The following is a 56973-nucleotide window of genomic DNA, read 5'->3' as shown; positions in this document are numbered from 1 at the left end:
GCCTCTTGCAGTGGGATTACGGATCTGCGTCAGTGGTGGCACACCCTTTTTTCGGAATCGGCTTTCATGAGTACGAGCGACCAGATTGGATGGTCGCTAGCATCGATATGTTCTGGCTTTTCAACGCAATTACGTATGGCGCTCCTGCCGGCATTTTGATCTTTGTGGCTTTCCTCTCACTGTCTTGGGCCATAGGACTCAAAAAGGGACTGGACGAAAGATTGAAAGAATACCGCACAGCCTATCTGCTTTCCATGCTTGGCTTTTTTTTAGCAGGGTGGGCCGTCCATTTCTGGAATTCAAGCTACGTATTATTTGTCTTTCTAATCGGTAGCGGAGCATGGTTTCTTGATGTCAAAAAGGAAACCACCAAAGAAATCCGACGAGCAAAGGGACTACGACAAGTCAGACGCCCGACTATTCACACGGCTCAGAGGCCGTTGGAGAACGCTTGAAATCTGTGCTGGTTCAAGCTCGGAATGTGGACCCGAGACGACCGTGTTGCACGGTTCGAGGTGAAGGTACCGAGCCCACCCTACGCCCTTGTTAGGAAGTGCGGACGGACTTCGGGCGTGAATGCGCCCGTGAAACCTCCAGAGTTTCGGCGCGTCGGCTCAGGGTTGAGTGATCGACATGGGGAGATCAGGATTCGGGTTCGTCTCGAGGGAGCTGGAACCTTGTTGCGGCAACCATATGCAGGCCAATCCTGCAGGTCCGATCAGCCTTCGCCGACACGCCGCCCGTGGGCGAGCACATCCGCCGCGATGGGAGGACCGGCGAGCAGAAGCAGAAGAGCCGCAAAGGGCAGGGAAAACAGGAAACCGAGCTGGCTGAACCCGATGGCTCCGATGACGCCACCGATGAAGAACGAGCTGAGCAGCAGGGACAGCAAGCGCAATTTGGCGCGATCCGCCCGGACGTCCGGACCGGCCTTGTCCCGGTTCCAGTAAACGAATTTTCCGAGTTCGATGCCGATATCGGTGACGATGCCGGTCACATGGGTCGTGCGCATCCGCGCGCCCGAAATCTTCGTCACCGTCGCGTTTTGTAAACCCATGATGAGACAGAGCAGGGGGACGGCGATCAACGAAAAGCCAACCGAGGGATAGGCGATCCAGCCCAAAAGACCGAAGCCGAACAGAAGCGCGGCTTCCAGCATCAACGGCAATGCGAACTGGCCGCCGAGGTGATGACGCCGGCCCCAGTTGATCAGAATTGCGGAGCAACCGGCGCCGACGACAAACGGCACGAACGCACTGAGACCGAGCAGCACCACGTTGAAGGTACCCAGCGCGAGATTGTCCGCCATGGTCGAGAAGACGCCTGACATATGCGAAGTGTATTGCCCGACAGCGAGAAACCCGCCGGCATTGATGGCGCCCGCGACGAAGGTCAGCGCCATTCCCAGTTGGGTGTCCGCCGCGCCGGTCCGCTCGGAGGCGACGAGGTTTTTCGCCGATCCGAGATAGCGGGCGGTAAAGCCCCGGGGCTTTTTTCGCATTTTGCGCGGATCCATCACGATCCACCTTATACCGGTTTCATCACGCTTTCGTCGATCTTCCGAAGGGCGATTTATTGCGCACGGGTGGCGGAGACCGATGCGCGCTGCTGCGAGGGCGGAATGCGGATCGTGTTTGCGATCGCGGTTTCACCGACTGCCTCGGCCTCGGCGTTGCCCCCCAGGAAAACCTGGATCGCCCCGGCCTCGGCGACATAGGTGCCATCATCGAGATGGAACCCGAGCGACTCGACCGGGACCTGAAAGCTGACGCGCTTCGATTGGCCCGGTTCCAGCGCGATTTTTTCAAAGGCCTTCAGCTCGCGCAAGGGGCGGCTTCGGCTTGCGACCGGATCGCGGGTGTAGAGCTGCACAACCTCCTGGCCCGCCCGCGCGCCCGTGTTGGTGACGGTGACGGAGACTTTCAGCGCGTCGCCGGCGTTCAGACGCGGCGTCTCGATGGCGGCGTCCTTGTAGGCGAAGGTCGTGTAACTGAGCCCCCAGCCGAAGGGATAGAGCGGGGTGATCGCCTCATCGAGATATTGCAACGTGAAGCGGTTGTTGTGCAGGGTCGGGCGGCCCGTCGGCAGCCGGTTGTAGTAGAGCGGCAATTGCCCGACCGCGCGTGGCCAGCTCAACGGCAGCTTGCCGCTCGGATTGGTGTCGCCGAACAGGACGTCCGCGACGGCCGGACCGCCCTCGGTGCCCGGATACCAGGCCATGAGGATCGACGGAATTTTCTGCGCGAGCGCGCCCAGTTCGAGCGGGCGTCCGGCGACGATCACCAGCGCCATCGGTTTGCCGGTGGCGACAAGCGCCTCCAGCACCTCGACCTGCTTGCCGCTGGGCGCAAGCCGCGTGCGGGAAGCCGCTTCGCCGGACAGATCCTGCGGCTCGCCGAACGCCGCGATTACGAGGTCGGCTTCCTGCGCCGCGGCGAGTGCTGCGGGGAGCTGATCGGTCGTCCGGCAGAACAGGTCGCAGGCCGGGACGTATTTGACCGCGATGCCGGCCGATTGCGCCCGCTGGCGGATGCCTTGCAGGATCGTGACGCTATCCTGCGCGTGCCCACGGGCCGCGTGCGGCCCGAGTTGATCGCGCGCGGCGTCGGCGAGGGGGCCGATGACGGCGATCGAGCGGACGCTGGGCGCGACGGGAAGGACGTTGTTCCGGTTCTGCAGCAGAACCAGCGTTTCGCGCGCAACCTCGCGGGCCACCTGGCGCGTCTCTGGGGACGGGAACTCGGCGTCGGAGCGTATCGGGTTCGCATCGGGGCGGTCAAACAGGCCGAGACGGAATTTCGCGCGCAAGACACGCCGAACCGCTTCGTCCACCGCGCTCTCCGGCACCCTGCCGGCGCGCACCTCGCCGGGAAGGTGTTTGACGTAAAGCTCACCCATCATGTCCATGTCGACACCTGCGAGAAGGGCCTTGCGGGCCGCTTCCGCGTCGTCCGCCGCGACGCCGTGCGCGGTGAGTTCATGAATGCCCGACCAGTCGGAGGTGACGAATCCGTCGAAACCCCATTGATTGCGCAGCACTTCCGTCAGGAGCCAGGGATTGGCTGTGGAGGGAACGCCGTTCAGGGCATTGAAGGCGGCCATGAAGCTGACGGACCCCGCCGCGACGGCAGCGCGGAAGGGCGGCAGATAGGTATCGTACATCTCGGCGGGGGGAATGTACGTGGTGTCGTAATCCCGGCCGCCTTGCGGCGCGCCGTATCCGGCGAAGTGTTTTGCGGAGGTTGCGAGGCCGCCCTTGCGGAAGCCTTCGACGCGGGCTGCGGTCAGCACGGCGCCGAGATAGGGATCTTCCCCGAAACCTTCGACGATGCGGCCCCATCGGCTGTCGCGCGACAGGTCAGCCATGGGGGCGAACGTCCAGTTGATGCCGAGATAGGAGGCTTCCCGCGCCGCCCATTCGGAGGCCACACCGGACAGGCGCGGGCTAAACGCCGCCGCTTCACCCAGCGGAATGGGGAACTGCGTGCGAAAGCCGTGCAGGATGTCGAGGCCGAAGAGCGGCGGGATTTTCAGCCGGGATTGGCGGGCGAGTGCCTGAGCGCGGGCGACGTCCGCGGCGCTGTTGAAGTTGAGAAGCGCACCGATCTTCCCTTGCGAAATCTCCTCCCACCGGAGCGGCGGGCCGTGGGAGATCAGGTTCAACTGCCCGACCTTTTCCTCCAGCGTCATGGCGGAGAGAAGGTCGTTTACCTTCCGCTCGATGTCATCCTGGGCCTTCGCACTGACCAGGGCTCCAAGAAAAAGCACGCAAGCCGCGCTGAGCCGCACCGGACCCGGAAGATGAAAAAGTCGCACAGCCATTTTCCTGTCGAACACAAAAATTTTATTGGCTGAGAATCTCGCACAGCCCCGCTTCGTGCTACATAAAACACTTGTTGGAAGTGGCGTCTTCAGGGCGCCCGGTCAATTCAATTGTTTGAAAGACGCGATGCCCTTGCTGCCTTTTACCTTGAAGTTTTCACTTGCGGTTTCAGCCTGCGCCCTGATCTTCTCAGGCCTTGCCCTCGCAGGCGCGGCCTTCAGCCGGCAGCCGGAATGGCTTGTGATGACCGGCGTCATCTTCATTCTGGCGACAATCACGAGCATCTGGGGCCTGGGGCGGCGAATCACGCGGGCGCTGCGCGCGCAAGCGGGGTCGATGAGCCGACTTGAGGCCGAATCCGAGCCGTTCCCGGCGTTCAATCTACCGGCACAGGACGCGAAGCCCGAATTTTCTGCTCCGTTCCTCGCCGACACTCCCGAACCGGCGATGGATGAGCACGAGCTTCGCCGTGTGCAGAAGCTGGAAGTACTGGAGCGGTTGCGGGAAGGGATTGTCCACGACCTCAACAACAAGCTTCTGGTCATCAGCGCCAATATCGATTCCGTCGCGCGGCATTTGAAGGATCAGCCCACGCTCCAGCGCAAGCTTCTGTCGGCGCTGGTCGCATCCGATCAGGCGGCGAGCCTCATCGCCCGGTCGAACGCCTTCGCCCGTCAAAACGACGGCCAGGTGCAGCATATCGATCTTGCTGAGCGGATCGATTCCATCGCGGGCTTGATGAATCGCTCGCTCCTCCGCGACACTGTGGAGCTGCGTCTCTCTCTGGAGAGCGGTCTTTGGCCGGTCGAGGCGGATCCCGACGAGCTCGAAATGGCGATCGTCACCTTGAGCGCCTACGCCCGTGGGGAGCTGACGCAGGGCGGCACCGTGACCTTGGAGGCGCGGAATGTCCATGTCGAGAAGGGATCCCTGTCGAACCTCGAGCTCGAAGGGGATTTCGTGCAGCTCGTCATCGGCAGCGTTGGGGCGGACGAGACGCCGCACGTTCCCGCTCACGAGGCCGAGCAAGCCTTCGCCCTGGGGGATGCGGATTTTTCGTCGTGGCTCACCCTGAACCGGAGCCTGCAATTCCTCCAGCCGCTCGGGGGCTCCGCGGAAGTGCACAATACCGGAACCGGCATGTCGATCGTGCTCTATCTCCCCCGCGCGAGCGCCTCCGTGCGGATGCTGCCCGGAGCGTTGCGCGATGAGCTGGGCGAGAACGAAACCGTGAGCACCAATACCGAGATCCTCGTCGTCGACGACGAAGTCGAAGTGGCGCTGGCAATCCAGGGTATGCTGGAAGAGGTCGGCTACGTGACGCGGGTCGCCACCAATGCGCGGCAGGTCATGAAGAACCTGAAGGGACGCAAGCCCGGAATCGTGCTCACGGATGTGGCCATGCACGGCACGATGAACGGCGTGATGTTGGCCCGCGAGATACGCGAGATGTACCCGGACCTGCCCATTCTGCTCATCACGGGCAATCCTGGAGCGGCGGAAGCCGAAAAGGAGTTTCCGCTGCTCATGAAACCGATCGTGAGCCGGGATCTGCACGCGGCGATTCAACGGCAGCTCACCGCGCCGGACAAGAACAACGTGGTGCCGCTCTTCTCCCGGCCGTCGCGTCGGATGCCTTGAGCCCGCGTGGCGGCCCTGCGTTCGGGCAGGTGTGGCTTTTTGCATGAGGTTCGGGCTAAAAGCCCACCATCATGATTTCGAGCTCTTCATCGACGGACCGGACCGCTTGGGCCGCGGAATTTCGCGCCACCCTGAGCCTTGGCTGGCCTCTCATCCTGACGAACGTGGCTCAGAATGCGTTGATGACCACCGACGTCATTCTCATGGGGTGGCTTGGCTCGGGCGCGCTGGCGGCGGGAGCGCTGGGGACGAATCTCTATTTCGCCTTCCTTATTTTCGGCATCGGCCTCGTCAGCGCCACGTCTCCGATCATCGCGGAGGAGCTTGGCCGCAAGCGTCACTCTGTCAGGGAAGTCAGACGCACCGTCCGGCAGGGATTCTGGGCCGCGATCACGGTCGCGGTGCCGATCTGGATCGTGTCCTGGAACGGCGAAAAGCTGCTTCTCTTGATGGGCCAGGAGCCATCATTGGCCCATGATGCAGGGCAATATATGCGCGCCCTGCAATGGAGCCTGTTGCCGTTCCTGCTCTATCTCGTGCTGCGCTCTTTCCTGTCGGCGCTCGAACGGCCGGGCTGGGCGCTCGTCATCGGCATCCTGGCCGTTCCGATCAATCTGGCAGCGGCCTATTGCCTGATGTTCGGCAAGTTCGGCCTGCCGCCGCTCGGCCTCGTCGGCGCGGGGCTGGGCACGGTGATTTCCAGCACCTTCATGTTCGTGAGCCTCGCGCTGGTCATCAGCCTCGACCGGCAGCTCAAGCGCTACCATCTCTTCGGGCGCTTCTGGCGGGCTGATTGGCCGCGCTATCGCAACCTTTGGCGCATCGGCGTGCCGATCGGCCTGACGCTGGCCTTCGAGGTGACGATCTTCAACGCGGCGGCCTTGCTGATGGGCCGCATCGGCGCGAGCGAGCTTGCCGCTCACGCCATCGCGCTGCAGATCGCTTCCTTCTGCTTCATGGTGCCCTTCGGCTTCAGCCAGGCCGTGACCGTGCGCGTGGGCCGGGCTTACGGAGCGCAGGATGCCGATGGTGTGACCCGCGCCGGCTGGGCGGCTTTCGTGCTCGGCGTCGGATTCATGTTCTTTACGGCGACGCTCATGATCGTCGCGCCGCATCTGCTGGTGGGGGCGTTCCTGGATCTTGGCGATCCGAAGAACGCCCAGGTGATCGGCTTTGCGCTCTCCTTCCTGGTGCTTGCGGCCGCCTTCCAACTGGTGGACGGCGCGCAGGCCGTGGGAGCCGGAATGTTGCGCGGGCTTCAGGATACCCGCGTGCCGATGCTCTATGCCGCGCTGGGTTATTGGGGCGTCGGGCTTCCCCTCGGCGTCGGCCTTGCCTTCGGCACCAGCCTCAAGGGCGTCGGCATCTGGATAGGCCTCGCCACCGGGCTCGCGGTCGTGGCCGCGCTCATGCTTTGGCGCTGGCTTCGGCGCGATCGGCTCGGGCTCCTCACGCTTCCGGCATAGAATTGTCCCGTTCGGTCGCCTCTCGGCGGACGGAAACGCTCGCCGAAAGGCATCCGCGCCGGCGGATATTGAAACCTTATCCAGGCTATTGACTGCCAGCCTTGGCATCAACTTAAGGAGTTCTTTAGTATAGATTTTTGACGCAAAAGTATGAGTCCGTAAGACAAAACTAATCGCGCCTTATTCCTGCCCCTTTGACCGTCAGTTTCCCTGCCAAGCTCGATGCAAGGGGAGCTGTTTCCGTGAAGAAGATCATTTCGCGGGTGCCAGTATTGGCCCCACTTCTATTCGTCGCGGCGTGTAACGACACCTCTGTTGATCCTATGGTTACCGGGTCCATTTCTCCATCAAAGCCTGTCATCGGCAGGGAATACCAGCGCGGGCTGGCCTCATGGTACGGACCGGGGTTCCAGGGCCGCCGAACCGCAAGCGGCGAAAGCTTCAATTCCTGGGCCATGACGGCGGCCCACCGCAGCTTGCCATTTGGGACGACCCTGCGTGTCGTGAACGTGAAGAACGGCCGTTCCGTCGTGGTGCGCGTCAACGACCGCGGGCCCTTTACCGGTCGCCGCATTATCGATCTTGCGAAGGGTGCGGCGCAGGAGCTCGGCCTGACCCTGGTGGGAACGGCCTATGTCTCGCTGCATCGGCTCGACTAGCGCAGGAAGCAGAAAAAACGGAATTCGACTTTCTGAAAAAATAACGCGGGATCAATACGTTAGAATCAGATCGTGCTTCAATCGAAACACGATCTGATTCTAGGGTTAGGCGCTTCTTAATCCCTTGTGGCGATGCTTGGTCTGATTCGGGACCAAGGGTTGCTTACATGGAATCGAGCTCTCAGCCGACGAACGTTATCCGCTTTCCCGGCCCGCGCGCCGCGGCGTCTCCACGGCGCGACCAGAAGGGTCTGATGGATGCGGTCTATGCCGCCGGCTCCCTGCCGATCGCCGCGGATGACCGCGCGACCAAGGTCATGGCGACGCGGCTGACGATTTTCGGCCTCGTCGTGATCGACGAGGTGCAGGCCGATGGCACGGCCCGCCGCTTGCGCCCCTCCGAGGCCATCCACGCCTCCACTGCCCGCCCGTGGCGCATCGCGAAACCCTCAGGCCGCTACCGGGTCGATGACCGCCTGCCCGCGTCGGATTTGGATCTCTTCGCGGCCCAGCACGCCTGACGGGCCTCGTCTTCGGCATCAGCTACCCTAAGATTCCGTTCTTGACGCATCCTGCGCGGCCTTGTCGCCGCGCCGGTTGATGCGCCAGGAGCGTGGCGATGCATCTGGTTCAGCTTCTCCTGCCGCTCACCGACAACGCCGGCCGCCCGTTCGACGGCGCAGCCTATGGACGTGTGCGTTCCGAACTCGCGGAGCATTTCGGAATCATTTCCAGCTTTACCCGCGCCGCGGCCAACGGCGCCTGGAAGGAGGGCGGCCACACCGCCCATGACAATCTGGTGGTGTTCGAGGTCATGGCCCGCGAGATCGACCAGCATTGGTGGGAGAGATACAGGGCCGAGCTTGAGCGTCGTTTCCAACAGGAGACCATCGTCGTGCGGGCGTTCAAGGCAGACCTGCTTTAGCAGCCCTTGTCAGGCGCGTGCTCGCGCGGCGGAACCGGACTCGCATCGCCTTGCTTGTCGTGTCTGAAAAGCGGAGCAGAGCGATGTCGAAACCTCTGGTCGTTTGCGTTCCTCACAATCTCGGTAAGGCGGAGGCCGTGCGGCGCCTGCACGGGGGCATGACGCGGCTCAAATCGCAATTCGGCGACAACATCGCCTCGATCGAGGAAGTCTGGACAGACGACCGCATGGCCTTTCGCGTCAGCGCCATGGGGCAGGCCGTCGCGGGGCTTGTGGATGTGTTCGAAGATCAATTGCGTGTCGAAGTACAATTGCCGTGGATCCTGGCCGTGGTTGCGGAAAAGGCGAAGACCTTCATTCAGGCGCAAGGAACGCTCATGCTCGAAAAGAAATGATTCCTCATTCTTTTCTGAATGCTTGTTCACCAAGATTAACGAAGCAGGAACCCAACTGCCCCTTTTGCGTTAGTCCAACGGTTGCGACCGTGAGCTATTGCCGGTCCGCTTCACGAATATCTTGGAATGCATCGCATCGGATCGGTTTTTCCGTCCGGCAGTAACAACATTTGATATTTTAAGGATCACGCTATGCATGAGCGCTTGACGACGCAGCCGCATGCCTATCGTCCGCTTTTCAGCACCGAGTCAGAAAAACCCCTTCTCGTCTGCTTCTCTCACCTTCGGTGGGATTTCGTCTGGCAGCGCCCGCAACATCTGTTGAGCCGCGCAGCGCGGCATTACGACGTTCTCGTGATCGAGGAGCCCGTGTTCAAGCCGGGCATCGCTGCGCACATGGATGTCAGCGAGCGGCCCCATGGCGTCGTTGTCGCCGTTCCGGTCCTGAAAGAGGGTCTCTCTCAGAAAGAAGTGATCACGACGCAGCGCGGCCTCATTGCCGCTCTCATTGGCCGCCGGGCGCGCGAGCCGCGTGTCTTCTGGTACTACACGCCGATGGCAATGGCGTTCACGAACGACCTGGAATGCGATGTCTGCATCTATGACAACATGGACGAACTGTCACTGTTCAGGGGCGCCTCGCATGAGCTTCTGACGTTCGAGAGCGAATTGTTCGCCCATTCCGATCTTGTCTTCACGGGCGGCATGAGCCTCTACGAGGCCAAGCGCGACCGGCATCACAGCGTTCACGCCTTTCCCTCCTCCATCGACTTCGACCATTTCTCGAAGGCGCGCGGCGCGAAGAACGATCCGCAGGATCAGGCAGGCATCGGTTACCCGCGCCTGGGTTTCTTCGGCGTCATCGACGAGCGCATGGATCTCGAACTTGTGGCGACGGCCGCGGACTTACGTCCGGACTGGCAATTCGTGATGATCGGCCCGGTGGTGAAGATCGACCCCGCGTCTCTGCCGCAAAGACCCAACATCCATTGGCTTGGCGGCAAGTCCTATCAGGAATTGCCCCGCTATCTTTCGGGCTGGAATGTCGGGATCATGCCGTTCGCGCTCAACGAAGCGACGCGATTCATCAGCCCGACCAAGACCCCGGAATTTCTCGCGGCGGGCGTGCCCGTCATCTCGACCCCCATCGCCGACGTTGTCAGCCCCTATGGCGAGAAAGGCCTCGTGGACATCGCGAGGAATGCGGAGGAGATTGTCGCGAAAGCGGAGGCCATTCTCACACGTCCGAAAGACGCGTGGCTCGCCAAGGTCGATCGTCATCTCGAATCGGGATCATGGGACAAAACCTGGGCCGCCATGCACAGGTTGATACGCGATGTCAGCGGCGAGCCTGCCACCGATCGCGTGACGCATTCACTCCCCACCTACGCCAGCACGCCCGCGGAGTGATGGCATGTACGATTGGCTCATCGTCGGCGCAGGATTCGCGGGGAGTGTGTTAGCGGAGCGTCTTGCGAACGAGCGCAATGAACGCATCCTTCTGATCGACCGCCGCAACCATATTGGCGGCAATGCCTATGATCGTTTTGACGAGCATGGCCTGTTGATCCACCAATACGGTCCGCACATCTTCCACACCAACGCGAAGCAGATCTTCGACTATCTGTCGCGCTTCACCCAGTGGCGTTTCTATGAGCACCGGGTGCTGGCCGAGGTGGACGGGTTGCTCGTGCCAATCCCCATCAATCTCGATACGGTCAACAAGCTCTATGGTCTTCATCTGACCTCCGAGCAGCTGCAGGATTGGTTTGCGGGCCGGGCGGAGAAGGTGGGCGAGATCAAGACCTCGGAGGACGTGGTGGTGTCCGTGGTCGGGCGCGAGCTCTACGAAAAGTTCTTTCGGGGTTATACCCGCAAGCAATGGGGACTCGATCCGTCCGAACTCGACAAGTCCGTAACCTCACGTGTGCCGACACGCACGAACCGCGACGACCGCTACTTCGGCGACGAGTTCCAGTTCATGCCGCGCCATGGTTACACGCGCATGTTCGAGAAAATGGTCAGCCATCCGAACATCCATGTGATGACGCAGACCGATTACCAGGATGTGCGATATGCCATCCCCCATCGCCGGGTCATTTTTACGGGGCCGATCGATGAGTACTTCGATTTCCGGTTTGGAAAGCTGCCCTACAGATCGCTGCGCTTCGAGCATGTCACGCTCGACAAGCCGTTGCACCAGCCCGTTGGGGTCGTGAACTATCCTCAGACGCATGACTATACACGGGTGACGGAATACAAGCATCTGACGGGCCAGGAACACGCCAAGACCGCGCTGACCTATGAGTATCCGTCCGCTGTCGGCGATCCGTATTATCCCATCCCGAAGCCCGAAAATCAGGCGCTGTTCAAGAAATATGAGCGCTTGGCACTGGCGACGCCGAATGTCTGGTTCGTCGGACGCCTCGCGACCTACCGCTACTACAACATGGACCAGATCGTCGGTCAGGCGCTGGCAACATTCCGGCGCATCAATGAGACGCTGCCCTTGCGCACGGAGAGCCCGCCGGCTCTGCCCATCTCGGCCAAGACAACCGCGCTCGCTTCTTGAACAAGGAAGGGCGGAATGGATTCATCACCGATGACATCCCTTCCACTCTTCTCGAAAGTGTCGAGCCTCATCGCGCCGCAAGCCTTCTGGTGGTCGACCGGGATCGAGGACACCTTCATCACCGAACCTTGGCCTTCGACCGGGCGGATTCTCGACGAATATGAGCTGACTGGGCATTATGCGCGGTGGTCCGATGATCTTGCTCTTGTGGCCGCGCTCGGTGTCAAGACGGTGCGCTATGGCATTCCCTGGCACCATGTCGAACCGGAGCGCGGGCAGTGGGATTGGAGCTTTCCCGACAAGGCTCTCGGGCGTCTCATCGATCTGCGCATCGATCCCATCGTCGATCTCGTCCATTACGGCCTGCCGCCGTGGTTGAAAGGGGCCTATCTCAACCCCGAATATCCTGACCGCGTCGCGGAATATGCCTCGCGTCTCGCGGCGAGATTCCAGGGGCGGATTTTCTGGTACACGCCGCTGAACGAACCGCGCATCACGGCCTGGTATTGCGGTCGCCTCGGCTGGTGGCCGCCTTTCCGGCGCGGCTGGTCCGGCTTCATCGAGATCATGATGGCGATTGCGCGAGGCATCGTGCGGACGGTGCAGGCGTTTCGCGCGACCGATCCGGATATTCTGCCGGTTCATGTGGACGCAACCGATCTCTACGAGACCCGGGATCCCGCTCTGACCGACGAGGTCGAGCGGCGGCAGGAGATCGTATTTCTCGCGCTTGATCTCGTCAGCGGGCGGGTCGGGCACGAGCACCGGCTCTGGCCATGGCTTCTCAAACATGGCGCGCGGGAAGAGGATCTCGCCTGGTTTCAGGAGAACGCCGTCGATCTGCCCTTCATCGGCTTGAACCTCTATCCCATGTTCACGAAAAAGCGGTTGCAACGAGAGGCGAGGGGGCGGTTTCGCATTCGCCAACCTTACGCGTCCGGCGATCTCGTGGCCCAGCTGGGACGGCTCTACCATGCGCGCTACAAATCGCCGCTCTTCGTCAGCGAGACGGCGTCCGTCGGCTCGGTGGCCAAGCGGCAGCGCTGGATGGACGATTCCATCGCCTCGGTACGGCAATTGCGCAGCGAGGGCGTCCCGATGGTGGGTTATACCTGGTGGCCGATGTTCGACATGGTCGCCTGGGCCTATCGCCAGGGTACAAAAAAACCCGCCGATTATTTCGCCGCGATGGGGTTGTGGGACCTCAATCCCGCGACCCTGGATCGAACTCCCACGCCTCTCGTCAGTTCCTATCAGACCTATGTGGCCGGCGGCGCATCCGCCGTCGGGCCGCTCAATTTTGTCGCGCGTTGACAATGCGGGGGCGTCTTCATGTTTCGCAGTTTCTTTCTGGCCGGTTTCGAGGGCTCGACCGGCTACAACCGCCACGGTCAGTGGTTCGACCAGGTGGTCGCCACGGGGCACGAGAAGACCTTCCGCGAAGATTATCGCGCGCTCGCGAAACTCGGCATTCACGGAATTCGCGAAGTCATGCGCTGGCCGCTGATCGACCTGGGGCATGGCCGCTACGATTTCTCCTCGGTTGCGCCGTTCATGCTGGCTGCTGCCGAAAATGGAATCGAGGTGATCTGGGATCTCTTCCACTATGGCTTCCCGCGGCATGTCGATGTGTGGAGCAGGGAGTTCCCGAGTCTTTTCGCCGATTACTGCTACGCGGCCGCGCGCTTCGCTGATCGGCATTCGGAGGGTGCGCTTTATGTCACGCCGGTCAATGAGCCTTCGTTCATGGCCTATGCGGCCGGTGAAAAGGGATTGTTCGCGCCGCACGAGACCGGGCGAGGCTGGGACTTGAAGGTCGCTCTTGTGCGGGCCGCTATTCAGGGCATCGACGCGATCCGCTCCGTCCGCCCCGATGCGCGCATCGTCAACGCTGACCCGCTCTGCCGCGCCGCGGTGCCGGAAGAACAGCCCGATTGCCGCGACGAGGTGGAGGACTTCAACAATCGGCTCGTCTTCCAGTCCTGGGATATGCTTTGCGGCCGCCTTCTGCCGGAACTGGGCGGCAGCCGAGCGCATCTCGATATCGTCGGCATCAACTATTACTGGACGAACCAGTGGGAATGGGGTCTCGAGCCCTCGCCTGACGGAACGATTCCGCCACTCTCCGATCACGATCCGCGCCGCGTCAAGCTGGGCGATCTCGTGACGAACGTGTGGGACCGCTATGGCGGCGATCTCATAATCACGGAGACGACCCATGTGGGCGAGAAGCGTGGCCCTTGGCTTCGCGAGGTTGCCGAGGAATCGGAGCTCCTGCTGCGCGACGGCGTACCGCTGCAGGGAGTTTGCATTTATCCCATCCTCGGCATGCCGGAATGGCATTCTCCCCAGGATTGGACGGCGATGGGCTTATGGGATCCGGTCTGCCATCAGGAGCCCCATGGCGCGCGTGTTCCTTGCCAGCCGATGCTGGATGTCTTTCGCGATTTGCGGGTCAAGGCATTGATCTCGGCCGCTAATTGAGCGTTGCGGATGCGCGCTTTCCGGCGCGTCGGTCGTTGCGCGGTTCGGAATCAAGAAACGCATCGCGGACCTGAAGAAGGACCAGTGGCCGCGCGCCGGGTTGATGATTGGGGCGAAGTGATCCCCGCATGAGGGCGAGCAGGAGGCTAAAGCCGGCGCGCGGCGGCTCCATGTGGCCCAATGCATCCGCTTTGCTGCCCAAGTATTATCTCATTTCAACTCCAAGAGTGCCCGAACTGCTGGCCATTCCCGGAGCGATAGCGGTTCACCCGATAGGAAGGCGAACAAGACAATGACTTCAATTCTCAATGTCGGCGAACCGGCACCGTGGTTCTCGGCGGCAACATGCGACACTTCCGGCGAAAACATCGCGTTCAACGAGCTCGCGGGACGTCATATAGTGCTTTTTTTCCTTGGTGCGGGCGAGGAACCGAGCGTACAGAGTGCACTCGCTGCATTCACGCAACGTACGGATCTCTTTGACGACGATCGCGCCCTGCTTTTAGGGATCAGTTCCGGTCCGGGCAGCGGCGGCAGCCGCGAGCGCATGCTCCAGCGTCAACCCGGTCAGCTTTTTCTTGATGACAGTAGTGGCGCCATAGCGCGCGGATACGGAGTGGTGGAGCCCGGCACCACGGGAACTCAATCCAAAGTCCACCCGACCGCTTTCATCCTGAGCCCAGCCTTACAGATCGTGGGGATTGTGCCGCTGACCGAGCCGACAGCATTCGCCGAGCAGGTTGTGTCGCTGCTTCGCGAGCATTCGGGCAAGCCAGCATTTCAGAACGCGCCCGTGCTGATTGTGCCGCAGGTGTTCGATCGTTCTCTCTGCGCGCAGCTGATTGAACTATATGAAGCAGCAGGCGGAAGGGAGATCGGCGCTATCGAGAACAAGGGCGAAGTCGTCCAGCAATTTGATCCAAAATTCAGAAAGCGCCTGGACCATTATATTTCGGATGAAGATGCGCTCCAGCGAATGCGCGTCTCTGTGGAGCGTCGATTGGCGCCGATGGTCTATCGTGCATTCCAGTTTCCTGTGACGCGCATCGAGCGGTATCTCGTTGGTTGCTACGATGCGGTGACGGGCGGCTATTTCCGGCCCCACCGTGACAATACAGCGCCACCTGTAGCGCATCGTCGGTTCGCACTAACGATCAATCTTAATGAGGGTTATGAGGGAGGCCACCTTCGCTTCCCTGAATATGGCAATCAGCCCTACAGTGCGGCGCCTGGAGATGCGATTGTATTTTCCTGCTCCCTTTTGCACGAAGTGACACCCGTAACGCAGCATCGGCGCTACGCATTTGTGACCTTTTTATATGACGAACAGTCTCACCGCGTCCGCGAAGCAAACAAAGCGAGGGCGGATCTGTCCGGACGCTAGAGCTTGATCCATGTCTTTTTGAACAATCAAGCTCTCGCTTCCTTATTGCCGCATGATCAGAACACCGGTTTCCACTTGTTCTGATCATGCTCTAAGCGGCCGCTTCCGCCGCGCGCACGGCCTCTTCCAAACGCGGCGCACGCGCTTCGACCGACAGATCGATGAGGCTGTCGAGAAGGGTCGTCGCCGTCGGATCCGCCATGGCATCGTCCTGGAAGAGCCGCAGTGTCGAGGCGACCATCCGTCCGCGCCCGTACGTGCGCTCGACCCCAAGCGCGACCGGCTTGTGAATCCAGCCGACCACCAGACCGGCGAAGACGCGGGCCTGGAAATCGAGCAGATTGCAGCCGGAAATCACATAATCGGGCAGGACCCGGTCCATGGTTTCATCCAGAAGCGGTCCGCCCGGGAACTCCGCGAAATGCCCGGCGCGGCGCAGCCATGAGAAGGACGACGCCCAATCCCCGCGCCACAAGGTGCCGTCGCGCGATTTGACCTTCACATTCTGCCAATGCGGAAAGAACGGGTAGAGGGTCATCTCGTGCTCCGGCAGCAGCAGGAGGTTCGCGCCCTGGCGGACGCGATCCGCGATCGCCTTGTCATGATGGCGCGCGACAACCACCGTCGCCTCTTCAAGGTCGCGGGCGGCGGCATATCCCATGGCGTGAAGACGGTCGCGCAGATCCTCATCCGCCGACCAGACGAGCTGGCGGGCCTGGGCCGGCGCGGCGCGTTTGGGGTGGATGGCGACGTCCACATGGTTGTGTGCGATGAGCCGCCCGTCCGATGCGCGCAAGTCGAACGCGATGCGGCGCAGGCTGGGCTCCGTCAGCTCGGGTATGGCCACCTCCACGTGGCCGAGATCGAGCACGAACGGCGCGTCGATGCGAGGCAGGGGCAGGTTCTGCCGTGCGTCGCAGAGACTGATTTCGAGCTGGCAATCCTCCAGCTCCGGTCCCGCGCCATGAGCGACGAAGAGATGGAGCCGCGCGGTCTCGCCCGCCCAATAGGAGACGCGCTCCCATTTCGGCACGATCACCGTATCCGCGTTGATGATGTGGAACAGTTCATGGAACACGCGCGGATTGCGGCGCATGTCGAGAAGACCATTCGACTCCCAATGGCAATCGTGCAGTTCCGTGATGACATAGCCGGCGAGGCTCGGCTTCCGGCGCATGGCCTCGATCTCGTATTTGAGTGCCCGGAACTGCTGCCACTGCGCGGCGATGACGAACCGGCGCAGATCGCCGAAAACGCGGTCCATGCTCCAGTCGGAAAAGCGGTTCTCGACACCGTGGGCGTACATCACGCCCTCGCCCCAATCGTGACCGGTCTCGAACCACCACGGTTCCTCGCCGTTGGCGTCGCGCAGATCCTTCGGATAGGGCAGGCCCCAATTGCCGAACTCGGAGCACATGAGCGGTTCGCGCCCCGTGATCACGGCGTCGCCATGCGGGGAATAGAGCCAGGAGGCGCGGCTTGCGAGTTCGTCGACGAACTTGTCCCATTCGTCCCGATGGTCGGGAATGGCGGCGTAGAAGTGATAATCCGCGATGTCCGATTCCACGTGGAAACTCGGTGCAAGTGGTGAATTGTCGACCACGAGGCGGGTCGGGTCATAGGCCTTGAGCCACGCGAAGGTCCGCTTGAGCCACTCGCGATGATCCGGGTCGTTGACGAGATCCACGCCCCAATTCTCGTTGATGATCGTCCAGATGATGATCGAGGGATGGTTGCCGTCGCGGTCGACGATGCCCTTCAGGAGCTTTTCCTTTCGCCCCCGCGAGCGATCCGTCGCCATGCCGCCATTGGGAAGCTCCGTCCAGATGAGCAGGCCCATCCGGTCGGCCACTTCGTAATAGCGCGGATCCGCCGCCTTGATGTGACAGCGCAGGCAGTTGATCCCAAGCTCCTTCGCCTTGCGGAACTGGTCCTCGAGAAAGGCCACCGACGGCACGGTGCAGATCGTGTCGGGATAGTAATCCTGGTCGAGTGCGGCGCGCAGATAGAGCGGCTCGCCATTGAGATAAAATTTGCCGTTGCGGGCTTCGATGGTGCGGAAGCCGAACCGATCCTCGACCTCGTCCTTCACCGTGCCGCCGCGCACGAGTGACATGCGGATGCGGTAGAGGTTCGGTTGATCCGGCGACCAGGATTCCACGTCGGTCACGGAAAACTCGAACGGCATGCTCGTGACGCCGACCTGGGTCTCGTGCATCTCGTCGAGCACCACCTTGCCGGATGGGTCGGACACCTCGATCCGGATTTGCGCCTCGTCGGTCAGCGGCCTGGCGAAGAAGACGCCCGCCATGACCCGGCCCGTTTCCCGGTTGGGAACCAGGCGGATGCGCGTCATGTGGTCGGCGATGCGGCGTTCGAGGTAAACCGGTTGCCAGATGCCTGAAAGCGGGCCGTACCAGCTCTGCTTGCCGAAAGGAATTTCCGCGAGCGGCGAATCCGGAAACTCGGCCGGATTGTCGGTTGGGGAATCGACGCGCACCTTGATCTCGTTGCTTCCCGGTTTGAGATAGGACGTTACGTCGAAGGAGAAAGGCAGAAAGCCGCCCTCGTTCGTGCCGACCAGTTCGCCGTTGATGAAGACGCGCGAGTTGTGAAAGACCGCGCCGAAGCGCAGCCATATGCTGTCATGGAGCCACTCCGCAGCGACCTCGATGGTCTTGCGGTAGAGCCCTATTCCCGCACGCATGCGCAGATCCGAGAACTGGGCCTGCCAGGGACTCGGCACTCCGATCTGACGAATCTCGGCGGGGCCGGACAGGCGGTCATCCGCGACGTGCAGAAATTCCCAGGTCCCATCCAGGCTGATGCAATTGTCGTGCATGAGAACTCCTTGAATCTGGCTCTACCCAAGGGCGTCCAAAGCGGCGAAAACATGACTGAGCCCGCTGCTGCCGGTCGGGCGCACCATCCGCGGCACCGTGTCCGACCCCGGGTGTCGCTCGAACCATTGGTCCTCATCCGCGACAATGGCGATTTGCCCCAATCTGCGACAACGACCGAGCAGAGCATTGGATCCCACGCGCCGGTCCCGGTGTCGCCTCCTCGTGGCAATCGGAGCGTCCGTGAGGCGGTTATCGGGGAGCCTCTTCTCGCCAATCGCCGGGCGTGAGGCCCGTGGCTGGGGCTATCGCGGAGGACGGTATGGGAACGATGTTGTTCATCATTCTTGGCTTTTTCTTGCACTTGGCCCGTCCGGAGGCGACTTTTCGCCTCAATGATTCGCATAACCAGCCCCCACGGGATTGCGACAAGGCGGACTGAATGACGAATATTGGAATGCGGCGGCTCCTCTGGGCCGCAATGATGACGTTGACGATCGCCGCCGGCGGCGCCGCTCAGGCGCAGGTGAAGGCTCAGGCCCAGCCGCAGACCCAATCGCAACCGCAAAGCCCGCCGCCGGTCGCGCAGGCCGCCGCTCCCGCTGCGGAGCCTGTGGTCACGATCTCGACCGACACCAAGGCCGCGCGCGCCAAGCTCGACGGCTTCAAGGCGGATCTCGATCAGAAGGAGTTGGCGCTTCGGGGCCGGACCCTGTCCAACGCGGAACTCCAGAGCCTCCGACAGCAGATGGAGCCGATCATCGGCAACATCCGGACGCTCATCGAAGAGCAGGCGCCCAAGCTCGAGGCGAGCAAGGCGCGGTTGACCCAGCTTGGGCCGAAGCCGAAGGATGGCCAGCCCGAAGAGAGCGCCGACGTCGTCAAGGACCGCAGCGAGCGTGAGATGGCCGTCGCGGAACTCGATGAGACGCAGCGCCTGGCCCGCGCACTTCTCGTCCAGGCAGAACAGGTCAACGCCCAGATCAGCGATCGGCGCAGAGCCGGGTTCACGCGGGCGCTGTTCGAGCGCAGCGATGGAATCTTAAGTCCAAGCCTGTGGCTCAGCGTCCTCCAGGCCATCCCGCGTGAAATTCGCGCCCAGCAGATCACCCTCTCCGACACCTTGGGCCAGATGGAGCGCAACGCGACTCTCGGCGTGTTGCTGTTCGTCGGGCTGGCACTTGGTATCGCCATCGCGCTCTATGGCGGACGTCGCTACATCGCCCCTCGTCTGGTCAGACGCGATCCCGAGATCACCGACCCGGCGCGCCGCAGTCGGCTGCTGGCGGCGCTTGCCGTCGTGCTCCTCGGTGCGGTTCCTGCCCTCTTCGGGAGCTGGATCGTCTGGGTCGCTCTCGACTCGGCCGACATCTTTCCACCGCGCCTCGAACAGGTCGTCGCGGCGCTTCTGTTCGGCATCGCATTCGTGGCCTTCGTGCGCGCCCTGGTGGACGCCATCCTTGCGCCCGATCATACGCCCTGGCGCCTGGTCAACGTCTCGAATGCCTCCGCGACGCGGATCATGAGTTTCGCAGTGACGATTGCGACGGTCATGATGGCCGGAAAGGTGTTGGAATCGTTCAACCAGGCGATTGCCGCGGCCCTGCCGATCACGGTCATCACCCGGGCGTTCTTCGCTCTCGCTTCGACCTTGATCTTCGCTGAGCTGTTGCGCCGCTTTGCGCGCAAGGCTTCGCAGGAGGAGGCCTGCCTCGGACCCTACATGGCGCCGGAGCCGGATATCGGCGGCCCCCTGCGGACCCTGGGTTGGATCGTGGTCGGCATCGTCGCCGTCAGCGTGTTGAGCGGCTATGTGGCGCTTGCGTCCTTCCTGGTCGATCAGGTCGTCTGGGTCTCGATCATCGTCGCCTTGCTCATTCTCTCCATCGCGTTGGCCGATGAATTCATCGGCGGAACGCTGCGCGGCGAGAGCCGGATCGCCACGGTTCTTCAAGCCAATACGGGCCTGCGCCGCCGCTCTCTGGAGCAGATCGGCGTTCTGGCGAGCGGCGCGGCGCGCCTCGGCCTCATCATCATGGCGATCCTTCTGACCCTGGCGCCTTGGGGGATCGAATCCACCGATTTGATGGGGTCCGTGCGGGCCGTATTCTTCGGCTTCAGCGTCGGCGATGTGACCATTTCCATCTCGTCGATTCTGATCGCGGCCCTGCTTTTCGCCGCAGGCTTCGCGGTGACACGCGTGATCCAGCGCTGGCTCGACCACACGTTCCTGCCGGCGACCGATCTCGATGCGGGATTGCGCAATTCGATCCGCACGGCGACGGGCTATGTGGGCATCATCACGGCCGGCGTGATCGCCTTCAGTTATCTCGGCCTCAGCCTGGAGCGCGTGACGATCGTCGCCGGTGCGCTCTCCGTCGGTATCGGTTTCGGTCTACAATCCATCGTCAATAACTTCATCTCGGGCCTGATCCTCCTGTGGGAGCGTCCGATCCGCGTGGGCGATCTCGTTGTCGTTGGTGACGGTGAGGGCTATGTGCGCCGGATCAACGTGCGCTCGACCGAAATCCAGACCTACGACCGTTCGACGCTGATCGTGCCGAACTCGAACCTGATTTCCGGCATCGTGCGCAACCGGGTCCGCAACGACCGTATCGGACGCGTGCTGGTTTCGGTGCCCGTGCCCCGCGCCACCGATCCGGACCTCGTTGCCGGCATCATGCGAACCGCCGCGCTTGCACACCGCGAGGTGATGAGCGAGCCCGCCCCGCGCGTGATCTTCAAGAAGGTCACCGAAAATACCATCGATTTCGATCTGGTCTGCTTCGTTGACGATATCGATGCGGGGGGGCGTGTCGCGAGCGACCTGTATTTCGAGGTTTTCCGGGGATTGCGGAAGGCCGGCGCTTCCTCCATTCCGGAGGTTCCGGCCCCCAAGGAAGAAGAGCCGGAAGAGCCTGTCCGCAAGGTGAAGGCGGACGAGGAGGAAGGCTTAACCCTTCTCAAGGATAAGTCCTCCCCATGAAACATCTTGCCCTCCTCAGCCTCGTGGCGCTGACGCTCGCCGCCTGTCAGGGCGCGCAGCGTCCTCGCCAGACCCCGAGCTTCTACGTCTCCATGGCGAATGCCAGCGCCGTGGTGGATGCGGCGACCGCGCGGGACATGATCAGCGCCTATCGCCGCAACAAGGGTCTCGGCCCCCTGACCCTCGATCCGGAGCTGCAGAAAGCGGCCGAGGCGGAGGCCGACGCGATGGCGGCTGTGGACAAGCCGAGCTCCGCGGACGCCTTCAAGGCTCGTCTTGCGGCTGCGGGCTTCACGGCTCCGGCCGCCAACCTCTCCGCCGGCTACCACACCCTCGCGGAAGCGTTTTCCGGCTGGCGCGAGAGCCCCCAGCACGACCGGGTGCTGCTCGATCCTCAGGCGACCCGCATCGGCATCGCTACGGCCTATACACCGAGCTCGAAATACAAGGTCTATTGGGCGCTTGTCGTCGCCACGGGCAAGCGCTGATCTTTCGGAACTTGTCCTCGGCCTGCGCGAGCTTAGGTCCATGGCTTGAGAGCCGGGAACTTGTTCAGCAACGGATCATGTAACGCCGGCTATAAGATGGAGCTGTTTCGGCATGCTCCGTCCAGCTCGCAGGTAGACCGCATATGTGGCTGATCCGCCTTTATGCCCGCGTCCTCGGCCAACTCGGCTCCGACCTTCGCATCGGCGGTGTCCTGGCCCTGGCCAATGTGGCGCTCGCGATTTCGGCCTTTGCCGAGCCGATCCTGTTCGGGCGCATCATTGATGTTCTGACCCGTGCCCAGATTCCCGGCACGCCACGCATCACGTTCACGGTTCTGACCCCGCTCATCGTCGCCTGGGTCGCGTTCGGGTTTTTCTCCATCGGCGCGGGCGCTCTGGTGGCGCTCTATGCCGACCGGCTCTCCCATCGTTGCCGCCTTGCGGTCGTGGCGAACTATTTCGAGCATGTGCTCGAGCTGCCGCTCGCCTTCCACACCTCGACCCATTCGGGCCGCGTGCTGAAGGTGATGCTGGAGGGCTCGAACGGCATGGCCTGGCTCTGGCTCGGCTTCTTCCGCGAGCATTTCGCGGCGCTCGTCGCGCTTTGCGTGCTGCTTCCGCTCACGGTCTTCCTCAACTGGCGGCTCGGCCTTTTGCTCGTGGCGCTCGTCATTGTCTTCACGATCCTCACCATCATCGTGCTGCGCAAGACCGAGAGCCTGCAAGGCTCGGTCGAGCGCTATCATTCCAGCCTCGCGGAACACGCCTCCGACGCACTCGGCAACGTGCCGGTGATTCAGTCCTTCACTCGCGTCGAGGCGGAGACGCGCTCGCTTAAAACCATCATCCAGCAATTGCTGCAGGCACAGAATCCGGTTCTGTCCTGGTGGGCCATCGCCTCTGTCGCGTCCCGCGCCGCCGCGACGATCACGGTCACCGCGATCTTCCTCGTCGGCACGGGCCTGCATCTCAATGGACTCGCCACCATCGGCGAGATCGTCATGTTCATGAGCATGGCGACCATGCTCATTTCGCGGCTTGAACAGGCGGTGAGCTTCGTCAACCAGCTCTTCATGCAAGCGCCGAAGATGCGGGAATTCTTCGAGATTCTCGACACCGCGCCTGTCGTTCACGATCGTGCCAACGCGAAGCAGGTGGAGCGCTTCCAGGGTCACGTCGCTTTCGAGGATGTGAGCTTTTCCTACGACGGCAAGCGCACTGCCATCGAGGACGTGACCTTTTCCACGAATCCCGGCGAGACGGTGGCACTGGTGGGCTCTACCGGCTCCGGCAAATCGACGACATTGGGACTTTTGCACCGCGCTTTCGATCCGCAGTCGGGCGCTATCCGCATCGACGGTGACGACATTCGCGACATTGCGCTCTCGTCTCTTCGCCGCAATATCGGCGTCGTGTTCCAGGAGCCGATGCTGTTCGCGCGATCCATCCGCGAGAACCTCCAGGTCGGGCGGCCAGACGCCACCGACGCGGAGATGATCGAGGCGCTGGAGCGCGCCCAGGCCATCGAGTTCATCTCCCGCCAGAGCGAGGGTCTCGATACGATCATCGGCGAACGCGGCCGCTCGCTTTCCGGCGGCGAACGTCAGCGCCTTTCCATCGCGCGCGCGCTCCTGAAAAATCCGCCGGTCCTCATTCTCGACGAGGCGACGAGCGCGCTTGACGCCGCCACCGAACAGAAGCTGCAGAAGGCGTTGGATGAGGTCATGCGCGGCCGCACGACTTTCGTCATCGCTCACCGGCTCGCCACCATCCGAAATGCCGACCGGATCCTCGTCTTCGATCACGGCCATATCATCGAAACAGGGACCTTTGACGAACTCGTCGCCAAGGGCGGGCGTTTCGCGGAGCTTGCCAAGGCGCAATTCATGGCCACGGAAGAGAAGCCGAAGCGTCCGAGGATAGTTGCGGAGGAGGCGCTAAAGGCCTAGAGCCTTGGGATGGAGTAAATCGATGTCCCTGGCTGTGAGCGATCCGAGCATAACTGACTGGTCGGGACCGGCATCGACAGCGCGTCACAAGATCAATGGCGTCACGCTGCACGATGTGGAGGTTGGTGCTCCCGGTGCGCCTCTCGTTATTCTGTTGCATGGATTCCCTGATTTCTGGTGGGGCTGGCGTCGGCAGATCGGGCATCTCGCGGCGTCGGGCTTTCGAGTCGTCGTGCCCGATCAGCGCGGCTACAATCTCAGCGAAAAGCCGATCGGTTTTAAAGCCTACGACCTCGATACGCTGGCCGCCGACATCATTGGCTTGGCGGATGCCTATGGCTGCGAGAAAGTTCAGCTCGTCGGGCACGATTTCGGCGGCTTCGTCGGCTGGTGGACGGCGACCCGGCACCCTGATCGGGTCGAACGCCTTGTCGCCATCAACGCTCCGCATCCGCATATCGCGCTCTCGTATGTCCGCCGACATCCGATCCAGATGATGCGTAGTTTCTACATGGGAATTTTCCAGCTTCCCTGGGTTCCGGAATCGATTCTTGGTTTGCGTGACTACGCGGTGTTGCGGAAGACTCTCACGATGAGCAGTCGCGCCGGGACTTTCTCGGCCGCCGATATGAAGCGTTACGAAAACGCGTGGGCCATGCCCGGAGCATTGACCGGCATGGTCAATTGGTATCGCGCCCTGCGCATTCGGCCCAATCTGACCGATGCGACGGTCAAGGTGCCGACACTGGTCATGTGGGGGCTACGCGATCACTTCCTGGATCGCGGGCTCGCCGATGAGAGCTTGAAGCTGTGCGAGAACGGACAATTCCTCGGATTTGAGAATGCCACGCATTGGGTTCACCTCGAGGAAGCGGAAGGGGTCAACGAGGCTCTGGTTTCTTTCCTCAAATCCTGACGCGAGTTAGATGCTGAAAGCGTTTGTGCCGGCTTGCGGTGGGGCTATTGTGCCGCTGTGGATAGAAAACCATGTCGCACCGACCCCATGAACTGACCTCGGAACTGACCTCGCTTGAATGGTCGGGCGATCCAACCGATGGCCACCATCAGGTCAATGGTATCGCGCTCCATGATGTCGAGCTCGGAGCCGCTGACGCTCCCCTCGTCATTCTTCTCCATGGATTTGCTGATTTCTGGTGGGGCTGGCGACGGCAGGTCGATGACCTTGCGGCTGCCGGTTTTCGCGTCGTGACGCCCGATCAACGTGGATATAACCTCAGCGAGAAGCCGATCGGGCTGAAATCCTACGACCTCGATACTCTCGCAGCCGATATCGTCGGTTTGGCGGAGGCCTACGGGCGCGAGAGATTCCATCTCATCGGGCATGATTTTGGCGGCCTCCTCGCTTGGTGGACTGCCACCCGCTATCCGGATCGGGTCGAGCGCATGGTCGCGATCAACGCGTTCCACCCCGAAATTCTGATCCCCTATATCCGCAAACATCCGGCCCAGATGCTTCGCAGCATCTACATGATGATCTTTCAGGTCCCCTGGCTTCCGGAAGCATTGCTGAGCCTGCGCAACTTCGCGATTCTTCGCGGGCTGTTTCATCTTGGTGCCCATAAGGGGACCTTCTCCGAGGCCGATTTGAGTCGCTATATGCGGACGTGGTCGGTGCCCGGAGCCATGACGGGGATGGTCAATTGGTATCGCGCCCTGCGGCGCAGGCCAAAGATCGAGAATCCCCGCGTCAAGCCGCCGACCCTCGTGATCTGGGGACTCCAGGACCGATATTTGCAAAGGGGGCTTGCCGAGGACAGCCTGCGCCTGTGCGACAATGGCGAAGCCCTCTGGCTCGAAGACGGCTCGCATTGGGTGCATATCGAGGAGCCGGAGACGGTCAACAAGGCGCTGATCGACTTCCTGAAATCGCCTTAGAGCTTGATCATGTCACTTTGAAACCTGATCAAGCTCCAGATTCCTTATTGCCGCATGATCCGGGCGAACAACCGGTTTCCACTTGTTCCGATCATGCTCTAGTCGGCCTTGTTCCCGACCGGGACGAGCCGGGTGATCCGAAGCGCCATGATGCGGTTGCGCGACTTGCGCAGCACCTGGAAACGGAAGCCGTGGAAGGTGAAGATCTGCCCCGTGTCGGGAATGGCTTGCGCCTCATGGATGACGAGGCCGGCGATGGTCGTGGCTTCTTCGTCGGGCAGATTCCAGTCCATGGCGCGGTTGAGGTCGCGGATCGGCACGGATCCGTCGACATTCACCGACCCGTTGGGCTGGGGCCGAACGCCCTGAACCGAAAGGTCGTGCTCGTCCTTGATGTCGCCGACGATCTCTTCGAGGATGTCCTCCAGCGTCACAAGACCCATCACCTCGCCGTATTCGTCCACCACGAGCGCGAAGTGGGTCTTCTTGGCGAGGAAGGCCTTCAACTGGTCGCGGAGCGAGGTCGTGTCGGGCACGAACCAGCTCTCAAGCGCAATGGCCTCGACCTTGAGCTTGGTCGCGTCGCCGCTGACCATATCGAGCGCACGCAGGAGATCCTTCGCGTGCAGGACGCCGATGATGTTCTCCTGGCTGCCGCGCCAGAGAGGTATGCGGGTATAGGGCGAGGCCAGCACCTCGCGCACGATTTCTTCCGATGAGAGATCGGCATTGATGGTCCGCATCTTGGTGCGGTGGACCATGACCTCGGAGACGCTGAGCTCCTGGAGGTCAAGAAGGCCGCCCCACATGTCGCGTTCGACCTTCTCGACGTTGCCTTCCTTGCGCAACAGATCGAGTTGACCACGGATCTCCTCCGACGCGGACAGGATCGGTGTGTTCTCCCCGATGCGGATGCCGAAGGGCAGCAGCATGAGCCGCACCGCTCGCTCGACCATCAGCGCCAACGGGCCGAGGATCGCGACGACCCAGGACATCGGCCGCGACAGAAGAAGCGCGGCACTGTCAGGCGAGGTGATCGCGAGCGTCTTCGGCAGGACCTCGGCAAAGACAATCACCAGGATCGACATGAAGACGGTGGCATACAACGCGCCCTCGCTGCCGAAGAGATTGACGAGGATGCTGGTCGTAAAGGCCGAGACGCCGATATTGACCATGTTGTTGCCGATCAGCGCGGTGCCGAGGAAGCGCTCGCGCATATTCAGCAGGCGGTTCACCAGCTTCGCGCGGATATCGCCGTTCTTTTCCAGAAAGAGCATGCGCGACCGCGACGCGCCGGTGAACGCCGTCTCGCCCGCGGAGAAGAACGCGGACAAAAGAAGGCAGAAGACCACGACGAGGGCCGCGAACCAAAGGTTGACGGAATGATCTTCACTCATGGCCGTTATGCGCTGTTCTCATCCTTCAGGAAGGCCCGTACGCTGTCGACGGAAATCCCGGGAGCAATGAAGCTTTTCCCGATGCCGCTGGCCAAAATGAAGGTCAGGGCGCCCCCCTTCACCTTCTTGTCCTGGGCCATGGCGTCGAGAAGGTCTTCGACCGTGCCGCACCCTCCCGCAACCTGGTTCAGGCGGGTGGGAAGTCCAGCGGCGGACAGATGAGCCTCGACGCGCTCCGCATCGGCAACCGGGCAGAGCCCAAGCGAGGCCGAAAAGCGGAAAGCGAGGCACAACCCGATGGCCACGCCTTCACCGTGGACGAGGCGCGCGGAATTGTAGTGCGTGATCCGCTCCAGGGCATGGCCGAAAGTATGGCCGAGGTTGAGCAACGCACGGTCGCCGTCCTCGCGCTCGTCGCGCACCACGACGGCGGCCTTGGCGCGGCAGCTTTGGGCGACCGCTTCGTTCCGTTCCGGGCCGCCCGCGAAGACGCCCTGCCAGTTCTTCTCGCACCAGGCGAAGAACGCGGCGTCGTCGATGAGGCCGTATTTCACCACCTCCGCATAGCCGGCGCGCATTTCGCGCAACGGGAGCGTGTCGAGAAGAGCGGTGTCGGCGAGAACGAGGCTCGGCTGGTGGAACGCGCCGACGAGATTCTTGCCGTGGCGCGAATTGATGCCGGTCTTGCCGCCAACGGACGAGTCGACCTGCGAGAGCAGGGTCGTCGGCACCTGCACGAATCGAACGCCCCGGCGCACCACGGCGGCCGCGAAACCGGCCAGATCGCCCACCACGCCGCCGCCCAAAGCGACGACGAGATCACCGCGTTCGATCCTGGCTTCCAACACCGCGTCGCACACGGTTTCGAGAAACGCATAGCATTTCGTCGCCTCGCCGGCTGGGACGGTCACGACCGAAGTGCGCAGGCCATGCTGTTGGAGCGACCGCGCCAGAATGTCGGCGTAGAGCGGTCCCACATGCTCGTCGGTGACGATGGCGGCTGCTCGCGCGCCAAGGGCCGCGATGCGCTGTCCCGCTTCCTGGAGCAGGCCGCGCCCGACGTAAATCTCATAGGCCCTGTCGCCCAACGGCACCGGAACGGTGGTGATGGATGCGTCCGGCATCCGCTCTGCTGCGCCGCTCAAGGTTGCGCACTCCCCTGTTGTTCAAACCAGCCGCTCAGGGTCTCGATGATGTCCGCGACGACGCGATCGTGAGGGGCCTCGTGCGAGTCCACGGTCAGGTCCGCTGTCGCGTAGACCGGGTAGCGGGCTTCCATGAGCTGCCGCATCGTGCCTTCCGGGTCCGGATTCTGGAGCAAGGGCCGGGTCGCGCGCTTGCGGACGCGCCGCATGAGCACGTCGAGATCGGCTCGGAGCCAGATCGAGATGCCGTGCTCGGCGATCCGGGCGCGGGTCTCTTCGTTCATGAAGGCCCCGCCGCCGGTTGCCAGCACCATCGGCCCGTCCTCCTGAAGGAGGCGGGCAATGACCCGACGTTCCCCGTCCCGGAAATGATCTTCGCCATGGGTGGCGAAGATGTCGGGAATGGTCATGCCGGCTGCCGCCTCGATCTCGTGATCGGCGTCGCGAAACGGCAGCCCGAGGGTCTGGCTGAGCCTGCGGCCCACGGTACTTTTTCCGGCTCCCATGAGGCCGACGAGCACGATGGATCGCGTGCCAAGTTGGCGGCTGATCGGGTGGCCGCCCCGGCTTCCGGTTTCTGGCTCGCCGGCTTCCTCGGGGGAGGTGAAGCGGCTGATATTGTTCATGCTCCTGTCCTAGCATGGGGGGCGGCCGCTGTCACAAGGACGTTCGCGATATCGCGGGATGAACTTGCGATTGATCAGGGCTTGCCTTCGCAGCTTGTGCATGGTTGTTCGATAGACGCCGACGCTCCATGAGGCTCCCGTGCCGACACTCTTCCGGTTTCTCGTCATCGTCGCCGTGCTCGCGGCTCTCGGTTTCGCGGCCATGTACGCGCTGGCCACGTTTGTTCAGCCGACCTCCCGCGAGATCACGGTGCCGGTCCCCACCACGCGTCCGTCCTCCTGATGAGCGGTCAGCGGCACGCCAGCCTCTTCCTCGACATGCTCGCCGCCGAGCGTGGCGCCTCCAAAAACACGCTCGACGCCTATCGGCGCGACCTCGAGGATTACCTCGCTTATCTCGGAGAAGCCGGGAGCGCGCCGGACGCGGCCGATGCCGCCACGGTCCGGGGCTTCCTGGTAAGCCTGGAAGAGCGGGGTCTCAAGGCGACCTCCGCCGCGCGGCGGCTCTCGGCGGTGCGCCAGTTCCACAAATTTCTCTATCTGGAAGGCTATGCGACGGTCGATCCGACGGCGGCGGTATCGGCACCGAAGCGCGGACGGGCTTTGCCCAAGGTGCTCTCGGTCGATCAGGTCGATCACCTCCTGCAGGTGGCCCATGAGGATGCTTTGCGCGAAAAGGCGTCTCCCGCCGAACGTCTCCGCGCCGCGCGCATGGCCTGCCTGCTAGAGCTGCTCTACGCCACGGGCCTGCGCGTTTCAGAATTGATCGCGCTGCCCCGGAGCGCCGCCAAGACCCGGGATCGTTTCCTCGTGGTTCGCGGCAAGGGTGCGAAGGAGCGGTTGGTGCCCTTGACCGACGCGGCGCGGGAGGCCGCGCGGGCTTACCTCGCGCTGTTGGAGCAGCAGAACAAAGCGGCGGTTGGGCCCTGGCTTTTCCCGGCGGATAGCGAGAGCGGCCATCTGACCCGCCAGGCCTTCGCACGCGATCTGAAGACCGTCGCCGCGGGGGCCGGGCTTCGCAGCGACAAGATAAGTCCCCACGTCCTGCGCCACGCTTTCGCCAGTCACCTGCTTCAGAACGGGGCCGATTTGCGCGTCGTGCAGGAACTGCTCGGGCATTCCGACATCTCGACGACCCAGATCTATACCCACGTGCTCGACGAACGCTTGAAGAGCATGGTCCGCGACCTGCATCCGCTGTCATCGGGCGAAGGCTAGGGAAGCCAAGCCGCCGGCGCGTTCGCGATGTGGGTCATGTCCCGGTTGACCAACGTCGAGCTTTGTCTCCGAACCAGAGAGGGAATCTTGAGTATTGGCACGACGCTTTTGTCGGTCTGAAGGCTAAAGCTCTCGCTTATGTGGCATTGTGTTCGAAATATATCGATCAAATTGATTTGCAAAAAATCGCGGATACGCTTGAACCAAGTCGCGATCCGAGGGTTACACAAAGCCACGACTTATCATAATGGAGTGTGTCGAAATGGGTAATCAACCTGGTTCTGGTCGCGGACCGTTGCCGACCGACAAGAGCAAGCCGCAGGAAATGCCCCGCAAGGGCGAGCAACCTGCTCCCTCCAAGGAACATCCGTCGGGTGAAGCGGGACGCAAGGGCGGACAGACCCCTCAAGGCGGTCACCGCTGAGCATAGCAAGGCCGTGAACGGCTAGTCGATTTGGAGAGGGCTGCCGCAGGCGGCCCTTTCCATGTTTCCCGTTCAGCGCCGGCGCAGCAAGAACACACCCTGCTCACCGAGCAGGTTCCACACCCACCAGGGCAGGGTCATGCGCACGGGCCGCCCCCCGGCGTCGAGCGCCGCTGCCTTTTCCATCTGCGCGCCGACCTCGTGGCAGAGTTCGACGAAGTCGCGGATGGTGCAGAAATGAATGTTGGGCGTGTCGTACCACGCGTAGGGCAGGTTCTCTGACACCGGCATCCGGCCCCGCAACGTCAGATCGAACCGCACGCGCCAATGGCCGAAATTGGGAAAGGACACGATGGCCTTGCGTCCGATGCGCAGGAGTTGTTCCAGCACCACCTTCGGCTGGCGCGTCGCCTGGATCGTCTGGGAGAGGATCACGTAGTCGAAAGCGTCGTCGGGATAGTCGGCGAGGTCCGTATCCGCGTCGCCCTGGATGACCGGGAGCCCCTTGGCGAGGCAGGCATTGACGCCCTCGCGGGAAAGCTCGATGCCGCGCCCATCGACGCCCTTGCGGTCGCGCAGCAGCGCCAGAAGAGACCCGTCGCCGCAGCCGATATCGAGCACGCGCGAGCCCGGCTCGACCATGTCCGCGACGAGGAGAAAATCGAGCCTGTGGCCAGCCCGATCATCCACAGGAGGAAGCGTGGCTTGAGGTGTCATGAGATCCCTCGCGCGCGGGCCGCCGCGTCGATGAAGCCTCGCGCCGCCGCGAACATTTCCGGCTCATCGAGCAGAAACGCATCGTGGCCCTTGTCGCTTTCCACCTCGACGAACCCGACCGATGCCGCCGCCGCGTTCAGCGCATGAACGATGGCCCGCGAGTCCGACGTGGGAAAGAGCCAATCCGAGGTGAAGGAGATGACGCAAAAGCGCGTCGCCGATCCCTTGAAGACGCGGGCCAAGCTTCCGCCATGCTCCGCCGCCAAGTCGAAGTAATCCATCGCCCGCGTGACATAGAGGTAGGAATTGGCGTCGAACCGCTCGACGAAAGACAGGCCCTGATAGCGCAGGTAGCTCTCGATCTGGAAATCGGCGTCGAAGGAAAAGGTCGGGGCGCTGCGGTCCTGATAGTTGCGGCCGAATTTCCGGTGCAGGGCCATTTCGGAGAGATAGGTGATATGCGCGCCCATGCGGGCGACGGCGAGGCCCTTGGAAGGCCGGGTGCCTTCCGCCAGATAGCGTCCGCCGCGCCAGTCGGGGTCGGCCATGATGGCCTGCCGGCCGACCTCGTGGAAAGCGATGTTCTGGGCCGAATGGCGCGCCGCGGTCGCGATGGGCAGCGCGGCGAAGACCCGCTCGGGATAGCTCGCCGCCCATTGCAGCACCTGCATGCCGCCCATGGAGCCGCCAACGACGCAGAACAGCCGTTGGATGCCGAGCCGGTCGATCAGCGCCGCTTGCGCGCGCACCATGTCACGGATGGTGACGACCGGAAAATCGAGCGCATAAGGCTGGCCCGTCGCCGGATCGATCGAGGCCGGGCCCGTCGTTCCCATGCAGCCGCCGATGACATTGGCGCAGATGACGAAAAAGCGATCGGTGTCGACCGGCTTGCCCGGGCCGATCATGGTGGTCCACCAGCCGGGTTTGCCCGTCACGGGGCTCACATTCGCCACATGCTGGTCACCCGTGAGCGCATGGCAGATCAGGACGGCGTTGGACTTGTCGGCGTTGAGCGTGCCGTAGGTCTGGTAGGCGATCTGCCAGGAGGTCAGGGGAACGCCCGCATCCATCATCAACGGCTCGTCCGGCCCGAAGCGCGCCACAAGGCTCGACGGATCGTCGATCTGGCTGCGGGGTTCGGGGGAAACGGATGTGCTGGACATGAATACCGAAAACGTTCGTCCTTTCGAACACGGGTAATTCGCCGAGGGGCAGCCGTCAACGAACATCGCGCCTCGGAGGCCAGACCCATTGTCATCCCGGCGCGCGAAGCGCGGGAAGGGGATCCATAAACCGCGCGGCGTTCAAAACTGGATCCCCTTCCGCTCCAGCGGCTTTCGCCGCTTCCGGCCGGGGATGACAACGGGAAGCAGAAGATTGCCGCCCAGCGAGACTTGGCAGAGCCGCCCGGGGCTGCGAAAGAAGAGCGCGTTCTGTTCAGGATAACCGCCCATGTCCGCCGAAAAGCCCGTTTTTTCCCTCACCGACCTGCGCCAGGACATCGACCGCATCGATGAGACGATGCACCGGCTCCTGATGGAGCGGGGAACAATCATCGATCGGCTCATCGCGGTGAAGAAAACCTCCGAGTCGGGCCAGGCCTTCCGGCCAGGGCGCGAGGCTTCGATGATGCGGGCGCTGGCCGAGCGCCACACGGGCCTTCTGCCGCTCGATACGGCGGAGAGCATCTGGCGCGTCATCATCGCGACTTTTACCTATGTTCAGGCGCCCTATTCGGTCCATGCCGACATTTCGGCAGGCGACGCGCCCATGCGCGACAGCGCGCGGTTCCATTTCGGCTTCACGGTGCCCTATCTCACCCATCCGAGCGCGGCTGCGGTGATCGAGGCAGTCGCCTCCTCGCGCGGCGATCTTGGCATCTTCCGGCTCGACCAAGGGGCGACCAGCGGCGCGTGGTGGCGGGCCTTGGCGGACGAGGACCACCCCAAGATCATTGCCCGGCTGCCCTTTATCGAGCGGCCCGACCATCCGGCCGGCACGCCGGTCTTCGTGATCTCGAAGCCCTTGGACGACGCGGCGATGCGCGACGTGATACTTTATGCCGCGCAGTTCGAGCGATGGCACAAGGGCGCGAATGAGGCTCTGATCCGGCTGGGCGGCGAAGTGGTGGCGAGCGCCGCCGACGCCACCGGCCTGTCCGAGTTGATCGCCGTTCCCGGCACCATCGCCCCGGCCCAGCTCCACGAGACCCTGACGAAGGCGGGCGCAAGCCTCGCCGAGCTCGTCGAGGTGGGGAGCCATGCCGAACGTTTCCGCGTGAAATGAACGCGAAGCTGCGCTAGAGCCATCTTTCAGAATTCGACCGTTTGCAGGAACACCCCATGTCCTCTCGTCCCGTACCCCGTCCCAGCGTCATGGAGATCGAGGCCTATGTGCCCGGCAAGAGTGCCGCTGCCGGCGTCGCGAAGATCCATAAGCTGTCTTCGAACGAGACCCCGCTCGGCCCGTCGCCGAAGGTGATGGAGGCCATCCGCGCTGTCGACAGCCTCGAACTCTACCCGGACGGTTCGGCCACCCGCCTGCGCGAGGCCATCGCCGCGAAATACGGGCTCGATGCCAACCGCATCATCTGCGGCGCGGGTTCGGATGAACTTCTGTCCCTGGTCACGAATGCCTATGTGGGGCCGGGCGATGAGGGCATCTTCTCCGAGCACGGCTTCCTCGTTTATCGCATCGCGATCCTGGCCGCTGGCGGCGTTCCCGTCGTGGCGAAGGAGAAGGATTATCGCGCCGATGTGGACGCGATCCTCGCCAAGGTGACGCCGAAGACCAAGATCGTCTTTCTCGCCAATCCCAACAATCCGACCGGCACCTATCTGCCCTTCGACGAGGTGAAGCGCCTGCATGCCGGCCTGCCGCCGCATGTGCTCCTCGTGCTCGACGCGGCCTATGCGGAATACGTGCGCCGTAACGACTATGAATCCGGTCTCGAACTCGTCGCGACCTCGGACAACGTGGTGATGACGCGCACCTTCTCGAAGATCTACGGCCTTGCCAATCTGCGCCTCGGCTGGATGGTCGGCCCTGCTCACGTCATCGATGCGGTCAACCGCATTCGCGGCCCGTTCAACATCAATGGTCCGGCTCTGGTCGCCGGCATCGCGGCGGTTCAGGACGATGTGCATGTGGCCAAGGCTATCGCGCACAACGAGGAATGGCTCGCCTGGCTCACCCGCGAGATCGAGGCCCTCGGCCTCAGGGTCACGCCGAGCGTCGGCAACTTCCTTCTGATCCACTTCCCGCAAGAGCCCGGCAAGACCTCGAAGGAGGCGGACGCCTTCCTCTCGAGTCGTGGCCTGATCCTGCGCCGGATCGATGCCTATGGCCTGCCCCATGCCCTGCGGCTGACCGTCGGCAGCGAGGAAGCGAACCGTTTGCTCGTCGCGGCTTTGCGCGATTTCCTGAACGGCGCGAAATCCCATGCCTGAGCGTCTCGGTCCGCCTCGTGAAACGCCGCTCTTCGACCGGGTCGCGCTGGTCGGTCTTGGGCTGATCGGCTCGTCCATCGCCCGCGCCGTCCGGCACCTCAACCTCGCGCGCACCCTCGTCGCCATCGATGGGAACGAGGCGGTCGTCGCCCGCGTGCGCGAACTGGGGATCGCGGACGAGGCGACCGCCGATGTCGCGGCCGGTGTGAAGGATGCGGACTTCGTCATCCTCTGCGTGCCGGTCGGCGCGTGCGGCGCTGTCGCCGAAGCGATGAAGGCCGGTTTGAAGCCCGGCTGCATCGTGTCCGATGTGGGTTCGGTCAAGGCGTCGGTGATCGCGCAGGTTCAGCCGCATCTGCCGAAAGGCGTGCAGTTCGTGCCCGCCCACCCGGTCGCGGGTACGGAACATTCCGGTCCCGATGCGGGCTTCGCGACTTTGTTCTTCAATCGCTGGTGCATCCTGACGCCGCCCGACGGCACGGATGAGGCGGCGACCGAGCGTGTGCGCGATTTCTGGCAGGCCATGGGCTCCAAGGTGGAGGTCATGACGGCGCAGCACCACGACCTCGTTCTCGCCATCACGAGCCATGTGCCGCATCTGATCGCCTACAACATCGTCGGCACGGCAGCGGACCTGGAGACCGTAACCCAATCCGAGGTGATCAAGTTCTCCGCCGGCGGCTTCCGCGATTTCACCCGCATCGCGGCGTCCGATCCGACCATGTGGCGCGACGTGTTCCTCCACAACAAGGAGGCGGTGCTCGAAATGCTCGGCCGTCTCAACGAGGATATCGCGCTGCTCGCCCGCGCCATTCGCTGGGGCGAAGGCGACAAGCTCCACGACCTTTTCACCCGCACCCGCGCCATCCGGCGCGGCATCATCTCGGAAGGCCAGGAAACGGCGGAGCCGGATTTCGGCCGCCGCCGCGAAGGTCAGTAAAGCGGCATCAGCCTGACGCTGGGGACTACGAACGGCCCCAGCGCGAGGCGTCCGTTGTCGAGCCGCAAAGGCGGCAGGGGCAGGGGCTGCGGCTTTCCATTGGGCTGGCCCGTCGAAGCGCGCGCGCCCTGACCCAGCAAAGCGCCGAGCACGGCCCCTCCGTTTCGTCCACCGAGGGCATTGCCGAGCAGGCCGTCGAGACCCGTCGCCGACACGTTCAGCTGACCCGCCGGTCGATGCAGATCGTCGAGTGTCAGCGCGCCCTTCGCGTCCAGCTGGCGTGGACCTTTGGCGAGGGACAGCATCAGGATGTCGAGCTTGCCGCCAGCTGCGCGCCAGCGTTCCAGCTCCTCAACGATGGGCCGGCCGCGAAATCCTTCCGCCTGCGTGGCTGTGGCATCCATGCTCAGATCGACTGGCTCCGCGCCACCGACGAGGGCATCGAGGATCGGGATGCGGGCCTGTTTGACGGAAAGTGCCGCGTCATAGGCCTTTTCCGCCGCGCGAGACGGGTTGGGCCGCAGATGCAATTCCACGTGCTTGCCCGATGTGACGATGTCGTCCGGAGCAAGGCCGGTCACGGTGAATCGTGGCGAGTCGGCCGCGATGGAAAGGCGCTGGAAACCGCTCGGCGTGGCGTGGATACTGGTCAGGAGCAGGTCCCAGGTGCCCTGAACCGTCACGGTGCCATCCGTCAGGTTGAGCGGTCCCTCGATTTCCGTGATGACGAAGCGCGGCTGGTAGACTTGGGCGATGGACTCGACACGACCCAGCGAGGCGCTCATCGCGCCTTGTTTCATGGAAAGCGAGCCGCACGTCACCTCGATCCGGAACGGGTAGCCGCCGACATTACGGTTCTGGCATGTCCATTGGCGGCCGGCTTTCGCCTCCATTGCGAACCACGCATCGAGCGCCTCGCTCGTGCGGTTGCGGATCAGGAGCCAGGCGATGCTCCACGCGACGGCGACCAGAAGCAGAAGGGCAAAAGGCGTGTAGAGCCAGAAGCGGCTCTTGCGAACAGTCCCTGTGGGGAGGGCCTCATCCATTCATGCTTCTCCGGTTGTGTCGGCCTTGGTGCGTGATCCGTCGAAATGGAAACGGTTCGGCAATAAGACATGCACCAATCTCGGACGAGAAAACCGGGTTCCACTTTTGCGGATCACGCTCTAGTAACTGCTAGTGCCGGAAACAGGCAAGGTTCGGGCAGGATGGACGATTTTTCAGACGAGTTGTGGGTGTTTGGCTATGGCTCCCTCATGTGGAGGCCGGGCTTTCCCTTTGTCGAAAGTCGCCACGCGCAGCTTTCCGGCTATCACCGTTCGCTTTGCGTCTTCTCCCACGTCCATCGCGGCACGCCCGACAATCCCGGACTTGTGCTCGGGCTCGACCGGGGCGGCCGATGCCATGGGGTCGCCTTCCGCGTGGTGAAGGAAGAGGCGGAGTCGACGGTGCATTACTTGCGTGAACGCGAGCAGGTGACGGCGGTCTATCTCGAGCGTCGTCTACCCGTGCGGCTCGATGACGGGCGCGCCGTCACCGCGCTGGCTTACGTGGCCGATCGGAAGCACGAGCAATACGCGGGGCGGCTTTCCTTCGACGCTGTGCTGGCACTGGTGCGCCAGGGCCACGGCGTCTCGGGTCCCAATCCGGATTACGTTCGCTCGACGCACGAACATCTGCTCGGCATGGGAGTCGTCGATCCCCTGCTGCATCGGATCACGGCCTCGCTGGCCGATGGGATCTGAAAAGCGCGCGGAGTCGGCTCTTATTTCTGCGGAGAATGCACTGCTTAGCCGTTCGACAGGCTCTCTGCGGCCTCCCGAGCCGGATCGAGGCCGAGCTCGCGGCGCCCCTCCGCCAGGAGCCGATCGGAGGCTGTCTCGATCTCCTCCTGCATCCGCTTGAAGAACTCGTCGCGCGTCAGGCCGGCCGGGATCAGATCGAGAATCTCCAGGCGGATCGTCCCGGGACGGCGGATGAAGCGGCGGCGCGGCCAGTAGAGGCCGGAATTGAGCGCGATCGGCAGGCAGGGCACGCCGAGGTTCTGGTAGAGATGCGAAACGCCGAACTTGTAGGCCGGAGGAGCCCCGGCGGGACGGCGCGTTCCTTCCGGAAAAATCAGGATCTGCCGGCCGTGCTGCGCCTCTTCGCGGGCCCGCGCCATCATCTGGATGAGCGCTTGCGCACCTTTCTTGCGGTTCACCGGGACGGAGCCTCCCTTCCAGGTGTACCAGCCGAAAAAGGGAATCCACATCAGCTCCCGCTTCAGAATGAACGCCGGATCGTCGAAGAGGGGCAAGAGCGCGAACGTCTCCCAGAGGGATTGGTGCTTGGCAGCGACCAGGATGCCACCCGGTGGGATCTTTTCCCGCCCGACGATCTCAACCCGTATCCCCGCCACGACCCGCATCAGCCACTGGGAGGACGTCGCCCAGAGCTTTGCACCGCGCATGAAGAATCGGCGCGGCGCGACGAGGGTCGGGATGAGCACAATCATCCAGAACGTGAGGTTGAGATAAAACGCGATGTTGAACAGCAGGGAACGGAGAATGAGCATGGCTTCGCGGTAAAAGAAAAAGCGGAGCTCCAAGCCCCGCGCGCCGCCACCTTAGAGCATGATCAGGAAAAGTGGAATCCGGTTTTCCGGAAAGATCATGCGACATCAAAAAGTTAGAAGAGACCCTAAGCCTAGCGCCATTGCGGCTCGGCGACGACCTGCTTCACTGGCGTGGTCATGATTTGAACGACCGGCGAGGATTCGGGATCGTCCTCGAAGCGGGTCCGGACCCAGACCGCCAGGAACTTGACATATTCCGACACGAGCACGCGCGCTGCCGCCGTGTTGCGCCACCAATCGTGCGGGTCGATGGTCGCGGCGACCGGGTAGGGGATTTTCTGCAGGTTCGGCAAGGCGTGGTCGAGCTCCACCAGCGTGCGCGGCATATGGTAGTTCGAGGTCACCACGATGAGCGCGTCGAACCGGTTGCGTTCGGCCCAGCGCCGGGTCTCGATGGCGTTGCCGATGGTGTTGCGCGCCCGGTAATCGAGGTCCACGCAGCAATCGAAGAGGCGTCGCTGGCCAGGATTGAGGCGGGAGATCTCCTCCCGGCTGGTGCGCTCATTGACGCCGGAAATCAGCAGCCTTTTGGCATAGCCCTTGGCGAGAAGATCGATGGCGTCGCCGATCCGCTGCGCGCCGCCGGTCAGGGCGACGATGCCGTCGGCCCGGGTTTCCGGCTTCTGCTCGAAACGGTCGAGGGAATAGACGAAGGCGAGGAACCCCAGGAAACCAATGGCCAGGCAGGCCATCGCACCATAAAGGCCCGACAAAAGGCCGACCTTCACCCAAGATCGCCTTCGAGGAAGAGCGGGCGATCCCGCGTGAGTCCAGCCCCAACCCAAGGCCTCGGTATGGTCCATAGCATTCAGCGTCGCCAAACTCTGCGTTCGCGAGGTCATCCGGGCGGAGGATAGCGCAGAATGCGGCAATGGAGTGGCAACCCTTTTACCCAGTGGTAACCAATACCCTCATCCATTTTCGTTAAGAAAACGTCTCACGGTGAGGCGCGACACGACGCCGGTGATGACCGCGACGGCCAGTGCGATGAGCACGACCAACAGATAGCCGCGCCAGCTGATGCTGAAGGAGCCGAAGAGGGCCTCGATCTGATCGCCGGCGGGGCTTGCCCGCCAGGAGCTGGTCACGAAGCCCAGAAGCGTGGTCAAGAAAAGGGCGATCCCGGCGCCGAAGGCGCTTCCGCGCAAGCCCAGCTTGAAGAAGCGGCGCTGGAATTCCTTGGCGATGAAATCGTCGTTCGCCCCCACGAAATGGAGGACGTCCACGACCTCTCTGTTGCCGGCCATCGCGCCTCGGGTCGCGAAAGTGACCGCAAGGCCTGCGGCGACGAGGACGAGGATCACGAGCACGGTCCCGATGCCGATGATCGTGTTCGCCATGGTGGAAAGCCGCGAAACCCAGAGCGCGTGGTCGTCGAGGCTCGCGCCCGGAACCTGCTCCTTCAGGGCTTGCCGCAGGGTGGTGAAGTCGGGTTTCAGCCCTTCCTGGAGCTTGATGACGATGAGGCGCGGAACCGGCAGGTCATTGAAATCGAGGCCGGTGCCGAGCCAGGGCTCGAGCAGGCGTTCGGATTCCGTCTTGGAGAAGGGCTGAGCCTGCTCGACGCCGGGTGTCTGCCGCGCCAGGGCGACGGCGCGGTCCACGTCCGCGTCGATGGATCGCTTGGCATTGGGCCGGACCTGGATCGTCACCTCGCGGGCGATGTCGGAACGCCATTGCGAAGAGCTGGTGGCGACCAATTCCGCCCCGCCGGCGCAAAGCGCGGCCAGGAAGGTAAGGATCGCGATGACGGCGGCGAGCGCCTGTCCGCCGGCTGAATCGACCGGGACGAGCGGGGCATTGCGCCGCAGGGAGGCGGGGAGGGGACGCTGGCCGTCTTCCGGTTTTGGTGCGCCCGAGCGGGATGGATCATTCATCCCGCTTACTCGTCGATATGCAGCTGGCCGTCGCCGAGCACGAGGCGGCGCACGTTGAGCTGATCCATGAGGCCGAAATCGTGGGTCGCGATGACGACCGAGGTTCCAAGCCGGTTGAGTTCAATGAACAGGCGCAAGAGCCGGCGCGCGAGGGACGGGTCCACGTTGCCGGTGGGTTCGTCGGCCAGCAGCAGGTCCGGGCGCACGATGAGCGCCCGCGCAATCGCGGCGCGCTGCTTCTCGCCGCCCGAGAGCACGGGCGGCAGCATGTGCATCCGGTCGCCAAGACCGACCCAGCGCAGGAGTTCAACCACCTCGTTGCGGTAGCTCGCCTCCTCCTTGCCCTGCACACGCAAGGGCAGCGCCACGTTCTCGTAGGTGGTCAGGTGGTCGAGCAGGCGGAAATCCTGGAAAACCACACCCATGCGGCGGCGTAGATCCGTCAGGTCGTCCTTCGAAATCCGCGAGACGTCCTCGCCAAAGAGGGAGATCAAGCCCCGCGTTGGTTTGACCGAAAGCAGGATCAGACGCAGCAAGGTCGTTTTTCCGGCGCCGGAGGGGCCGGTGAGAAACTGGAACGAGTTGGGCTCGATGGAGAAAGTGAGGTCGCGCAGGACCTCGGGGCCCATGCCGTAGCGCACGCCCACATTCTCGAAATGCACGGACGGAGCCGCACTTTCCTCGAAGTCGTTGTCGAAAAACGCTTTCACGCGCCCCCAAACCATCCCTGAATCGATTCAAGAGACACCGGCAGACGTTGTCCGCCAGATGCCGATTCGCCTTGCTTATCGCTTCTAATCCTCAACAAGCTAATAAATTTCCGGACGCTCGATCAAAGCAGCCCGAAACATGCTGGCGATGCTACCGGATCTTTCTTCGGGGATGAACCGCTTAAGGGTTGCTTGCTCGAACTTTAAGGATGAGAGGCATTAAGTCCGTTTGACTTCACCGCCGCGCCATGGTCGTGAATGAGAAGCTTTCCTTTGCGTCGGCTTTCGCGAGCCCGCATCATTCTTCTGGACGGACTGACGATGACTGGCTCCCCCCGTATCCGGGTACTCTTCGACGAAGCGACGATCGCCAAGCGGATTGAGGAATTGGCGCAGGAAATCGCGCGTTTGAAGCCTGAGAATCTCCTCGTCGTCGCCGTGCTGAAGGGCAGCTTCATGTTCGCGGCGGATTTAATCCGCGCCCTGCATCGGGCCAGTCTCGAGCCTCAGGTCGAGTTCGTGCACCTGTCGAGCTATCTCGACGGAACGGTATCGACCGGCCAGGTCGCGATTCTGCGTGACGTGGAAAGCGAGGTGCGGGGGCGCGACATTTTGCTGGTGGATGACATTCTGGAATCCGGCCGCACAGTCACTTTCGCCAAAGACCTGCTGATGGCTCGCGGCGCGAAGCGCGTTCTGACGACGGTGCTGTTGGAAAAGCCCGGCAAGCGCGCCGTCGACATCCAGGCCGAGTTCGTCGGTTTCACCTGCCCCGACCTTTTCGTCGTCGGCTACGGCATGGACGTCGCGCATTCCTATCGCCAACTTCCGTTCGTTGGCGTGGTTGACCACGCGAATCACGACCCCGACCTCTTCGACAGGGCCTGAACCGAGCCCCGGATCTAGCGGTTGAGATACCACACCGCCCCGGTGAGGGCCGTGGCATACCCGACCCAGGCGAGGTAGGGAACGAGCAGCAGGGCTGCGGTCCGATCAAGCGGCCAGAAGGCGCGAATCGTCGCCACGATCGCGACGATCAGGGCGAGAATGACGACGAGGCCCGCCAGCGGGCTTCGCGCGCCGAAGAAGGCCCAGGACCACAGGCTGTTGAGCGCCAGCTGCACGAAGAAGGTCGTGATCGCGGCTGCGCGGTCTGGTGTGCTTTTGGGCAGCGCCAGAATGCGCCAGAGCGCATAGGCCATCATGGCGTAAAGCAGCGTCCAGACCGGTGCGAAGAGCCAGTTCGGCGGCGTGAACCCCGGTTTGACGAGACCCGCATACCAGGTTGGAATATTCGGCATCGTCGCCAGGCTTCCCAGAAAGCTGACGAGGGCGACCGGCAGGACCGCGATCAAAAACCTTTGCAGCGGCGGCGTCGGTTCGCTGCCTGTCGCGGAAGGGCCTGGATGCATCATTCCGAAAATCCTTTAATGGACTGAAAGTCTCGATTCCTTCACGAAACCCACCCTTCCATCGGAGGTTCCCATGCCCTCATCGCGCCCGCAATGGTCGAAGCGCAGCCTGACCGCTCAAGCCATGGGCCATGTGGACCCGATCACGAAGGCGGTCGTGCCGCCGATCCACGTGGCGACCACCTATATCCGCGACGAGGACAATGCCTATTCCTCGGGTTTCGTCTATGGCCGGCCCGACAACGCCACCATCCGCGAGGCCGAAGAGGTTCTCGCCATGCTGGAAGAGGCAGGTGCCGGCGCGCTTTTGTTTTCCTCCGGAATGGCGGCGGCGACCGCCGTGTTCCAGGCGCTGAACCCCGGCGACCATGTGGTGGCCTCCAAGGTCATGTATTGGGCCCTGCGCAGTTGGTTGATGACGGAAGCCGTCCGCTGGGGCCTCTCCGTCGATTTCGTGGAGACGGACAATCTCGACGCCCTGCGGAACGCGATTAAGCCGGGGCGCACAAAACTCGTCTGGATCGAGACACCCTCAAATCCGCTTTGGACCATTACCGATATCGCCGGAGCCGCCGGGATCGCCCATGCGGCGGGCGCGCGATTGGCGGTCGATTCGACCACGGCCTCGCCGTTCCACACCCGGCCCCTGACGCTCGGGGCCGACATCGTCATGCATGCGGCCACGAAAGTGCTGAACGGTCATTCCGATGTGGTCGCGGGCGTATTGGCGGGGGGCAAGGCGGATGCCTTCTGGGAGAAAGTTGTTTCAATCCGCAAGATGCAGGGGGCGATCCTCGGGCCCTTCGAGGCCTATCTGCTCATGCGCGGCATGCGGACGCTGCATCTGCGCGCCGGCGCCCAGGCGAAAAGCGCCATGACCTTGGCGGAGCGTCTCTCGGCCCACCCCAAAGTCGCACGGGTTCTCTACCCCGGATTGCCGCAGCATCCCGGCCATGACATCGCCGCGCGGCAGATGGAAGGCGGGTTCGGTTTCATGCTCTCCATCCAGGTCACGGATGGGGAGGCTGCCGCGATCCGCACGGCGGCGCGGGTTCGCCTCTGGAAGCGGGCGACCTCGCTTGGCGGTGTCGAGAGCCTCATCGAACATCGGGCCTCGATCGAGGGGCCGGGCACGCCGTGCCCGCCGGATCTGCTGCGTTTGTCCACAGGCATCGAGGACGTGGACGACCTTTTTCAAGATCTGGACGAGGGGCTGCGAGCCCTCTGACACAAGTGCTGTTGATCTTGTCACGAAACTTATGTTCACTTGAATTAAGGGAACGCTGTTTCAAAAAAAGGGAAGACCAGCATGACTTCGTCGATTACCCGCCGTCGCGCCCTGCAAACCGGCGCGGCAGCCGCCCTCCTGACCGCAGCTCCGCGCATGGCATTCGCGGCCGATCCGGTCATCAAGCTGCGCGTTCTGGAGACGACCGATCTTCACGTGAACGTCATGCCTTACGATTACTACCGCGACGCGGCTGACGACACGGTCGGCCTGGCGCGGACCGCGACCCTCGTGAAGGCGGCGCGGGCCGAGGCGAAGAACAGCATGCTCTTCGACAACGGCGACCTGATCCAGGGTTCGCCCTTGGGCGACTTCGTCGCCTATCGCCGCGGCATGAAGAAGGGCGACGTGCATCCGATGGTCGCCGCCATGAACACGCTGAATTACGATTGCGGCACGCTCGGCAACCACGAATTCAACTATGGCCTGGAATACCTGCAGAACGCGCTTGGCACGGCGAAATTCCCGCTTGTGTGCGCCAACGTCGTCAAGGCCGATGGCGAGACGCTTCTGAAGCCCTGGCTCCTCCTTGACCGCGAATTCGTCGACGAGGCCGGCGCCAAGCACAAGCTGAAGGTCGGCGTGATCGGATTCGTGCCGCCGCAGATCGTGCAGTGGGACAAGGCCCATCTCGACAACAAGGCGACGACCCTCGACATCGTGGACGCGGCCAACAAGCATGTTCCGGATCTGAAGAAGGCCGGCGCCGACATCGTGGTCGCGCTGTGTCATTCGGGCATTGCGGGCGGCGAGCGCAAGGGCGGCGAAGAGAACGCGGCGCTTCACCTCGCGAAGGTTGAAGGCATCGACGTCATCTTCACCGGGCACCAGCATTTCGTGTTCCCGGGCGGCAAGGAATTCGCCAACATCCCCGGCGTCGATGTCCAGAAGGGCACCCTTCACGGCAAGCCGGCGGTCATGGCCGGTTTCTGGGGCAGCCATCTCGGCCTCGTTGATCTTGAACTGGTGAAGGCAGGCAACACCTGGAAGGTCGCGAATTTCAGCACCGAAGCGCGCCCGATCTATGACCGCGTCGACCGCAAGATCGTGCCGAAGGTGGAATCGGAAGCGGCTGTCGTCGCAGCCGTCCAGGGCGATCACGACGGCGCGTTGAAATATGTGCGCGAGCCCGTCGGCACCACGTCGGTTCCGATCCACTCGTACTTCTCGCTGGTCGCCGACGACGCCTCCGTGAAGATCGTTGCCGAGGCGCAAGCCTGGTACGTGGCCGATCTTCTCAAGACCACGCCCTACAAGGACCTGCCGCTTCTCTCGGCGGCCGCGCCCTTCAAGGCCGGCGGACGCGGCGGCCCGAACTACTTCACCGAGATCAAGCCCGGCCCGCTCGCCATCAAGGACATGGCGGACATCTACATCTATCCGAATACGGTGCGCGCGGTGAAGGTGACCGGCGCGCAGGTGCGCGAATGGCTGGAGCGCTCGGCGGGCATCTACAACCAGATCGACGTGGCCAAGGGCGGCGAGCAGAATCTGATCAATGACAAGTTCCCGGCCTATAACTTCGACGTGATCGCGGGCGTGCAGTACAAGATCGATCCGACGCAGGCCTCGCGCTATGACGACAACGGCAAGGTCGTCGCGCCCGATGCGCACCGCATCAAGGACCTGACCTACAACGGCAAGCCCGTCACGGACGATCAGGTCTTCATCGTCGCGACCAACAACTACCGCGCGGGCGGCGGCGGCAACTTCCCCGGCGCCGACGGCAAGACCATCGTGTTCGAGGCTCCGGACCTCACACGCGATGCGATCATGCGCTTCATCATCGAGCGCAAGGAAGTCGCGCCGAAGGCTGACGGTTCGTGGTCGCTCGTCGTGCCGCCGTCGAACGTGACGACGATCTTCACCACGGGCCCGAACGCGGCTGCCTATCAGCCGGCCGGCATCAAGATCGAGAAGATGGGCGACGCGCCGGAAGGTTTCATCAAGTACCGCGTCGTCGGCTGACGAACGCCTCCAACACTTTGAAAACGGCCGGGCCCCGCCCGGCCGTTTTTCGTTGTGTCAGCGGGTTGTTCGGTGACATCCGGGGTGATGCTAAACACTCGTGGGACGAAGCCCAGTCGATCTGGACCGACAGGTGATGATCCCCGGTATCGGCATCTGCCTGACCGCAACGACGCGCGCGCCCGCAGCGAGGCCCGCCGCTCCGATCAGCGCGGGGACTGCAACCTGCTCGAGACATGAGCGAGCGCTAGGACGCCTCCTCCAGGCGTTTGTGCTTCGCGGCGATGATGGTGCCGTTCAACTCGCCACCGAAGAGGAAGATCGCGCCGAGCGTGTAGAGGAACACGAGGGCGACCATGGCGGTGGCGAGGCCGCCATAGGTGGAGGCATAGGCTCCCGGGAAGAACTCGAGATACCACCCGAAGCCGAGGCCGCCGAGGAGCCAGAGCACGAGCGTCACACCGACCCCCGGCAGGATGGAAAGGAAGGAGCGCCGTCCCGCCGGCACGAATTGATGCGCGGCGAGAAGGCCCGCCACGATGACCAGCGTCGCAATGCCGAGCCGCAGGAGGTCGATGATGCTGCCGAAAGTGGCGAGCGCCGGAACCCAGCGCAGGATCACGCGCCAGACGAAGGGCCCGAGGATGACAAGAAAGGTTAGCGCGATCATCACGAAAGCGCCGCCGATGACGAAGGCGATGGACTCGAGACGCGTGAGCCACCAGGCCCGCGTTTCGCGCACCCCGTAGGCGCGGTTCAGGCCGACACGCAGACTCTCCACGCCGCTCGATGAGAAGTAGAGCGCGAAGACGAGGCCGAGCGTAAAGACGCCGCCTTGCCGGCCGGTGAGGATTCGATGGACCTCTCCCGCGATCGGTTCGGCAATCTCTTTCGGCCAGGCCCCCAGGATGATGTTGGCGGTCTCGTCCGCGACCGACCCTGTCCCGAAGAAGCCTGCGAGCGACGTCACGAGGATCAGGAAGGGGAACAGGGACGTCAGGACCGAGAGGGCGATGTGACTGGCAATCGCCCAGGCATCGTGCCGCAGGAAACGCGTGACGCTGATTGCGAGGATTTCGAAGGGCAGGCGCAGCCGTTTCAAGAAACATGCCTCCGGGCTTTTGGACATGGCGCAGGAGCCGCCGGGGGCAAGTGACGGGGCAAGTGAGAAGTCCACCACGTGTGAGGCCGTCCCGGTTTCCCCTTTTGTGAACCATACCTCTTGCAGAGGTTTCGCGCGCCTCTGAAATTTGGGCCGCAGCGGATGTCGGCAGGCGACAAAAAAGGCCTCCCGAAGGAGGCCTTTTCCACGTCGCTTTAGCGCGACCGCCGATCAGATCACGAAGAAATCGGCAGCGGTCATCTTGAGATTCTTGGAGAGCGTGGCGATGGCCACGGCCTTGCCGGCGCCGTTGCCGTCCGCATCGTAATAAAGAACGCCCGCCTTCTTGTCGTAGATGACGTAATCGTCCTTGTCCTTGGCCTGGCTGCCAACAGTGAAGAACTTCTTGTTGAGCTTGCCCGGGCTTTCGAAAACGCCCTTGCCGAGCTTCCTGAAGATCGCGTTGTCCAGGTAGATCGAGTCGTCCTTCACGTTGAAGTCGGTGATCTTGTCCACGTTCGCGCTCGATGCCTTCGTGTCGAAGACGAAGACATCCTTGCCCGCGCCGCCTGCCAGTGCGTCCTTGCCGAGACCACCATAGATGGTGTCGTCGCCGGCGCCGCCGTTGATGGTGTTGGCGCCGGAATTGCCGAGCAGCGTGTTGTTGAGTTCGTTGCCGGTCAGCTTAATCGCAGAGGAGCCCGCGGCGGTCAGATGTTCGACATAGGCGTCCAGGGTGTAGCTGACGCTGGTGAACACCTTGTCGTCCGAACCGCCCTTGGCGGTTTCGAGAACCCGGTCACCGGCATTGTCGACATAATAGATGTCGTTGCCGTTGCCGCCTTCCATCGTATCGGCGCCGCCTTTGCCGTCGATGATGTTCCCCGCGTCGTTGCCGATGATGAGGTTGTTGTAGCTGTTGGCCGTCAGGCTTAACGGAGCCGTTCCCGCAACCGCCTTCAGAACCTCGATTTCAGCGCCGCTCAAGACGAGGGAGATGCTGGTGATGACGGTGTCATAGCCGTTGCCGGCGGCCTCGATAACCACGTCACCGAGGTCATCGACCATATAGGTGTCGTTACCGGCCTGACCCTGCATGTTGTCGGCACCCGTGCCGCCATCCAGCGTATCGTTGCCTGCGCCCGCGTAAAGGCCGTCGTTGCCCGCGCCGGCCTGGATGAGGTTATCCTTGCTGTCACCCGTCAGGAAGTCGGCGTAAGCGGAGCCGATCATGTTCTCGAAGTTGGAGTACTTGTCGCCGACGGAATCGACGCCGTTGCTGCCATCGCCGCCACCCGCCAGGAGGCTGGCCTGGACGCCGGCGGTGGCCGTGACGAAGGAGAGCGTGTCGATGCCGTCGCCGCCATCGAGCGTGTCCCCTCCGGCCCCGCCGATGATGGTGTCGTCGCCGGCGCCGCCCGAGATCGAGTTCTTCCCCGCATCGCCCACGAGAAGGTCGTTGAAGCGCGAGCCCTCGATGCCCTCGATCGAGATGAACTTATCGCCAGCAGCCTCGCCTTTATTGGCGGCCGCATTGCCGAGATAGACTTCGACGGCAGCCGTCGCATTCCGGTAGGAGGCGACGTCGATGTCCAGCGGGTCGCCGTCAGATCCATTGAGCGTGTCGGCACCGAGGCCGCCGATGAGGATGTCGCTGCCCTTGCCACCGATCAACATGTTGTCGGATGCGTTGCCGATAAGCGTGTCGGCAAATGCCGAGCCCGTGAGCCCCTCGATCGAGTCATAGGTTGCGTCCTTGGCCCAACCGGTCTGGATCCCGGCAAACGCGTTGTCGAGGCTGGCCACAAGGCCCAGGATCTTGGGCGTGGTCGCTGTCGCCGGTGCATCCTCATAGGAGATAATGTCGAATTGGGCGGCAGTGCCGACATGGTCCTGTCCGGCCTCAGTCGCCTTCTGGGTCACTTCAACCAGGTCTGCGAAAGCAGAAGAAATCTTAAGCGAACGTGTTGTCATCGTAGTCCTCAGGTATTGCTTTGCATATGCAAAGGCAGTTGCGTCGTTATGTGCAGATCGGGATCAGGTTTGATTATCTGGTCGCAACAGATCTGTTATGCGATCCGGCAAGTTCAGTCGGATGGATCGCGGAATTGTAAAAATACGGGCACATGAGAAGTTATTCTGCGCTGAACGTCTGAAGCCGTGCCATCCAGCGACCCAGAGCAACCTCGAATGTCCGGACAAAGTCCGAATCAGTTATGCCCATATATTATTACGTAACGTTTAACACCCCTTGCAGGCATCCTGAAGGGGTGTTGCATCAAAATAATGTTGCGCCATTGCGAAAAGACAAGTGCTGCAGCGCACATGCCTTGACGAATGAGGGCATTGGCTGATTTCGGCCGGTGGGACAGGGCAACCCGAGGGCGCGATCTGTTGCCCGGCGGCACTTTGCAATCGACAGGAGAAACCTGGAGCGCATAACCTCAGGCTCTCGAGTCCGAGATCCTTTCCCCAAGGCCGCAGGGCCGTCCTCGCCAGATTTCTCATGAACGCAAATCTTCTTGCCGGTCTCGCGCCGCCCCTGTTCGTCGTCATCTGGGCCACGGGCTTCATCGTTGCGCGCGTGATCCCGCCTTACGCCGAACCGCTGACGTTTCTCTTCGTGCGCTATGTCCTCGCCGTCGTGGTGCTGGCCGGGGTCGCGATTGCCGGTGGCGCGTCCTGGCCCAGGAGCGCGCGCGACTGGCGCAACGGCTTGATCGCCGGGGTTCTGCTCCATGGGTTCTATCTCGGCGGGGTCTTCTGGGCCGTGAAGAACGGATTACCGGCGGGGATCGCCGCGCTGGTGGCAGGGCTGCAGCCGCTCGTCACGGGGCTCTTGGCCGGGCCCTTGCTAGGGGAGCAGGTGACGGGCCGTCGTTGGGCGGGGATCGGCATCGGCTTTCTCGGCGCGTCGCTGGTCCTGCTGCCGAAACTGGGCGGCGAAGTCCCGCCTGCCGCGCTTGGGGTTGCCTTTCTCGCCATGTTCTCGATCACGTTCGGCACGATCTGGCAGAAGCGCACCGGCGGCGCGCTCGATCTGCGCGTCAACGCGGTCATTCAATATCTGGGGGCTGCCGCGGTCACCCTGCCGATCATGCTTCTGACGGAGCAGGGGCGGATGGACCTCACGTGGCCGCTTCTGGGAGCGCTCGCCTGGGCGGTGCTTGGCCTCTCCATCGGTGCGATCGGCTTGCTTCTTTTTCTCATCCGCCAAGGTGCAGTCGTCGGCGTCGCGACGCTGCTTTACCTCGTTCCGCCGGTTGCGGCGCTGATGGCTTTCGCCATTTTCGGCGAGACCCTGAGCCTGATCCAGATCGCCGGAATGGCCTGCGCCGCGCTCGGCGTCGCGGTCGCGAGCCGGGGCTAGAGCATGGCCAGAACAAGTGGAAACCGGTTGTTCGCCAAGCTCTAGTCGCGGCGAAAAAAAGCCCCAGGCGCGAGGCGCTGGGGCTCTTGGGAAAGATCGGAATTATTTGGTGATTTTCACGGAAACGGGGTCGCTGGCGGGAAAGGATTCCTCAGAGGCTTCATCAAGTCTGCGATCCAAAGCCTCCTTCGAGTTCGCCGGCAGTTTTTTATCCCTGGCATTGTTCTTCTGGCGTGAATCGGTCTGATTTTGTTGCTTATTCTTCATACAATCTCTCCTGACGGGGCCCAACGCGCGCCCCCTTTGGAAAGAAACGCCTCGGGTGAAGCTTCGATCCCCGAAAGGCTGGCAAAAGAGGCGGCGCGGGTCGCGGCAAAGCGCGCGATCCCGAGCCGCCGGGAGCGTCAAAGATTTAATTCAACCGCACCCCTTCGGGAGCAGCCTCCGCGGTCTTGCCGACGGTGACCTCGCCGATCATCAGGCCCATGGGGCCAAGATGAACGGACACGGTCTCGCCGTCCTTGACCTCGCCGGAGAGGATGAGTTCCGCCAGCGAGTCCTGGACGTTCTTCTGGATCACGCGCTTCAAGGGCCGCGCGCCATAGGCCGGGTCGTAGCCCTTGTCGGCGAGCCAGTCGCGCGCTTGTACATCGACCTCCAGGGTGATCTTGCGTTCGTCCAAGAGCTTCTGCAGCCGCTTGAGCTGGATGTCGACGATCGCACCCATTTCCGACCGTTTCAGCCGGTGGAACAGGATGATCTCGTCCACGCGGTTGAGGAATTCCGGCCGGAAATGCGAGCGCACCACCGCCATGACCTCGCCGCGCACCGCGTCCGAATCCTCGCCCTCGTGCTGGGCCACGAGATATTCCGAGCCGAGATTGGAGGTCATGATGATGAGCGTGTTGCGGAAGTCCACGGTGCGGCCCTGGCCGTCCGTGAGGCGTCCGTCGTCGAGCACTTGCAAAAGCACGTTGAACACGTCCGGATGCGCCTTTTCGATCTCGTCGAAGAGCACCACCTGATAGGGCCTGCGGCGGACCGCTTCGGTGAGCGCGCCGCCTTCCTCATAGCCCACATAGCCCGGAGGCGCGCCGATGAGGCGGGCGACCGAATGCTTCTCCATGTATTCCGACATGTCGATGCGCACGAGCGCGTTGTCGTCATCGAACAGGAAGCCCGCGAGAGCCTTCGTCAGCTCGGTCTTGCCGACTCCCGTGGGGCCGAGGAACATGAACGAACCCATCGGGCGGTTCGGGTCCTGCAGGCCCGCGCGGGCGCGGCGCACGGCGGTCGAGACCGCCTCCACCGCTTCGCGCTGGCCGACGACGCGCTTAGCCAGTTCCTCCTCCATGTGGAGCAGCTTCTCGCGCTCGCCTTCGAGCATCTTGTCGACGGGCACGCCGGTCCAGCGGGAGACGACCTGCGCCACGTGGTCGGGCGTCACCGCCTCTTCCATCAGGCCGGAACCGTTTTCCGCGCCTTCGGTCTCGGCGAGTTCCTTCTCCAGTTGCGGAATGATGCCGTAGGCCAGTTCGCCCGCGCGCTGGTACTGCCCCTGACGCTGGGCGGAGGCGAGTTCGTTGCGCGCATCCTCGAGCTTCTTCTTCAGCGCGGCGGCGCGGCCGAGCTTGTCCTTCTCGGATTTCCAGCGCGTGGTGATGGCGTCCGAGCGCTCCTCCAGATCGGCGAGTTCCTTTTCGAGCCGCTGAAGCCGGTCCTTGGAAGCGGCGTCGGTCTCTTTCTTCAGAGCCTCCGCCTCGATCTTCAGGCGCACGATCTCGCGATCGATGGAATCGAGTTCCTCCGGCTTCGAATCCACCTGCATGCGCAGGCGCGACGAGGCCTCGTCCACGAGGTCGATGGCCTTGTCCGGCAGGAAGCGGTCGGTGATGTAGCGGTTCGACAAGGTCGCCGCCGCGACAAGCGCGCTATCGGTGATGCGCACGCCGTGATGCTGCTCGTACTTCTCCTTCAAGCCGCGCAGGATCGACACCGTGTCTTCCACGGTAGGCTCACTGACGAAAACCGGCTGGAATCTGCGGGCGAGCGCCGCGTCCTTCTCCACATGCTTGCGGTACTCATCGAGCGTGGTCGCGCCGACGCAGTGCAACTCGCCACGGGCGAGAGCGGGTTTCAGGAGGTTCGAGGCATCCATCGCGCCGTCGGCTTTGCCCGCGCCGACAAGGGTGTGCATCTCGTCGATGAAGAGGATGATGCCGCCTTCCGCCGCCGTGACTTCGTTGAGCACGGCCTTCAGGCGCTCCTCGAACTCGCCGCGATATTTCGCGCCCGCGATCAGCGAGCCCATGTCGAGGGCAAGCAATTGCTTGTCCTTCAAGCTTTCGGGCACGTCGCCATCGACGATGCGCAAGGCGAGCCCTTCGACGATGGCGGTCTTGCCGACGCCGGGTTCGCCGATAAGCACGGGGTTGTTCTTCGTGCGCCGCGACAGAACCTGGATCGTGCGGCGGATTTCCTCGTCGCGGCCGATCACGGGGTCGAGTTTGCCCTCGCGGGCCGCTTCCGTAAGGTCGCGGGCGTATTTCTTCAGCGCATCATAGGCGTTTTCCGCCGTCGCGTTGTCGGCGGTGCGGCCCTTGCGCAGCGCATTGATTGCGGCGTTGAGCGATTGCGGCGTGACACCGGCCTGCGCGAGGATTTTTCCCGCTTCCGAGTCCTTGTCGACGGCAAGCGCGAGCAGCATCCGCTCGACGGTGACGAAGGAATCGCCCGCCTTTTCAGCGGCGCTTTCGGCAGAATCGAAAAAGCGCATCAGTTCGCGCGTCGCCTGCGGCTGGGCCGCGGCGCCGGACACTTTCGGCTGTTTGGCGAGCCATTGCTCGACCGCGGCGTGAGCCTCGCGGGAGCGGCCGCCGGCGCGGTCGATCAGACCGGCGCAAAGACCCTCAGGGTCGTCGAGCAGCACCTTCAAAAGATGGCCGGGAGCCAATTGCGGGTGGCCTTCCCGCATGGCGAGGTTCTGCGCGGCCTGCACGAAACCACGGGCGCGCTCGGTGTATTTTTCGAAATTCATGTCTCATCCCTTCTCGGGTTCGCCCGCCCTCACATGAGGCGCAAACATACCCTGCGATGCCGGACCCTCGTATGAGGCATCCGCTGAACCTTAGTTGGTGGAGCCAATCGGTCACAACAAGGGGGAGGAACCGCCTTGGCTCGCTGACATTGACCCTTCGATCGATAACGGAGATCAGCATGGCACGCGACCCGCGATCGGAAGCCGAAAAGGCCCGCGCCGACCTGGCCCGCAACGACGCCCTCGGCATGGCCGTGCCCGAAAGTCCGGCGGAACGCGGCCCCTCAGTGACGCCGGAGACCTTTGGAGACACGACCGAAAAGGCGAAGCTCGAAGAGGACCTCGAACAGAGCCGCGAGGCCTTCGAGATCGAGCGCGATGACGGCGATTCGACGGGGACGGGTACGATTCCGAAAAGCGGGATCGTTCCGGTCTGGCCGGAAGGGGAAGAGCGACCCCCGGGCTCCGATGAGGATGTGCTCTCCCGCGCGAAGGAATAGACGCCCGTTCTTGCCCAGCGCGGGCGACGATTCTAACAATGTGGCATGAACATCCGCATCGCCGCGCTCCACCGCTACCCGGTCAAGAGCCTCTCGCCTGAACCCCTTTCCTCCGCCGAGCTGAAGGCTGGCCACCATTTTCCCGGCGACCGCGTTTTCGCCATCGAGAACGGCCCGTCTGGGTTCGATCCGGAAAATCCGGTCCACCAGCCCAAGGACAAGTTTTTGGTGCTGATGCGCCATGCGGACCTGGCCCGGCTGAAAACCCGCTATCTCGATGAGACGACGACGCTGGTGATCGAGGAAGGCGGGCGAGAGGTGGCGCGCGGCGACCTCTCGACCGGGGAGGGGCGTCTTGCCATCGAAGCCTTCATCCGCCGCTTCATGCCGAAGGCATTGCGCGGCGCGCTGAAAATTCTAACCGCCCCAGACGGGTTGCGGTTCACGGATTCGCGGCGCGGCTTCGTCTCTATCATCAACCTCGCCAGCGTGCAGGCGCTGGAAAACGCGCTAGGCGCGCCCGTTGATCCCTTACGTTTCCGGGGCAACCTTCATGTGGAAGGTCTCGCGCCCTGGCAGGAATTCGACCTCGTCGACAAGGTTCTGGCGACGCCCTCAGGCGTGCGGCTGAGGATCACCAAGCGAATCGAGAGGTGCGCCGCGACCAATGTCGATCCCGCCACCGGCCTGCGAGACATGCAAATCCCGAAAGGCCTGATGCAGGCGTTCGGCCATGTGGATTGCGGCGTCTATGCCGAGGTTCTGTCGGGCGGCCGGATCGCCGAAGGCGACAGTTTCGCGCCCGAACAAGCGGCCCTCGCCCTCGCATCATCGGGCAAGCAATAAAAAAGGGAGAGCGATGCTCTCCCTTCGTGTTTTCGCAGACGCTTCCGGCCTTATTCGGCGGCCGGCGTCTTGACGTCATCCGCCGCGAAGCCAGCCTTTGCGCGGGCCGCTTCCTCCATTTCCTGGCGGGTGCGCCGACGGCGGCGAGGGCGAACCTCAGCCTCATCGGTCGCCGCTTCCTGAGGTGCCGGAGCCGGAGCCTTTTCCTCGATCTCGACCGGGGCCGGGGTGCGAACCGGGTTGGTCAGGAACGCCGGCAGGCCAGCGGTATCGGCGACTTCACCCTCATCGCGGCGACGGTCCCGACGAAAATCGCCGCGGCCGGCACGCTCGGGGCGATCCGCACGCTCGGGGCGTTCTCCACGCTCGGGGCGATCCGCACGCTCGGGGCGTTCTCCACGCTCGGGGCGATCCGCACGCTCGGGACGGTCGCCACGCTCGGGACGATCCGCCCGTTCGGTGCGTTCTCCACGTTCGGGACGATCCGCGCGTTCGGGGCGGTCTCCGCGCTCGGGCCGATCCCCGCGTTCGGGGCGATCGCCACGTTCAGCGCGCTCATAGGGCTGGTCGTCGCGCTGGAAATCCTGACGGGGGCCGCGATCACGCTGGAAGCGCTCGCGACGATCCTGGCGTTCACCGCGTTCGGGGCGCTCCCCACGTTCAGGCCGATCACCGCGTTCGCCACGCTCAGGCCGATCTCCGCGGTCACCGCGCTCCTGGCGGTCGCCACGGTCGAAGCGAGACGAACGCTCACCATCCTGGCGCGCCTCGTAGGGCTGCGGCTGGGAGCCGAAATCGTTGTCGTCGCCGCCGAAGCCCTGGCGCTCGCCCTGGGCAAAGCCCTCGTCGTCGCCGTCCTCGTCGAAGGGCCGCTGCTGATAACCGTATTGCTCGCGCAGCTGCTCTTGGGCCGCGGCGATGATGCGGAAATAGTGCTCGGCGTGCTGGAAATAGTTCTCCGCCGCCACGGGGTCGCCGCTCGCCTGAGCGTCGCGGGCAAGCTGGCTGTATTTCTCGGCGATATGCTGAGCGGTGCCCCGGATTTTCACGTCCGGACCGTTCGACTCATAACTCCGGGTCAGAGGGTTCGGACCCTTGTTATTGTTGTTGCGGCTGCGACCGCGCATACGCCTGTTCTGTCCTGGTCTCATTCTGGTCTACGACCCTCGCTGGTTCTTTAAAGCCCACGCGATGCAAGCCAATGTTCACCGAACGGGCTTATCGCCCACCGTTCGCGTGGCAACCGTCTGTCGTTCAGCCATAGCTTTTGAAAGGCCTGGCCATCCTTCAGTGTCGGGTTCAGATGATCGCGCTCAGCTGTTCAAAAAGCCCCTGCCTGCGCGATTGATATCGTTTGGTCTTCCGGCATGCTCCCTCAAACGGGGACTACCGATTTGTTTAGACCGAGGACGATCTCTGATTTGAATCTAGCTGGTTCCGCTCGGTCCAACAAGCGATATTTCAGCCTTTTCCCTATGGGGCGAAGAGAAGTTATCCCCTGTGATCATGTCCGTTTAAGGGCGACGCAACGCGGATTACCGGAGAGATCGTGCACGATCCTCAGGACGTCAAGGGCGCGATCCGCGGCCAAACGCTGCAACGCGTCTGCCTGATCATAGCCGATTTCCAGCACCAGCAGGCCGCCGGGCTTCAACAGGCGCGCGGCATCGGCGAGGATGACCCGGTAGGCATCGAGCCCGTCAGTCCCGCCGTCGAGGGCGAGAGCCGGGTCGTAGTCCCGCACCTCCCGGTCGAGCCCCAGGACGACCGACGAGGCGATGTAGGGCGGGTTGGAGACGACGAGGTCGAATCGCCCGGCGAGCGCGCTGGCCCAGTCGGAGACGGCGATCAGCGACCGCTCCCCGACGCCATTGCGCTCCGCATTGGACCGCGCCGTGCGGGCCGCGTTGAAGGAGCGGTCGACTCCGATCCCCCTGGCCCGGGGCAATTCATAGAGGAGGGCCGTGAGGATACAGCCTGATCCGGTGCCGAGATCGGCGATGGTCAACGCGGCCTGATGGTCGGGGAGGAGCTGAAGCGCCGTTTCCACCACGGTTTCCGTGTCCGGCCGGGGCACGAGCGTGTCGTCCGACAAGGTGAAGGGCAGGCCCCAGAATTCGCGCTCCCCGATGATCCGTGCCACGGGCTCGTGGGCGAGGCGGCGGCTCGTGTAGGCCGCGATCTTGCCCGCCTGCTCCTCCGTCAGGAGGGTATCGGGGCGCGTGATCAGATTCGTCGCCGAAATGTCGAGCGCCGCCAGCACGAGCAGCCGCGCATCGAGCGCCGCGTTCTCGAAACCGGCGTCGGTCAGGGTGCGGCGCAACTGCCGAAGCGCCTGGTCACGGGTGGCGAGCGGGTCGCTCAAGCCGCCTTGCCCCGCCGATAGCGTTCCAGCCGCTCTTCCAGCGTACCCGTATGCAGCTCGAACAAATGGTTGTCGTGGTCGTAGAAATAGAGCGAATGGCCCTCGCCTTCGACCCGGGGGCGGGATTCCCGGAGGGTCAGGCCGAGTTTTTCGATCCGCGCGCGGTACACGTCGACATCCGTGGCGGCGATCTTGAAGGCGATGTGGTTGTAGGTTCGATTGGGGAGGCTCTCGCCCTCCATGATCGCGACCCAATGGCCGCCGACGATGAAGAATTTTTCGCGCGACAGGGAAAAAGTGTCGTCCCCGGAGGCGTAGACCTCGCGGCCGTCGAGCACCTGCTCAATGATCGTGCTCATGCGGGCGAGGTCGCTGGTGATCAGGGTGATGTGGCTCAAAGCCTCGATCATGCCGCCTCGTCCTGTGCCGCGAGCTGGGCTGCCTGATGCTCGGT

52 protein-coding genes (2 of these 52 only partly in view) are annotated in these 56973 nt (G+C 63.0%); 30 read left to right on the top strand and 22 right to left on the bottom strand.

Annotation, left to right across the window (positions count from 1 at the left end; all coding sequences use genetic code 11):
* On the top strand, nt 1–455 hold the final stretch of the coding sequence (locus I2H38_RS05395) for an O-antigen ligase family protein (protein WP_196270804.1). The gene continues 1006 nt to the left of window position 1, outside the view; 455 of the gene's 1461 nt are visible here — the last part of the coding sequence; its start codon lies off the left edge, out of view; it ends in the stop codon at nt 453–455.
* A 263-nt stretch (nt 456–718) separates the two neighbouring features.
* Here the strand turns inward: I2H38_RS05395 and I2H38_RS05390 are convergent, their stop codons facing one another.
* Together I2H38_RS05390 and I2H38_RS05385 are read right to left on the bottom strand one after the other, a co-directional pair.
* Nucleotides 719–1501, bottom strand: coding sequence for a YoaK family protein (locus tag I2H38_RS05390; RefSeq protein WP_407664037.1), 783 nt, complete (start codon nt 1499–1501; stop codon nt 719–721).
* 71 nt (nt 1502–1572) lie between these two features.
* Nucleotides 1573–3822 carry a glycoside hydrolase family 3 N-terminal domain-containing protein gene (locus tag I2H38_RS05385; RefSeq protein ID WP_210324689.1) on the bottom strand — a complete coding sequence of 750 codons (2250 nt, stop codon included), beginning with the start codon at nt 3820–3822 and terminating at the stop codon, nt 1573–1575.
* A 127-nt stretch (nt 3823–3949) separates the two neighbouring features.
* Between I2H38_RS05385 and I2H38_RS05380 the strand changes: the two genes are divergently transcribed.
* The 11 genes from I2H38_RS05380 to I2H38_RS05330 all read left to right on the top strand — a co-directional run bounded on the left by I2H38_RS05380 (nt 3950) and on the right by I2H38_RS05330 (nt 15349).
* Nucleotides 3950–5464, top strand: a complete 1515-nt coding sequence (locus I2H38_RS05380; protein ID WP_196270802.1) for a response regulator — start codon at nt 3950–3952, stop codon at nt 5462–5464.
* Nucleotides 5465–5535: 71 nt separating this feature from the next.
* Nucleotides 5536–6930, top strand: coding sequence for an MATE family efflux transporter (locus tag I2H38_RS05375; protein ID WP_196270801.1), 1395 nt, complete (start codon nt 5536–5538; stop codon nt 6928–6930).
* A 323-nt stretch (nt 6931–7253) separates the two neighbouring features.
* Nucleotides 7254–7589 carry a septal ring lytic transglycosylase RlpA family protein gene (locus I2H38_RS05370; protein WP_196271322.1) on the top strand — a complete coding sequence of 112 codons (336 nt, stop codon included), beginning with the start codon at nt 7254–7256 and terminating at the stop codon, nt 7587–7589.
* A gap of 167 nt (nt 7590–7756) precedes the next feature.
* A complete protein-coding gene (locus tag I2H38_RS05365) occupies nt 7757–8110 on the top strand; it encodes a hypothetical protein (protein ID WP_196270800.1) in 354 nt (117 codons plus the stop codon).
* 98 nt (nt 8111–8208) lie between these two features.
* Nucleotides 8209–8514: a hypothetical protein gene (locus I2H38_RS05360; RefSeq protein ID WP_196270799.1), complete on the top strand. Its 306-nt coding sequence runs from the start codon at nt 8209–8211 to the stop codon at nt 8512–8514.
* An 83-nt stretch (nt 8515–8597) separates the two neighbouring features.
* Nucleotides 8598–8909, top strand: a complete 312-nt coding sequence (locus I2H38_RS05355) for a polyhydroxyalkanoic acid system family protein (protein ID WP_196270798.1) — start codon at nt 8598–8600, stop codon at nt 8907–8909.
* A 192-nt stretch (nt 8910–9101) separates the two neighbouring features.
* Nucleotides 9102–10319, top strand: coding sequence for a glycosyltransferase (locus I2H38_RS05350; RefSeq protein WP_196270797.1), 1218 nt, complete (start codon nt 9102–9104; stop codon nt 10317–10319).
* A gap of 4 nt (nt 10320–10323) precedes the next feature.
* Nucleotides 10324–11481, top strand: coding sequence for a UDP-galactopyranose mutase (gene glf, locus I2H38_RS05345; RefSeq protein WP_196270796.1), 1158 nt, complete (start codon nt 10324–10326; stop codon nt 11479–11481).
* Nucleotides 11482–11511: 30 nt separating this feature from the next.
* The gene (locus tag I2H38_RS05340) at nt 11512–12795 is read left to right on the top strand and encodes a family 1 glycosylhydrolase (protein WP_196270795.1); all 1284 of its coding nucleotides are present in this window, start codon (nt 11512–11514) and stop codon (nt 12793–12795) included.
* Between the two features lie 18 nt (nt 12796–12813).
* On the top strand, nt 12814–13965 hold the full coding sequence (locus tag I2H38_RS05335) for a glycoside hydrolase family 1 protein (RefSeq protein ID WP_196270794.1): 1152 nt from the start codon (nt 12814–12816) through the stop codon (nt 13963–13965).
* A gap of 292 nt (nt 13966–14257) precedes the next feature.
* Nucleotides 14258–15349 carry a 2OG-Fe(II) oxygenase gene (locus I2H38_RS05330; RefSeq protein ID WP_196270793.1) on the top strand — a complete coding sequence of 364 codons (1092 nt, stop codon included), beginning with the start codon at nt 14258–14260 and terminating at the stop codon, nt 15347–15349.
* Between the two features lie 91 nt (nt 15350–15440).
* Here I2H38_RS05330 and I2H38_RS05325 read toward each other — a convergent pair whose 3' ends face one another.
* Nucleotides 15441–18191 (bottom strand): glycoside hydrolase family 2 protein, encoded by a 2751-nt coding sequence (locus tag I2H38_RS05325; protein WP_196270792.1) that lies wholly within the window; start codon nt 18189–18191, stop codon nt 15441–15443.
* A gap of 440 nt (nt 18192–18631) precedes the next feature.
* Between I2H38_RS05325 and I2H38_RS05320 the strand changes: the two genes are divergently transcribed.
* The 5 genes from I2H38_RS05320 (at nt 18632) to I2H38_RS05300 (ending at nt 25508) form a co-directional block, all read left to right on the top strand.
* Nucleotides 18632–21175, top strand: coding sequence for a DUF3772 domain-containing protein (locus tag I2H38_RS05320; RefSeq protein WP_229426565.1), 2544 nt, complete (start codon nt 18632–18634; stop codon nt 21173–21175).
* Nucleotides 21172–21663, top strand: a complete 492-nt coding sequence (locus tag I2H38_RS05315) for a CAP domain-containing protein (protein WP_196270791.1) — start codon at nt 21172–21174, stop codon at nt 21661–21663. The genes I2H38_RS05320 and I2H38_RS05315 overlap by 4 nt, the downstream gene beginning before the upstream one ends.
* 143 nt (nt 21664–21806) lie before the next feature.
* A complete protein-coding gene (locus tag I2H38_RS05310; RefSeq protein WP_196270790.1) occupies nt 21807–23612 on the top strand; it encodes a glucan ABC transporter ATP-binding protein/ permease in 1806 nt (601 codons plus the stop codon).
* 22 nt (nt 23613–23634) lie between these two features.
* A complete protein-coding gene (locus tag I2H38_RS05305; protein WP_196270789.1) occupies nt 23635–24528 on the top strand; it encodes an alpha/beta fold hydrolase in 894 nt (297 codons plus the stop codon).
* Nucleotides 24529–24599: 71 nt separating this feature from the next.
* Nucleotides 24600–25508, top strand: coding sequence for an alpha/beta fold hydrolase (locus I2H38_RS05300; protein ID WP_196270788.1), 909 nt, complete (start codon nt 24600–24602; stop codon nt 25506–25508).
* Nucleotides 25509–25606: 98 nt separating this feature from the next.
* Here I2H38_RS05300 and I2H38_RS05295 read toward each other — a convergent pair whose 3' ends face one another.
* Genes I2H38_RS05295 through I2H38_RS05285 form a run of 3 tightly spaced genes read right to left on the bottom strand, consistent with a single transcriptional unit; the run spans nt 25607 to nt 28676 of the window.
* Nucleotides 25607–26905, bottom strand: coding sequence for an HlyC/CorC family transporter (locus I2H38_RS05295; protein ID WP_196270787.1), 1299 nt, complete (start codon nt 26903–26905; stop codon nt 25607–25609).
* A 5-nt stretch (nt 26906–26910) separates the two neighbouring features.
* Entirely contained in the window at nt 26911–28029 is a 1119-nt protein-coding gene (aroB, locus tag I2H38_RS05290; protein WP_196271320.1) for a 3-dehydroquinate synthase, read from the bottom strand.
* Between the two features lie 17 nt (nt 28030–28046).
* Nucleotides 28047–28676, bottom strand: a complete 630-nt coding sequence (locus I2H38_RS05285) for a shikimate kinase (protein ID WP_196270786.1) — start codon at nt 28674–28676, stop codon at nt 28047–28049.
* Nucleotides 28677–28815: 139 nt separating this feature from the next.
* Here I2H38_RS05285 and I2H38_RS05280 point away from each other — a divergent pair, with 139 nt between their 5' ends.
* The 3 genes from I2H38_RS05280 (at nt 28816) to I2H38_RS05270 (ending at nt 30318) form a co-directional block, all read left to right on the top strand.
* Nucleotides 28816–28959 carry a histidine kinase gene (locus tag I2H38_RS05280; RefSeq protein WP_196270785.1) on the top strand — a complete coding sequence of 48 codons (144 nt, stop codon included), beginning with the start codon at nt 28816–28818 and terminating at the stop codon, nt 28957–28959.
* Complete coding sequence (gene xerD / locus I2H38_RS05275; protein WP_196270784.1) at nt 28959–29894, top strand: site-specific tyrosine recombinase XerD; 936 nt, start codon at nt 28959–28961, stop codon at nt 29892–29894. Before I2H38_RS05280 ends, xerD begins: the two co-directional genes overlap by 1 nt.
* A gap of 262 nt (nt 29895–30156) precedes the next feature.
* Nucleotides 30157–30318, top strand: coding sequence for a hypothetical protein (locus I2H38_RS05270; RefSeq protein WP_196270783.1), 162 nt, complete (start codon nt 30157–30159; stop codon nt 30316–30318).
* 72 nt (nt 30319–30390) lie between these two features.
* Here I2H38_RS05270 and metW read toward each other — a convergent pair whose 3' ends face one another.
* The gene (gene metW / locus I2H38_RS05265) at nt 30391–31035 is read right to left on the bottom strand and encodes a methionine biosynthesis protein MetW (protein WP_196270782.1); all 645 of its coding nucleotides are present in this window, start codon (nt 31033–31035) and stop codon (nt 30391–30393) included.
* On the bottom strand, nt 31032–32201 hold the full coding sequence (gene metX, locus I2H38_RS05260) for a homoserine O-acetyltransferase MetX (protein WP_196270781.1): 1170 nt from the start codon (nt 32199–32201) through the stop codon (nt 31032–31034). Before metX ends, metW begins: the two co-directional genes overlap by 4 nt.
* Before the next feature lie 289 nt (nt 32202–32490).
* Here metX and I2H38_RS05255 point away from each other — a divergent pair, with 289 nt between their 5' ends.
* The 3 genes from I2H38_RS05255 to I2H38_RS05245 are packed head-to-tail and all read left to right on the top strand — an operon-like array spanning nt 32491 to nt 35427.
* Nucleotides 32491–33324 (top strand): chorismate mutase, encoded by an 834-nt coding sequence (locus I2H38_RS05255; protein ID WP_196270780.1) that lies wholly within the window; start codon nt 32491–32493, stop codon nt 33322–33324.
* Between the two features lie 56 nt (nt 33325–33380).
* Complete coding sequence (hisC, locus tag I2H38_RS05250) at nt 33381–34487, top strand: histidinol-phosphate transaminase (RefSeq protein ID WP_196270779.1); 1107 nt, start codon at nt 33381–33383, stop codon at nt 34485–34487.
* Nucleotides 34480–35427: a prephenate/arogenate dehydrogenase family protein gene (locus I2H38_RS05245; RefSeq protein WP_196270778.1), complete on the top strand. Its 948-nt coding sequence runs from the start codon at nt 34480–34482 to the stop codon at nt 35425–35427. The genes hisC and I2H38_RS05245 overlap by 8 nt, the downstream gene beginning before the upstream one ends.
* On the opposite strand, the gene I2H38_RS05240 is transcribed toward I2H38_RS05245, so the two are convergent.
* Nucleotides 35421–36473 (bottom strand): DUF2125 domain-containing protein, encoded by a 1053-nt coding sequence (locus I2H38_RS05240; protein ID WP_196270777.1) that lies wholly within the window; start codon nt 36471–36473, stop codon nt 35421–35423. The genes I2H38_RS05245 and I2H38_RS05240 overlap by 7 nt on opposite strands.
* 162 nt (nt 36474–36635) lie before the next feature.
* On the opposite strand from I2H38_RS05240, the gene I2H38_RS05235 reads away from it, so the two are divergent.
* Nucleotides 36636–37172, top strand: coding sequence for a gamma-glutamylcyclotransferase (locus I2H38_RS05235; protein ID WP_196270776.1), 537 nt, complete (start codon nt 36636–36638; stop codon nt 37170–37172).
* A gap of 44 nt (nt 37173–37216) precedes the next feature.
* Here the strand turns inward: I2H38_RS05235 and I2H38_RS05230 are convergent, their stop codons facing one another.
* The 4 genes from I2H38_RS05230 to ftsE form a co-directional block, all read right to left on the bottom strand.
* A complete protein-coding gene (locus I2H38_RS05230) occupies nt 37217–37984 on the bottom strand; it encodes a lysophospholipid acyltransferase family protein (protein ID WP_196270775.1) in 768 nt (255 codons plus the stop codon).
* A 131-nt stretch (nt 37985–38115) separates the two neighbouring features.
* Nucleotides 38116–38847, bottom strand: coding sequence for a YdcF family protein (locus I2H38_RS05225; protein WP_407664043.1), 732 nt, complete (start codon nt 38845–38847; stop codon nt 38116–38118).
* Nucleotides 38848–38955: 108 nt separating this feature from the next.
* The gene (locus tag I2H38_RS05220; RefSeq protein WP_196270773.1) at nt 38956–39921 is read right to left on the bottom strand and encodes a cell division protein FtsX; all 966 of its coding nucleotides are present in this window, start codon (nt 39919–39921) and stop codon (nt 38956–38958) included.
* A 5-nt stretch (nt 39922–39926) separates the two neighbouring features.
* On the bottom strand, nt 39927–40631 hold the full coding sequence (ftsE, locus tag I2H38_RS05215; RefSeq protein ID WP_196270772.1) for a cell division ATP-binding protein FtsE: 705 nt from the start codon (nt 40629–40631) through the stop codon (nt 39927–39929).
* A gap of 321 nt (nt 40632–40952) precedes the next feature.
* Between ftsE and hpt the strand changes: the two genes are divergently transcribed.
* On the top strand, nt 40953–41519 hold the full coding sequence (hpt, locus tag I2H38_RS05210) for a hypoxanthine phosphoribosyltransferase (RefSeq protein ID WP_196270771.1): 567 nt from the start codon (nt 40953–40955) through the stop codon (nt 41517–41519).
* Between the two features lie 14 nt (nt 41520–41533).
* Here hpt and I2H38_RS05205 read toward each other — a convergent pair whose 3' ends face one another.
* Complete coding sequence (locus I2H38_RS05205) at nt 41534–42043, bottom strand: TspO/MBR family protein (RefSeq protein ID WP_196271319.1); 510 nt, start codon at nt 42041–42043, stop codon at nt 41534–41536.
* 73 nt (nt 42044–42116) lie between these two features.
* On the opposite strand from I2H38_RS05205, the gene I2H38_RS05200 reads away from it, so the two are divergent.
* Both I2H38_RS05200 and I2H38_RS05195 read left to right on the top strand, forming a co-directional pair.
* Entirely contained in the window at nt 42117–43271 is a 1155-nt protein-coding gene (locus tag I2H38_RS05200; RefSeq protein ID WP_196270770.1) for a trans-sulfuration enzyme family protein, read from the top strand.
* An 81-nt stretch (nt 43272–43352) separates the two neighbouring features.
* The gene (locus I2H38_RS05195; RefSeq protein ID WP_196270769.1) at nt 43353–45299 is read left to right on the top strand and encodes a bifunctional 2',3'-cyclic-nucleotide 2'-phosphodiesterase/3'-nucleotidase; all 1947 of its coding nucleotides are present in this window, start codon (nt 43353–43355) and stop codon (nt 45297–45299) included.
* Nucleotides 45300–45546: 247 nt separating this feature from the next.
* Here I2H38_RS05195 and I2H38_RS05190 read toward each other — a convergent pair whose 3' ends face one another.
* Together I2H38_RS05190 and I2H38_RS05185 are read right to left on the bottom strand one after the other, a co-directional pair.
* Nucleotides 45547–46401: a YihY/virulence factor BrkB family protein gene (locus tag I2H38_RS05190; protein ID WP_229426564.1), complete on the bottom strand. Its 855-nt coding sequence runs from the start codon at nt 46399–46401 to the stop codon at nt 45547–45549.
* A 231-nt stretch (nt 46402–46632) separates the two neighbouring features.
* Nucleotides 46633–48375, bottom strand: a complete 1743-nt coding sequence (locus tag I2H38_RS05185) for a calcium-binding protein (protein ID WP_196270767.1) — start codon at nt 48373–48375, stop codon at nt 46633–46635.
* Nucleotides 48376–48907: 532 nt separating this feature from the next.
* Here I2H38_RS05185 and I2H38_RS05180 point away from each other — a divergent pair.
* The gene (locus I2H38_RS05180) at nt 48908–49771 is read left to right on the top strand and encodes a DMT family transporter (RefSeq protein ID WP_196270766.1); all 864 of its coding nucleotides are present in this window, start codon (nt 48908–48910) and stop codon (nt 49769–49771) included.
* 102 nt (nt 49772–49873) lie between these two features.
* On the opposite strand, the gene I2H38_RS05175 is transcribed toward I2H38_RS05180, so the two are convergent.
* Together I2H38_RS05175 and clpB are read right to left on the bottom strand one after the other, a co-directional pair.
* Complete coding sequence (locus tag I2H38_RS05175) at nt 49874–50038, bottom strand: hypothetical protein (RefSeq protein WP_196270765.1); 165 nt, start codon at nt 50036–50038, stop codon at nt 49874–49876.
* A 145-nt stretch (nt 50039–50183) separates the two neighbouring features.
* Nucleotides 50184–52808: an ATP-dependent chaperone ClpB gene (gene clpB / locus I2H38_RS05170; RefSeq protein ID WP_196270764.1), complete on the bottom strand. Its 2625-nt coding sequence runs from the start codon at nt 52806–52808 to the stop codon at nt 50184–50186.
* Nucleotides 52809–52987: 179 nt separating this feature from the next.
* Between clpB and I2H38_RS05165 the strand changes: the two genes are divergently transcribed.
* Both I2H38_RS05165 and I2H38_RS05160 read left to right on the top strand, forming a co-directional pair.
* Nucleotides 52988–53308: a hypothetical protein gene (locus I2H38_RS05165; protein ID WP_196270763.1), complete on the top strand. Its 321-nt coding sequence runs from the start codon at nt 52988–52990 to the stop codon at nt 53306–53308.
* Nucleotides 53309–53353: 45 nt separating this feature from the next.
* On the top strand, nt 53354–54154 hold the full coding sequence (locus I2H38_RS05160; protein WP_196270762.1) for an MOSC domain-containing protein: 801 nt from the start codon (nt 53354–53356) through the stop codon (nt 54152–54154).
* A 50-nt stretch (nt 54155–54204) separates the two neighbouring features.
* On the opposite strand, the gene I2H38_RS05155 is transcribed toward I2H38_RS05160, so the two are convergent.
* From I2H38_RS05155 to prfA, 4 genes are all read right to left on the bottom strand, one after another.
* Entirely contained in the window at nt 54205–55281 is a 1077-nt protein-coding gene (locus tag I2H38_RS05155) for a DUF4167 domain-containing protein (RefSeq protein WP_229426563.1), read from the bottom strand.
* A gap of 377 nt (nt 55282–55658) precedes the next feature.
* Nucleotides 55659–56519 carry a peptide chain release factor N(5)-glutamine methyltransferase gene (gene prmC, locus I2H38_RS05150; protein WP_196270760.1) on the bottom strand — a complete coding sequence of 287 codons (861 nt, stop codon included), beginning with the start codon at nt 56517–56519 and terminating at the stop codon, nt 55659–55661.
* Complete coding sequence (gene fosX, locus I2H38_RS05145) at nt 56516–56929, bottom strand: FosX/FosE/FosI family fosfomycin resistance hydrolase (RefSeq protein WP_196270759.1); 414 nt, start codon at nt 56927–56929, stop codon at nt 56516–56518. The genes prmC and fosX overlap by 4 nt, the downstream gene beginning before the upstream one ends.
* On the bottom strand, nt 56926–56973 hold the final stretch of the coding sequence (gene prfA, locus I2H38_RS05140) for a peptide chain release factor 1 (RefSeq protein WP_196270758.1). It continues 1041 nt past the right edge of the window; 48 of the gene's 1089 nt are visible here — the last part of the coding sequence; the start codon falls outside the window, past its right edge; it ends in the stop codon at nt 56926–56928. The genes fosX and prfA overlap by 4 nt, the downstream gene beginning before the upstream one ends.

Source organism: Microvirga alba (assembly GCF_015694465.1).
GTDB lineage: Bacteria > Pseudomonadota > Alphaproteobacteria > Rhizobiales > Beijerinckiaceae > Microvirga > Microvirga alba.
The sequence above is the reverse complement of the archived record's forward strand: the minus strand, read 5'-3'. Positions and strand labels throughout refer to the sequence as shown.

Bases quoted from the DNA above. Each gene is read 5' to 3' on its own strand.
- I2H38_RS05390 (WP_407664037.1), bottom strand. From the start codon at position 1,501: ATGCGAAAAAAGCCCCGGGGCTTTACCGCCCGCTATCTCGGATCGGCG.
- I2H38_RS05385 (WP_210324689.1), bottom strand. From the start codon at position 3,822: ATGGCTGTGCGACTTTTTCATCTTCCGGGTCCGGTGCGGCTCAGCGCG.
- I2H38_RS05380 (WP_196270802.1), top strand. From the start codon at position 3,950: ATGCCCTTGCTGCCTTTTACCTTGAAGTTTTCACTTGCGGTTTCAGCC.
- I2H38_RS05375 (WP_196270801.1), top strand. From the start codon at position 5,536: ATGATTTCGAGCTCTTCATCGACGGACCGGACCGCTTGGGCCGCGGAA.
- I2H38_RS05370 (WP_196271322.1), top strand. From the start codon at position 7,254: ATGGTTACCGGGTCCATTTCTCCATCAAAGCCTGTCATCGGCAGGGAA.
- I2H38_RS05365 (WP_196270800.1), top strand. From the start codon at position 7,757: ATGGAATCGAGCTCTCAGCCGACGAACGTTATCCGCTTTCCCGGCCCG.
- I2H38_RS05360 (WP_196270799.1), top strand. From the start codon at position 8,209: ATGCATCTGGTTCAGCTTCTCCTGCCGCTCACCGACAACGCCGGCCGC.
- I2H38_RS05355 (WP_196270798.1), top strand. From the start codon at position 8,598: ATGTCGAAACCTCTGGTCGTTTGCGTTCCTCACAATCTCGGTAAGGCG.
- I2H38_RS05350 (WP_196270797.1), top strand. From the start codon at position 9,102: ATGCATGAGCGCTTGACGACGCAGCCGCATGCCTATCGTCCGCTTTTC.
- glf (WP_196270796.1), top strand. From the start codon at position 10,324: ATGTACGATTGGCTCATCGTCGGCGCAGGATTCGCGGGGAGTGTGTTA.
- I2H38_RS05340 (WP_196270795.1), top strand. From the start codon at position 11,512: ATGACATCCCTTCCACTCTTCTCGAAAGTGTCGAGCCTCATCGCGCCG.
- I2H38_RS05335 (WP_196270794.1), top strand. From the start codon at position 12,814: ATGTTTCGCAGTTTCTTTCTGGCCGGTTTCGAGGGCTCGACCGGCTAC.
- I2H38_RS05330 (WP_196270793.1), top strand. From the start codon at position 14,258: ATGACTTCAATTCTCAATGTCGGCGAACCGGCACCGTGGTTCTCGGCG.
- I2H38_RS05325 (WP_196270792.1), bottom strand. From the start codon at position 18,191: ATGCACGACAATTGCATCAGCCTGGATGGGACCTGGGAATTTCTGCAC.
- I2H38_RS05320 (WP_229426565.1), top strand. From the start codon at position 18,632: ATGACGAATATTGGAATGCGGCGGCTCCTCTGGGCCGCAATGATGACG.
- I2H38_RS05315 (WP_196270791.1), top strand. From the start codon at position 21,172: ATGAAACATCTTGCCCTCCTCAGCCTCGTGGCGCTGACGCTCGCCGCC.
- I2H38_RS05310 (WP_196270790.1), top strand. From the start codon at position 21,807: ATGTGGCTGATCCGCCTTTATGCCCGCGTCCTCGGCCAACTCGGCTCC.
- I2H38_RS05305 (WP_196270789.1), top strand. From the start codon at position 23,635: ATGTCCCTGGCTGTGAGCGATCCGAGCATAACTGACTGGTCGGGACCG.
- I2H38_RS05300 (WP_196270788.1), top strand. From the start codon at position 24,600: ATGTCGCACCGACCCCATGAACTGACCTCGGAACTGACCTCGCTTGAA.
- I2H38_RS05295 (WP_196270787.1), bottom strand. From the start codon at position 26,905: ATGAGTGAAGATCATTCCGTCAACCTTTGGTTCGCGGCCCTCGTCGTG.
- aroB (WP_196271320.1), bottom strand. From the start codon at position 28,029: ATGCCGGACGCATCCATCACCACCGTTCCGGTGCCGTTGGGCGACAGG.
- I2H38_RS05285 (WP_196270786.1), bottom strand. From the start codon at position 28,676: ATGAACAATATCAGCCGCTTCACCTCCCCCGAGGAAGCCGGCGAGCCA.
- xerD (WP_196270784.1), top strand. From the start codon at position 28,959: ATGAGCGGTCAGCGGCACGCCAGCCTCTTCCTCGACATGCTCGCCGCC.
- I2H38_RS05270 (WP_196270783.1), top strand. From the start codon at position 30,157: ATGGGTAATCAACCTGGTTCTGGTCGCGGACCGTTGCCGACCGACAAG.
- metW (WP_196270782.1), bottom strand. From the start codon at position 31,035: ATGACACCTCAAGCCACGCTTCCTCCTGTGGATGATCGGGCTGGCCAC.
- metX (WP_196270781.1), bottom strand. From the start codon at position 32,201: ATGTCCAGCACATCCGTTTCCCCCGAACCCCGCAGCCAGATCGACGAT.
- I2H38_RS05255 (WP_196270780.1), top strand. From the start codon at position 32,491: ATGTCCGCCGAAAAGCCCGTTTTTTCCCTCACCGACCTGCGCCAGGAC.
- hisC (WP_196270779.1), top strand. From the start codon at position 33,381: ATGTCCTCTCGTCCCGTACCCCGTCCCAGCGTCATGGAGATCGAGGCC.
- I2H38_RS05245 (WP_196270778.1), top strand. From the start codon at position 34,480: ATGCCTGAGCGTCTCGGTCCGCCTCGTGAAACGCCGCTCTTCGACCGG.
- I2H38_RS05240 (WP_196270777.1), bottom strand. From the start codon at position 36,473: ATGGATGAGGCCCTCCCCACAGGGACTGTTCGCAAGAGCCGCTTCTGG.
- I2H38_RS05235 (WP_196270776.1), top strand. From the start codon at position 36,636: ATGGACGATTTTTCAGACGAGTTGTGGGTGTTTGGCTATGGCTCCCTC.
- I2H38_RS05230 (WP_196270775.1), bottom strand. From the start codon at position 37,984: ATGCTCATTCTCCGTTCCCTGCTGTTCAACATCGCGTTTTATCTCAAC.
- I2H38_RS05225 (WP_407664043.1), bottom strand. From the start codon at position 38,847: ATGGACCATACCGAGGCCTTGGGTTGGGGCTGGACTCACGCGGGATCG.
- I2H38_RS05220 (WP_196270773.1), bottom strand. From the start codon at position 39,921: ATGAATGATCCATCCCGCTCGGGCGCACCAAAACCGGAAGACGGCCAG.
- hpt (WP_196270771.1), top strand. From the start codon at position 40,953: ATGACTGGCTCCCCCCGTATCCGGGTACTCTTCGACGAAGCGACGATC.
- I2H38_RS05205 (WP_196271319.1), bottom strand. From the start codon at position 42,043: ATGCATCCAGGCCCTTCCGCGACAGGCAGCGAACCGACGCCGCCGCTG.
- I2H38_RS05200 (WP_196270770.1), top strand. From the start codon at position 42,117: ATGCCCTCATCGCGCCCGCAATGGTCGAAGCGCAGCCTGACCGCTCAA.
- I2H38_RS05195 (WP_196270769.1), top strand. From the start codon at position 43,353: ATGACTTCGTCGATTACCCGCCGTCGCGCCCTGCAAACCGGCGCGGCA.
- I2H38_RS05185 (WP_196270767.1), bottom strand. From the start codon at position 48,375: ATGACAACACGTTCGCTTAAGATTTCTTCTGCTTTCGCAGACCTGGTT.
- I2H38_RS05180 (WP_196270766.1), top strand. From the start codon at position 48,908: ATGAACGCAAATCTTCTTGCCGGTCTCGCGCCGCCCCTGTTCGTCGTC.
- I2H38_RS05175 (WP_196270765.1), bottom strand. From the start codon at position 50,038: ATGAAGAATAAGCAACAAAATCAGACCGATTCACGCCAGAAGAACAAT.
- clpB (WP_196270764.1), bottom strand. From the start codon at position 52,808: ATGAATTTCGAAAAATACACCGAGCGCGCCCGTGGTTTCGTGCAGGCC.
- I2H38_RS05165 (WP_196270763.1), top strand. From the start codon at position 52,988: ATGGCACGCGACCCGCGATCGGAAGCCGAAAAGGCCCGCGCCGACCTG.
- I2H38_RS05160 (WP_196270762.1), top strand. From the start codon at position 53,354: ATGAACATCCGCATCGCCGCGCTCCACCGCTACCCGGTCAAGAGCCTC.
- I2H38_RS05155 (WP_229426563.1), bottom strand. From the start codon at position 55,281: ATGCGCGGTCGCAGCCGCAACAACAATAACAAGGGTCCGAACCCTCTG.
- fosX (WP_196270759.1), bottom strand. From the start codon at position 56,929: ATGATCGAGGCTTTGAGCCACATCACCCTGATCACCAGCGACCTCGCC.